Genomic DNA, 54668 nt, shown 5'->3' with positions numbered 1-54668 from the left:
CACTCCATCGCTACGCCCGGCCCCATCACTTCCGACAGGCCGTAAATATCCAGCGCCTTGATGCCCATGCGGGTTTCGATTTCGTGGCGCAGGGCTTCGGTCCAGGGTTCGGCGCCGAACACGCCGAGCCGCAGCGAGCAGCCGCGCGCATCGCCGCCCATTTTGCGCTCCAGTTCGTCGATCAGCGTCAGGCAATAGGACGGCGTCACCATGATGATGTCGGGCTTGAAGTCGAGGATCAGCTGCGCCTGGCGCTCCGTCTGGCCGCCGGACATCGGGATCACCGTCGCGCCGAGCCGCTCTGCGCCGTAGTGCGCGCCGAGGCCGCCGGTGAACAGGCCGTAGCCGTAGGCGACGTGCACCTTGTCTTTGGCGGTGGCGCCGCCGGCGCGCAGGCAGCGGGCGACGATATCGGCCCAATTATCGATGTCGCGCTGGGTGTAACCGACCACCGTCGGGCGGCCGGTGGTGCCCGAGGAGGCGTGGATGCGCACCACCTGTTCCATCGGCACCGCGAAGGTGTCGAACGGGTAGTTGTCGCGCAGATCCTGCTTGGTGGTGTAGGGGAAGCGCGCCAGATCGCTCAGCTGTTTGAGATCGTCGGGGTGTACGCCGGCCTGGTCGAATTTGCGTTTGTACATCGGCACATTGTCGTAGGCGTGGTGCAGCGTCCACTTCAGACGCGCCAACTGCAACGCTTCAATCTCATCGCGCGAGGCGAATTCGATCGTTTCGAGGGGCTGTGGATTTATTGTCATGGTTAGCCTCAGGGGTCAGACACGCTCAATGATCATGGCGATGCCTTGGCCTACGCCGATGCACATGGTGCACAGGGCGTAGCGGCCGGCTCGCCGTTCCAGTTCAAACAGGGCGGCTAGCGCCAGGCGCGCGCCGCTCATGCCCAACGGATGCCCCAGAGCGATCGCGCCGCCGTTGGGGTTAACCTGTGGGGCATCGTCCGGCAGGCCAAGCTGGCGCATCACCGCCAACGCCTGGGCGGCGAACGCTTCGTTCAATTCGATGACGTCCATCTGCGCCAGGCTCAGCCCGGCGATCTCCAGCACCTTGCGGGTGGCCGGCAGCGGGCCGATGCCCATCAGCCGCGGCTCTACGCCGCAGGTGGCGGTGGCGACGATGCGCGCCCGCGGCGTCAGCCCCTGGCGTGCTGCCATCGCTTCAGAGGCGACGATCAGCGCCGCCGCGCCGTCGTTCAGGCCCGAGGCGTTGCCGGCGGTGACGCTGCCGGGCTGACGGAACGGGGTTTTCAGCGCCTGCAACTGCTCGAAGGTGGTGTCGGCGCGCGGGTGTTCATCCTGGCTGAACAGGGTGACCGCGCCTTTTTTGCCGGTGAGGCTGACCGGCGCTATCTCCTGCGCCAGGTGGCCCAGCGCCTGCGCCCGGGCGGCACGCTGCTGGCTGCGCAGCGCAAAGGCGTCCTGATCGGCGCGGCTGATGTTGAACTGCGCCGCGACGTTTTCGGCGGTCTCCGGCATCGAATCGGTGCCGAACTCGGCCTGCATCCGCGGGTTGACGAAGCGCCAGCCGAGGGTGGTGTCGTACAGCTGCGCCTGGCGGCTGAAGGCGCTGTCGGCCTTGCCCATCACCAGCGGCGCACGGGTCATCGATTCCGCGCCGCCCGCCAGCAGCAACCCGGCGTCGCCGGCCTTGATGCTGCGCGCCGCCATCGCCAGCGCATCCAGGCCCGAACCGCACAGGCGGTTCACCGTGGTGCCGGAAACGCCGATCGGCACTCCGGCCAGCAGCAGCGCCATGCGTGCCAGGTTGCGGTTGTCTTCCCCGGCCTGGTTGGCGCAGCCGAGGATCACGTCGTCCAACTGCGCCCAATCCACCTGCGGATGGCGTTCCAGCAGCACGCGCAGCGGCAGGGCGGCGAGATCGTCAGCGCGCACCTGGGCCAGCGCGCCGCCATAGCGACCGATCGGGGTGCGCACGCCGTCGCAGATAAATGCCTGATTCATGCCTGATCTCCTAAAATACTGTGGCCGAGGCGGTGCGCGCGGCCGCGGAACCAGGCGACGGTTTTGCCCAGTTGGTTGACGATCTCGACGTCGTACAGCCCGGTGGCTTTGCCCTGGTGGCGCACCGCCGCGCTGGCGGTGAGGCGATCGCCGGCCAGTGCCGGGCGGACGAAATCGATGCTGCAGCCGGAGGCCACCGCCGCCAATCCCTGGCTGTTGCAGGCGTAGGCGAAGGCGGTATCCGCCAGGCTGAACAGCTGGCCGCCGTGGCAGGTCTGGTGGCCATTGAGCATCTGCGGGCCGACGGTCATGCTGACCTGTGCGTACCCTGCATCGACGGCGTCGATATGCATCCCCATCGCCTGAGCGCAGGTATCTTGCTGGAACATCTGTTCGGCGCAGCGCTGAGCCAGCGCGCGCGGCGTATTGGCGTTCATCGTTCGGCTCCTGAGAAAGAGGCGGGGGAAGCGTAGCGGCGCAGCAGTGGCATCGGGCGATAGCGCGCTTCGCCGTAATAGCGTTGCAGGTTTTCCAGCGTCGTCAGAATGTGGCGCCAGCCGAGCGCGGCGCCCCAGGCCAGCGGGCCGCGCGGATAGTTGACGCCGCGCAGCATCGCCAGATCGGTATCTTCGGCGCCGGCGACGCCTTTGTTCACCACGTCGAGCGCTTCGTTGGCCAGCATGGCCAGAGTGCGCATCGTCAGCAGGCCGGGATAATCCGGCAGTTGAATGACCTGCTTGCCGAGGGACTGCAGCAGGCGAATCGCGTTGGCATTGTGTTGCGCGCCGTTTTGCGCAGCGCAGCTGATGGCGATGGCGGAGGCATGCGCATAGTCGGCACAGAGATCGAACAGCACCACGGGCGTTCCACGTTCGTCGGCCAGTTGGCCGGCGGTTTTACCATTGGTTAACATCATTGTAACGTCGTCGATCGTGAGGTACGGGCTGGTCTGGCCAGGTTGTTTGATCGCCCCCGCATTTTCGATCAACAGTTCCGCCAAATCGGCCAGCGAAGACCAGTCGCCGTGCAGCGTGACGCGTTGCGGCGGCGCGGCCTGCGCCGGCGGCGCAAAGGCGATCATCTCTGCGGCGGGCCGTTGCGCGTCGTAGCGGTAGAAGCCGCGGCCGGATTTGCGGCCGAGATGTCCGGCGGCCACCAGCTCCTGCTGCACCAGTGAGGGGGTGAAGCGCGGATCCTGGTAGAAGGCCTGATACACCGAGTCGGTCACGGCGTAATTGACGTCCTGGCCGATCAGATCGGTCAACTGCAGCGGGCCCATGGCGAAGCCGCCGGCGTCGCGCATGACTGCATCCAGGGTGGCGGCGTCGGCCACCCGTTCCTCCAGCGCGCGCAGGGTTTCGGCGTAGAATGGCCGCGCCACGCGGTTGACGATGAATCCCGGCGTCGAGCGGCATACAACGCTCTGCTTACCCCAGCGCTGCGCCAGGGCCTGCAGCGCGGCGAGGGTCTCTACCCCGGTCTCCAGACCGCTGACGATCTCCACCAGCTTCATCAGCGGCGCCGGGTTGAAGAAGTGCAGCCCGGCCATGCGCGCCGGGCGCTGCAGTGCCCCGGCGATGGCGGTGATTGACAGCGAGGAGGTATTGCTGGCGAACAGCGCCGTGGGCGAGCAGACCGCTTCCAGATCGCGGAACAGGCTCTGCTTGATCGCCAGATTTTCCGCCACCGCTTCAATCACCAGTGCGCAGTCGGCCAGCTGCTCGAGCGAATCGGCGCATTCGAGGCGCGCCAGCAGCGCTTCGGTGGTCGCGGCGTCGGCCTTGCCGCCGTCGACCCGCTGGCGCAGGCGGCGAGCGAGATCGTCGATCGCGCGCTGGGCGGCGGCGGGCGCGATGTCGAACAGCCGCACCGGATGGCCGGCGGCAGCGGCCACCTGGGCGATGCCGATGCCCATGGTGCCGGCGCCGATCACCGCCACCTGGCCATTAAGAAGGGGCGCGTTCATGGCTATTTCCCGCTGAAATTTGGCGTGCGTTTGGCGAAGAACGCGCTGACGCCTTCGCGATAGTCGTCGCTGCGGCCCCCCAATCGCTGCAGATCGCGCTCCAGATCGAGCTGTTGATCGAGGCTGTTGGTGGCCGAGCTGTAGAGGGCTTTCTTGATTAGCCCCAAACCGTAGGTCGGCTGGGTGGCCAGATGGCGCGCCAGCGTTTGCGTGCGGTCGGCCAATTCATCCGCCGGCACCACCTGCCAGATCATGCCCCACTCCAGCGCCTGCTGGGCGCTGATTTTGTCACCCAGCAAGGCCATGCCCATCGCGCGGGCGTGGCCGGCCAGCCGTGGCAGGAACCAGCTGCCGCCGGAATCCGGCACCAGCCCCAAACGGCAGAACGACTGAATAAAGCTGGCGTTGTCGGCGGCGATGACGATATCGCACGCCAGGGCCAGCGCGGCGCCGGCGCCGGCCGCCACGCCGTTGACTGCGCATACCACCGGTTTCGGCAGGGCGGTCAGGCGGCGGATCAGGGGATTGTAGAAACGTTCGACCGACAGGCCGAGATCCGGCGCCTGTTGATCGGCGCTGACGTTGCGATCGTTGAGATCCTGCCCGGCGCAGAAACCGCGCCCGGCACCGGCGATCAGCAGGCAGCGCACGCTGTCGTCGCGCTCGGCTTGCGTCAGCGCTTCGCTCAGCTGGCGATGCATCTCGTCGTTAAAGCTGTTGAGCCGATCCGGCCGGTTGAGGGTCAGCGTCAACACGCCGGCGTCGAGATGGCTGAGAATCAATGCGTTATCCATAAATCAGCGCCCCTGATAGTTTGGCGTACGTTTTTCGAAAAAGGCGGCGATGCCTTCGCGGCGATCGTCGGTGGCGGCCAGGGTGACAAATTGCTGACGCTCCATCGCCAGCCCCTGGCTAAGGCCGATTTCCTCGGCCTGTTTCAGCGCCTGTTTGGCGGCGCGCAGCGCCAGCGGCGCCTGACGGCTGATGCGATCGGCAATCTGCTGCGTGCGTTCCAGCGTCAGGGCATCGACGCACACTTCGCTGAACAGGCCAGCCTGCAGCGCGGTGCGGGCGTCGATGGCTTCGCCGGTCAGCACCATCTGGCTGGCGCGCGCCTTGCCGACGCAGCGGATCAGGCGCTGGGTGCCTCCGGCCCCCGGCATCAGGCCGAGGGTGATCTCCGGCAGGCCGAAGCGGGCGCTTTCGCCGCCGATAACGATGTCGCAGGCCAGCGCCAACTCGCAGCCGGCGCCCAGGGCATAGCCGTTCACCGCCGCCAGCAGCGGCTTGCTGAACTGCGCCAGCCGCTGCCACAGCTGCGGACGGCGATCCGCCAGCGCGGCCGGCAGATCCTGCTGTTGCAGTTCGCGCAGATCGGCGCCGGCGGCGAAAAAGCGCGCCGCGCCGGCGATCACCACGGCGCCCACGCCGCTGTCGGCATCTGCCTGCTCCAGACGGGCAACCAGCTGTTCCAGGCACGGCGTGCTCAGGGCGTTGCGCGCCTCCGGGCGGTGCAGCGTCAGCGTGACCACGCGGTGTTGCTGCTGATGCAAAATAAAGGGGGTATCCATCGCGGCTCCTAGACGTCGAAGTCCAACACCACGCCGTCGCCTTTCGGCCACGACTGGCAGCTCAATACGTAGCCCGCCGCCAGCTGATCCGGCTCCAGGCTGTAGTTGACGCCCATCTCCACCTGGCCGGCCTTCAGACGGCATTTGCAGGTGGCGCACACGCCGCCTTTGCAGGCGTAGGGCAGATCGGCGCCCTGGCGCAGCGCGGCATCGAGAATGCTGTCGTCCTGTTCGCCGATCTCGATATCCAACCGGCGGCCGTCGAGCAGAATGGCCACCCGGGTAGCGTTGCGATCGCCGCTGTGGCGCGGGCGGGCGACCAGGCCGCCGGTGTTGAAGCGTTCACTGTGGATGTGATTGGCCGGTACGCCGGCCTGCTCCAGCACGGTTTGCGCGTCGTCCATCATCGATTCCGGCCCGCAGATAAAGGCGTGGTCATAGTCGCGGAAATCCAGCAGCGCGCCGCCGATCGCCGTCAGGCGTTCACGGTCGATGCGGCCGCTGAGCAGCGGGCTGTCGAGACTTTCCTGGCTGAACAGGTACAGCGGCTGAAAACGCTGCGGGTAGCGGTTTTTCAGATCCGACAGCGCCTCTTTGAACATCATTGAACGGCTGTTGCGGTTGCCGTAGATCAGGGTGAAGCTGCTGCCCGGTTCGAGCAGCAGCGTCGCCTTGATGATCGACAGCATTGGCGTGATGCCGGAGCCGGCGGCGATCGCCAGGTAGTTGCCGTGGCGCTCTGCCTGCGGCTGGTAGCCGAAGCGCCCCTGCGGCACCATCACCTCCAGTGCGTCGCCGACTTTCAGCATGCGGTTGACGAAGCCGGAGAAACGGCCCTGATCAATCGCTTTTACGCCGATCTGCAGCAGGCCTTCCTGCGGCGAACTGCAGATGGAGTAGCAACGCCGCAGTTCTTCGCCGTTGACTAGCGCCTTGAGCGTCAGGTGCTGGCCGGGGGTATAGCGGTATTGGTTTTGCAGCTCTTCAGGCACCCGCAGGGTGATGGCTACGGCGTCCGGCGTTTCGCGCTCGATGGCGGCGACGCTCAGGCGATGAAAGACCGTCATGGTGTCAGCGCTCCTATATGCATTTGAAATAGTCGAACGGTTCCCGGCAGTCGCAGCAGCGGTACAGCGCTTTACAGGCGGTGGATCCGAACTCGCTGATCTTCTCGCTGTGGGTGCTGCCGCAGCGCGGGCAGGCGACCGGGCCGTGGGCATGCGGCCGATCGCAGGTGTGGCCCTGCGGGGGCGCTACGCCGTATTGCCGCAGCCGCTCGCGGGCGTCGGCGTTCATCCAGTCGGTGGTCCAGGCCGGGCTGAGGCGAATGTCCACCTGCACCGGGCTGAAACCGGCGGCCGCCAGCCGCTGCTCGATAGCGTTGAGCAAAAATTCGGTGGCCGGGCAGCCGGAATAGGTTGGGGTGAAGGTCACGCGCCAGCCGCTGCCGTCGCGTACCACGTCGCGCACCATGCCCAAATCGGTGATCGACAGCACCGGCAGCTCGGGATCGCTGATCTGCTGCAGGCAGTGCCAAATCTGCGGGATTTCGGCGGGTTGCAAACGAGTGACGTTCATCGCGGCCTCCTACCACTGACTGTTTGGGTAGGCGCGCTGCAGGAACTGCATCTCCGCCAGCAACGGGCCGAGGTGTTCGCTGTGCTGACCTTGCTTGCCGCCGTGACGGAACGCCTGCTCAGCGGGCAGCGCCAGCGTCGCCTGCCGCAGCGTCTCTTCCACCTGCGCTAGCCAGGGGGCCTGCAGCGTGCGCGGATCGACGGCGATGCCTTGTTCCGCCAACGCCAGTTCCAACGCGTCGGCGTGGAACAGCTCGGCGGTAAAGCGCCACAGGTTATCCAGCGACTGTTGGATCTTGCGGTGGCTGATGTCGTTGCCGTCACCGAGGCGGATCATCCAGCCGTGGCTGAAGCGCAGGTGATAATCGGCCTCCTTCAACGATTTGGCGGCGATGGCGGCGATCTGCGCATCGCGGCTGCGGCTCAGCGCCTGGTGCAGCTGCACGTGGTAGGCGTCGAGCAGGAATTGGCGCACCAGCGTGTCGTTGAAACCGCCGTTCGGCTGTTCCGCCAGCAGCAGGTTATGGAACTGGCGCTCGTCGCGGCCGAAGGCCAGGCTGTCTTCGCTGCAGGGCGGCCCGGCCAGTTCGGCGGCGTAGCCCAGGAAGTGGCGCGCCTGGCCGAGCAGATCGAGACCGATGTTGGCCAACGCCAGATCGATTTCCAGTTCGGGCGCGTGGCCGCACCAGGCGCACAGACGCTGGGCGAGGATCAGAGGCGTGTCGCCCTGGCGGAGCAAATAGCTGATGCGCGGATCGTTAACCGTCATGGTCGCCTCTACATGTTCTTGATGCCGTCGGGGATGGTGTAAAACGTCGGATGACGGTAGATCTTGTCTTCGGACGGATCGAAGAACGCGCCGCGATCTTCCGGCTGCGAGGCGATCAGATGGCGCGATTGCACCACCCAGATCGAACAGCCTTCGTTGCGGCGCGTGTAGGCGTCGCGGGCGTTTTCCAGCGCCATTTGGTCGTCGGCGGCGTGCAGGCTGCCGACGTGGCGATGCGCCAACCCTTGTTTGCTGCGGATAAACACTTCATACAGCGGCCATTCAACGTGGCTCATGATCTCGGTTCCTTATGTTGGCTATGCGGCGGAAGCGGCGTTTTTCGCGGCGTGGGCCATGGCGCCGTCGCGCACCCAGGCGCCGTCTTCCCAGGCGCGGCGTTTGGCCTGCAGACGTTCGTGGTTGCATTGGCCGCGTCCTTTGATCACTTCATGCAGTTCGCTCCAGTCGATCTCGCCGAAGCGATAGTGGCCGGCGGCCTCGTCCCAGGTAAGACTCGGGTCTGGCGCCGTCATGCCCAGCGCCTCAAGCTGCGGCACGGTGTTGTCGACGAATTTCTGCCGCAGCTCATCGTTGCTGTGGCGTTTGATTTTCCACGCCATGCTCTGGGCGCTGTGAGGGGAGTCGGCGTCGCTCGGGCCGAACATCATCAGCACCGGCCACCAGAAGCGATCGATGGCGTCTTGCAACATCGTGCGCTGCGAATCGCTGCCGTGGGCCATCGCCATCACCGCCTCGTAGCCCTGGCGCTGGTGGAAGCTTTCTTCTTTGCAGATTTTCACCATCGCCCGCGCATAGGGGCCGTAGGAGGCGCGGCACAGCGCTACCTGGTTGACGATGGCGGCGCCGTCGACCAGCCAGCCGATCACGCCGATATCCGCCCAGTTGAGCGTGGGGTAATTGAAGATGGAGGAATACTTCATCTTGCCGTCGAGCATCTTTTGGTAGATGTCCTGGCGCGAACAGCCGAGGGTCTCGGCGGCGCTGTAGAGGTACAGACCGTGGCCGGCCTCATCTTGCACTTTGGCCAGCAGCACCGCCTTGCGGCGCAGCGTGGGGGCGCGCGTCAGCCAGTTGGCTTCCGGCAGCATGCCGATGACTTCCGAGTGGGCGTGTTGGCCGATCTGCCGAATCAGGTTCTGACGGTAGGCGTCCGGCATCCAGTCTTTGGCCTCAATGGCGATATCCGCCGCGATCTTGTCGTCGAAATGCTGCTGATATTGTGCGTCAGTTGTCATGCTCGCCTCTTGGTGATTCGTGTTTTTCACATTAGATATAAAAATGTGAATCACTTTAACTAACCATAAGGCTACAAACTGATAACAAAAAGATCAAACGAGATTCATGTGGTTTTGCGAGTTCACTCACAAGGTTTTTTGTTATTTTGTTGATTTAATTTGATAAATAAAACCATCAATTCCGTATTAATGACAGGGTAAGCGGCTTGAAAACGGGTTTTGTTCTGTTTTTGTTAAAATTTGATTTGGCGTTGACTGGCATTTATGTGATACGTAATTAAGCTGTAGGGTGAAAATTTATGAATTTTGGAGGGCACATGCAGCAGTTACACAGTTATCTATCTGGCGCCTGGGTGTATGGGCAGGGAGAGGGCCGCGAGATCCGTCACGCCGTGACCGGCGAAGCGCTGTACCAGGTCTGCTCCGACGGCCTGCCGTTAGCGGCGAGCCTGAGCTATGCCCGCAGCCACGGCGGCCCGGCGCTGGCGAACATGACATTCCAGCAGCGCGCCCAGATGCTGAAAGCGGTGGCGAAACACCTGCTGGCGCATAAAGAGGCGCTGTATCAGATTTCCTATCAAACCGGTGCGACGCGCAGCGACGGGTGGGTCGATATCGAAGGCGGCATCGCCACGCTGTTCGCCTATGCCGGCATGGCCGGCCGCGATCTGCCGGATGATACGCTGTGGCCGGAAGACGAGTTGATCCCGCTGTCGAAACAGGCGCAGTTCGCCGCCCGCCACGTGCTCACTTCGCGCCCTGGCGTGGCGCTGCACATCAACGCCTTCAACTTCCCGTGCTGGGGCATGCTGGAAAAACTGGCGCCGACCTGGCTGGCGGGCATGCCGGCCATCATCAAGCCGGCCACCGCCACCGCGCAGCTGACGCAGGCGATGGTCAGGCTGATCGTCGACAGCGGGCTGGTGCCGGAAGGGGCGTTGCAGTTGGTTTGCGGCGGCGTCGGCGACATGTTTGCGCACCTGGATTATCAGGATGCGGTGACTTTCACCGGCTCGGCGCAGACCGGGCAGCGGCTGCGTGCGCATCCGCGCCTGCTGGAAAAATCGATCGCCTTCACCATGGAGGCGGATTCGCTCAACTGCTGCGTGCTGGCGGAGGACGTGACGCCGGAGATGCCGGAGTTTGCGCTGTTCATCAAAGAAGTGTGCCGTGAAATGACCGCCAAGGCGGGGCAGAAATGTACTGCGATCCGCCGCATCATCGTGCCGGCGGCGCAGGTGACGGCGGTGCGTCAGGCCTTGTTGCAGCGCCTGGCGGGGGTGACGGTGGGCGACCCGCAGCTGGAGCCGGTGCGCATGGGGGCGTTGGTCAGCCACGAGCAGCGTGAGGATGTGCAAAGCAAGGTAGAGTTCCTGCTGCGCAATGGTTGCGAACCGCTCTGTGGCGCGGCGCTGGATAAGCTGGAGATCCTGGGCGACGGCGCGCGCGGTGGGGCGTTTTATCCACCGACCCTGCTGTATTGCGCCGATCCGTTCACCCATCAGGCGGTGCACGGCACCGAGGCCTTTGGGCCGGTGGCAACGCTGATGCCGTATGCTGATACCGAGCAGGCGATCGCGCTGGCGTTGCTGGGGCAGGGCAGCCTGGTGGGATCGCTGGTGACCGCCGATCCGGCGTTGGCCAAGCGCTTCATTCGCGCGGCGGCCTGCGCCCACGGCCGAATGCTGATTTTGGATGAACAGGCGGCGGCGGAGTCCACCGGCCACGGTTCGCCACTGCCGATGCTGGTACACGGCGGCCCGGGGCGCGCCGGCGGCGGGGAAGAGCTGGGCGGACTGCGTGCGGTGAAGCACTATATGCAGCGCACGGCGATCCAGGGCAGCCCGGCGATGCTGGCGGCCATCGGCGGCGAATGGGTGCGCGGCGCGCCGGTCGCCGAGCATCCGGTACATCCGTTCCGTAAATACTTCGAGCAGCTGCAGCTGGGCGACAGCCTGTTGACCGCGCGCCGCACCGTGACCGAAGCGGATATCGTCAACTTCGCCTGCCTGAGCGGCGATCATTTCTACGCGCACATGGACAAGATCGGCGCCGCCGATTCCCTGTTCGGCGAGCGAGTGGCGCACGGTTACTTTGTGGTGTCCGCCGCGGCCGGGCTGTTTGTCGATGCCGCCGTCGGGCCGGTGATCGCCAACTACGGCATGGAGAATCTGCGCTTTATCGAACCGGTGAAGATCGGCGACACCATTCAGGTGCGGCTGACCTGCAAGAAGAAAATCCGCAAGCCGCAAAAAACCGCCGAGGATCGGCCGCACGGCGTGGTGGTGTGGGATGTGCAGGTGTTGAATCAGGAACAGCAGCCGGTGGCGCTGTACAGCATCCTGACGCTGGTGGCGCGCCAGCAGGGGGACTTCGAGGCGTAATACGCGTTTGCCGCCGCCGGCAGGCCCGGCGGCGGCAATCTATTCAGATCAGCGGCTGACCGCGCAGCTGTTCCAGCACTTTCAGCGGCGAGCGCTGCGGATCCTGCATCTTGTTCACCGGCAACAGGAAGGTCTGTTCCAGCATAAACTGGCCGCCCATCGCGGCGTGCGGCGTTTGATCCGAGAAGCAAATCCAACTGCTGCCCGGCGGAAACGCCAGCGCCAGCTGCGGCCCCTGCTGCTGATAATCGCCGTCGGCCTTCATGGCGTCATGCAACTGCAGCATCAGGTGGTCATAATGGCTGCGGCGGGTTTTGGTGATGCGTACCCGGTGCTGCAGCCAGCTGCTGAAGGCGGAGTAGCGCGCCAGACGCGGCATGAAGCGTTGCGCCAGCTCAGGGAACGGTTCGCCGACGCGCCATTGGCGATGTTCACCGTGCGGATTGATGTTGGTGAAAATGCGCAGAATGCGTTCGCCGTAGTTCGGGCGCGACGGGAAAGCGTCAACGTGCAGGCGGCTGTCGTCTTTGCGCCAGGAACTGGTCGCCCGCCAGGCGGAAACCGGGTGCAAACGCAGGCTGCCGGTCGGATGGTGCAGCGCCTCCTGATACTCGGGCAACAGCCCGGCGATCAGCTGGCGGCACGACTGGTAATAGCGCTCCAGCAGTTGCTGAACCTGCTGCCGGCGTTCCGCGACGGCGACGCCGGTCAGCTTGCCGGACAGCGGCTGATAGCTGATGTTTTTGCGCTTCGGATCGACCAACGTCGGATCCAGCAGTGGCATTTCCTGTTCAGACAGGGTGAAGGCCAGCTCGGGCAGAAACAGTACCTTGCCCTGTTCCAGTTCGCTGACCGCGCTGGATGCTTCCGCTGCCGCCCATTGTCGCAACGGCAGCGTCAGGACGGCCTGTTCACGCATAATATCGCCAGTAGGCATGAGATCTCCTCGCAAATCTATATCGCTTTATTCCCGTCTTTCAGGTTGCCGCGTGATTGGCTGCACTGGCTTGCGCAGTGGCTGGCTGGAGCGGCGTCAGCAGGCCGCTCAATTGCAACGTGAAATTTGTGGGTTCTATTATGGATGTATCAGCAGGGCGCAGTGCGCCGAAGCGTGCGATGGCTTCCTGATAGAGAGAATATTCCCAATAAGGATATCACCGGCAATACCAATGAAAAGTAAACGAGGGCTAAACGGGGCTGCGCGTAGGCACGAATAATCAAAAATGGCACGAATTGTCTGCGGAATGGTGTATTTTTTATCTTATTGAATTGTAATGGAAATAAATATGCTGCTTATTTATTGGCGTTATTTCATTCAAATAGCAGGGCAAACCGGGGAAATAATGTTGCGGAGTGGAATTATTTCATCTTGTCGGGAATAAATCGGGCCGCCAAATTTGGAGACCCGATTATTGATTAAGCACCGTAAATGCAGTTTTTGCCTTTTTTCTTGGCCTGATACAGCGCGCTGTCCGCCTCATTGATAAAGCTGATCGGCGTATCGTTATACATATGTGGCACTTTGGCGCAGATGCCGATGCTGATGGTGACGATGCCGTGCGGGTTGCCCTGATGCGGGATCTTCAGATCGCGTACCGCCTGGATGACGCGTTCGGCGAAAATCAGTGCGCCCTGAATGTCGGTATCCGGCAGGATAATCCCCATCTCTTCGCCGCCGTAGCGCGCTAAAACGTCGTTGCTGCGGCACGCCAACCCTTTGAGCGTTTGGCCGATCTGCTGCAGGCACTGGTCCCCGGCGACGTGGCCATAGCTGTCGTTGTACTGTTTGAAATAGTCGATATCCAGCATCAGCAGCGCCACGCTGCGGTAGTTGCGCGAAGCCCGCGCCAGCTCGTTCTTCAGCGCGATATCAAACTGGCGGCGGTTGGCCAGCCCGGTCAGGCCGTCCAGCAGCGCCAGTTCTTCGAGCATCTGGTTGATGCTGGTCAGCTGATCGCGGGTGCGCATCAGCTCGGCTTCGGTTTGCATGCTGTGCTTGATTTGCCGCAGCAGCACCATGCCCATCGCCAACAGGATCATCAGCAGCGAGAGGCCACCGGCGGCGAACAGCCCGGCGTCGGTGCGCCAGTCCGCCAGCGCGTCGCGTTTCGACAGCCCGGCGGCGATCACCAGCGGAAAGCGGTTGACCCGCGAATAGCCGTAGATGCGCTCCACTTTGTCGTACAGCGAGGTGATGGTGGCGTTGCCGAATTCCGAATGCGGCAAAATTTCGCTGAACAGCACGCCCTTGGCGATGTTTTTACCGATCGACGCCGCCGAGTAGGGGCGGCGGTAAAGGATGGTGCCGTCCGCCAGCAGCAGGTTCAGCGAGGCGTCAGTGTTGAGGGCGAAGCTGTCGTAAAACTGGCGGAAATAATCGACGTACAGCGTCGCCAGCACCACGCCGCCAAAGCTGCCATCCGGGTGGTTGAAGCGCCGCGAAACGGGAATGATCAGATCGCCGGTGGTGCGGCTGCGGATCACCTTGCCGATGTACAGGCCGCCGCCGTCGCGGTTTTGATGGTATTTGAAGTAATCGCGATCGGCGTTGTTGGCGTTCTTGATGAATTTGCCCGAGGAGGTCGCCAGCCAGCGGCCGCGCGCATCGTAGAGAAACAGCCCATGCAGCTGCGGCAGGTTGCCGACCTGCGTCTGCATGACGCGCTGCAGCCGCGTCAGCTGCGATGGACCCAGCCCGTCGTTCTGGAGACGTTCGGTCAGATCGAGCAGATTGCCGTCCACCTGCATGAAAGTATCGTCGGCATGCTGCGCCAGCGAACGGGCGAGGTTGGCGGATTCATGCTCGGCGCTGCGCAGATCGCGCTGGTGCGCGTTCCAGATTTGCCAGCTGTTAAAGAGGATCAGCGTGGCGGCAACGATGATGACAAACACGCCGGCCTGAAATAATAATGGGGAGCTTTTAACGCTGCGCGGCGGCACGGCATCCTGTATGGGTTGCTGCTGAGTCATGTCACCCTTGTTGTTTGATTACTATTTAGTTCGAGTTAAGAGCAATCTTATATTTTATGCATAAACGCGCCAGACCTCTAGCCCTTAACGAGGCGATAAGGCGAAAGGGCGATCGCAACCCGCATTTGCGGCGGCGTGAACGCGAAGGAGTAAAAGGGCCATGTCGGATTACATCATTATCGCTTTACTGACGCTGGCGGTGTATTACCCCCTCACGCTGGGGGGGCTGGCGGTGATGATGTTCTTCGCCTGGCGGCGGCGCCGGTCGCCCTATTGGCGGTTGGGGTTGGTGCTGTTGACGGTGCTGTTCGTGCTGTTCGCCAAGGTGGCGTATGACTGGCACCGCTACAGCTAGCGGCGCCATGACGGGTTATTCGACGTTGATCATCCAGTTGACGCCGAATTTGTCGGTCAGCATACCAAAGCCTTTGGCCCAGAAGGTGGCTTGGTAAGGCATCGTCACCTGGCCGCCCTGCGCCAGATTGTCGAACAGTTTGCGTCCTTGCTCCGCATCGCTGGGGTTCAGCGACAGCGAGAAGCTTTTGTGAGAAGCGCCGCCGCTGTCATCTTGTGGGCAGCCATCGGAGGCCATCAGTACACCGTCGCCGATCAGCAGACGCGCATGCATGATCGCTTCAGGATTGGCGTCCTGCGGCCCGCCTTGGCGGGCTTCTTCGGGCATGTCTTTGAAGCGCATGACCATTTCAATTTTGGCATTCAACTGCTGTACATAGAAGTTAATCGCTTGCTCACAGTTACCGCTGAAAAACAAATAGGGTTGTACCAGCATGACATTGACCTCGGTTGTGGCCCGACAGGCAACGACCGGCCCTCGGGCAGGAAGAAATGGTTGCTGGCGGCAATAATTGCCGTCGGTGACTTATTAGTGTAGTTCCCCTGACGCAGAATGCTCGTGCGAGGTGAGCGCCTTCGCCGCCGGCAGGGCGGGCGAAGGCGCGAAGGCGGTTAATACAGCGAAGGTTCGCCGGGTGGGCGGGTTTTAAAGCGGCGGTGCAACCACATGTATTGATCGGGTGCCAGCAGCACCTGTTCTTCCACCACGCGGTTCATCATGGCCGCCGCGCGCGTTTCATCGTCCAGCGGGAAGTCCGTCAGCGGTGGCTGTACGATCAGCTCATAACCTTGCGCATGCGGCAGGCGGCGCGGCACGAATGGCACGATCGACGGCCGCCCCATGCGCGCCAGGATATAGGTGCCGGTCGTCGTGGCGGCGTTTTCCACGGCGAAGAACGGTACGAACACGCTGCTTTGCGGGCCATAATCGTGGTCCGGCGCATACCACAGGATTTCACCCTGTTTCAGGTTGCGGATCATGCCTTTGATATCTTTACGATCGATCATGAATTTATTCGAGCGTAGCCGGCCGCGGGTCTGCACCCATTCCATCAGTTTGTTATTGTGCGGGCGATGCACGCCGATGCCGGGGTTTTGCATGCCGAAGATGCGCGCACCCAGCTCCAGAGTGAGGAAATGCAGGCCGATCAGCAGCACGCCTTTCCCGTCCTGACGCGCCAACTGCATGTTTTCCATGCCGCTCACCTTAAACCAACGGGCGATGCGCCAGTCAGGCCAGAACCAGGCCATGCCGACTTCGAACAGGCCCATGCCGACGGACTCAAAATTTTTGACAATCAGCGCCTCGCGCTCGGCGGCGAGCATCTCAGGGAAGCAGAGTTCTACATTGCGGCGTGCTATTTGTACCCGGCGTTTCATCAGGCGCATGGCTATTCTGCCAAGGCCGTGTCCGAGTCGATAAATGAGCGGGTAGGGCAGTAACACCAAGAGATAGAGTATTCCCAGCCCTATCCACAGCAACCAATAACGAGGGCGCAAGAATTTGCGCTCAAAGCGTTGGTTAGAAAGCATTTTTTCTATGATTCCTTTTCTTTCCCAATGGGACCTTAACCCAAATTTTTATAAGGCGAATAGTAGAACATTTCGTGCTAAATAGGATTTTCCATTAATGCTTTTTTTTCACTTTATTTAAGCGCAGGCGAAAAATGGAGTGAGATAGGATTTTTACCGAGGGAAGGGAAGATATTTTCCGCTATTTCAACCGGCTGGTGCAATTGAAAAATAAAGACACAATTAAGCGCATCGCAAAAGTGACAACTGCTATGTAACCTTAATGAAACAGTAACGCGACGGAACCGTCCCAAACGGCGGCCAGTGCGTACAGTAGCGCGAGAATCAGGACAAAGGGGGCATTGAACATGGATGTTTCCTCCATGAGGATTTGTTTAAAGTTTAGCCTCTCGAGATGACGGTAGGATGAAGTTAGATCGTTTTTTGTACGGTGAAATTCAGACGGACGGAAATGGGTAAACCGCTGATTTTTTACTATAGTCATAGTGTGAAGTTGTGCGTTTGTCGGCGTACGCCTCTGCATTGAGCGGCAGCGGGCAGGTTGCCCAGAGCAAGATCGCGGAGCGGACGGCGCCTGGCGCGAAACATGTGACGAGATTCTCAGAGGGTTGGTCTGTAAGGATTTGACATGTCATATGAAAATGACGAACTAAACGGTGTTGAGCAACCGAGCGACTACGTGAAAGCCACCGCCTGCGAAGTGCGCAGCGGTGTAAAAGCGGCGCTCGAGCAATCATGTGCCTGCCTTAAGGATAACCCTTGGGCGGGGATAGGCGCCGGCGCCGTCGTGGGCCTGGTAATAGGATTTCTGTTAGGCAAAAGGTAATAGGGAGAGTAAAGATGGGCATCATTTCCTGGATCATTTTTGGTTTAATCGCCGGTATCCTGGCCAAGTGGATTATGCCGGGCAAAGACGGCGGCGGCTTTATTGTGACCGTTATATTGGGGATCGTGGGCGCCGTCGTCGGCGGCTATATCAGCACCTTCTTCGGTATGGGCCGCGTTGACGGTTTTAACCTGGGCAGCTTTGTGGTGGCGGTAATCGGTGCCCTGGTGGTGCTTTTTGTCTACAGGAAGATCAAAGGCTAAGCAGCCGTTGCTCAACAGGGTCGCCGCGGCGGCCCTTTTTCGTGAAATCAATCCGGCGGTGCGGCGCGGGCCGTACCGGCTGAAAGGGGAATATCATGGGTCTGTTCGATAGCGTATTGGGTAACATTCTGGGTGGCGGCGCCAACGGTAAAGGCATCGACTACATCGCCATTATGCAGTGGGTTGAGCAACAAGGCGGCCTACAGGCCATTTTGGACAAATTCCGTCAGGGGCAGTTCGGCGATATCGTCGGTTCCTGGCTCGGCAATGGCGAAAATCAGCAGATTACCGGCGATCATGTGCAGCAGGCGTTGGGTAGCGATGCGATCAACCAACTGGCTGAAAAGCTGGGCATCGATCCTGCACAAGCCTCCAGCACCATTGCACAGTTCTTGCCAACGGTCGCGGATGCCGCCTCGCCAAATGGTGAAGTGCAGCAAGACAGCAACGAACTGGGCGACATGGTCGGCAAACTGTTCAAATAATGATTAGGCTCCCGGCATCTGGCCGGGAGCATTCACTCCGCTAATTCCCTCGATCGCCGTCAACGCTTGCTGCAGATGCGCCACCCAGGCGCGCACTTTCTCCGGAATAAATCGTAAGGCGGGATAGACCGCGTGCAGCGCCATGGGCGGGTAGCGGTATTCCGGCAAAACGGGCACCAGCGCCCCCGTCGCCAGCTGCTCGGCGATTAAAGGCCGTTGGGCGCCGCCGATACCGGCTCCAGCCTCGATGGCGGCCAGCAGCGATAGCGTATTGTTGGCGCGGAACGTGGGCCGCAGAGCAACCATCTCGGGGCCATGCGGCCCGAACAGAGTGAGCGTATCGCCGTCGTTCAAGCCGCTGTAACGAATGTGCGCATGTTTCGCCAACTCCGCCGGCGAACGGGGCGTGCCATGCTTGTCCAGATAGGCCGGCGATGCCACCAGCAGGCGTTGCAGCTCGCCCAAACGTTTCGCCACCATACCGGGCGCATGGAGTTCACCGAAGCGCAGCGCCACGTCGATGCCTTCGCCGATCACGTCGGCGCGGCGATCGTCCAGCAGCAGTTCGATGGCGAGGTTCGGATGACGTTGCTGGAAAGCGATGGCCAGCGGTGTGACGTGCAACTGCCCGAATCCGGTAGGGGCGTGAATGCGCAGATTGCCCTGCAACTGGTGGTGCTGGTCGTGCAGTGCGTCTTCCGCTTCGTCGACCGCCGCCAGAATCGGTTTGAGGCGCTGATAATAACCGCTGCCGGCATCGGTCAGCGTGACCGCCCGGGTGCTGCGAAACAGCAGCTGGGCCCCCAGTTGCTGCTCCAGGCCGGCGATTTGCTGACTGACCGCCGGCTGCGTCAAACGCAGATCGCGAGCGGCGGCCGATAGACTGCCCAGTTCGGCCACTCGCATAAAGGTTTTCATTGCGTTCAGCTTATCCATGTCGATCTTGCCTATAGATTTTTCTTATAAGTGTTAGTGGAAATCCTCTTCTACCGCAAGTATTACTAATCAATAACACTCAGGGTATCGATAACCTGAGGAGTGGCAAGATGAATGCAAAGCGACAGGCATTGGTGATCGGCGCCAATGGCGTGATTGGGCGCCGATTGATTGAGGAGCTGATTGATCAAGGTTGGCAAGTGGTGGGCGTCTCGCGCCGGGGGGGCGAACCGGCGTCTGGGGTGCGCCACCTTCAGGTTGATCTGCTGGATGCGGCGGCGACGCGGGACGCGCTGCGGCCGCTGAGCGCGATTAGCCACGTTTTCTATGCCGCCTATCAGGATGCGCCGGACTGGGCGGGGCTGGTGGCGCCCAATCTGCAGATGTTGCAACACGTCGTCGAGGGGCTGGAGCCGGTCGCGCCGGCGTTGGAGCATATCAGCCTAATGCAAGGTTACAAAGTGTATGGCGCGCATTTGGGGCCGTTTAAAACGCCGGCGCGCGAAAGCGACGCCGGGCATATGCCGCCGGAGTTTAACGTGGCGCAGCAGCAGTATCTGGCGCTGTGCCAGGCAGGCAAGCGATGGCGTTGGAGCGCCATTCGTCCGAGCGTGGTGGGGGGCTTCTCTCTTGGCAATCCGATGAACCTGGCGTTGAGCATCGCGGTTTATGCCTCAATCAGTAAAGCGCTCGGGCTGCCGCTGCGCTTTCCCGGTAAGCCAGGCGCTTACCACAGTCTGCTGGAAATGACCGACGCCGGGCTGTTGGCGCGCGCCACGCTTTGGGCGGCGACCGAGCCGGCGGCGGCCAATCAGGCGTTTAATATCAACAACGGCGATCTCTTTCGCTGGAGCGAGATGTGGCCGAAAATCGCCGCTTACTTCGGGCTGGAATGCGCGCCGCCGCTGCCGATGCCGCTGGAGAGCACGATGGCGGACAAAGCGCCGCTGTGGCGAGAGCTGGTGCAACGGCACCAATTGACCGAACCAGACTATCGCGCGGTGGCCGGCTGGCGTTTCGCCGACTTCGTCTTTTCCTGGGACTATGACATGTTCGCGGATGGCAGCAAGGCGCGGCGTTTCGGTTTCCATCAGTTTGTCGAAACCGAAGCCATGTTTTTCTCGCTGTTCGAGGAGTTCCGCCGCCGCCGCATCATTCCCTGAGCGTGGCATCGGTTTCCCCGCAGCACAGGCTGCGGGGAATGGCCTCAGAACGTCAGCATGATCTTGCCGATGTGCTCGCTGGACTCCATCAGCGTATGCGCGGCGGCGGCCTGCTCAAGCGGGAAGGTTTTAAAAATTTGCGGTTTCAGCACGCCGCGCTCCAGCAGCGGCCAAACCTTCTCGCGCAGCTCGGCGGCAATCTGCGCTTTGTCCGCCACGCTGCGCGAGCGAAGCGTCGACCCGGTATGGGTCAGGCGTTTCAACAGCAGCGGCATCAGATTGAGCTCTTTTACCACGCCGTTTTGCGTGCCGATTTGCACGATGCGGCCTTCCATCGCCGCAGCCTGATAGTTTTTGGCGACATAATCGCCGGCGATCAGGTCGACGATGACGTCGGCGCCTTTGCCGTTGGTGGCGTCTTTGGTACGTGCGACAAAGTCTTCGCTGCGGTAATTAATCGCCACGTCGGCGCCCAGCGCCAGGCTGGCCTGACGTTTCTCTTCGGATCCGACGGTGGTGATCACCTGGGCGCAGAAGGCTTTCGCCAGCATGGTGGCGACCGTGCCGATACCGGAGGTGCCACCATGGATCAACACGGTTTCGCCGGCTTTGAGATGACCGCGCTGGAACACGTTGACCCAGACGGTAAAGAAGGTTTCCGGCAGTGCGGCGGCCTCGGTCAGGCTCAGACCCGCCGGTACCGGTAGCGCATTGCTTTCATGCACGGTGCAGTATTCCGCATAGCCCCCCCCGGCGATAAGGGCGCAAACCCGATCGCCGAGCGCGAAGTGGGTCACGCCTTCACCGATGGCCACCACTTCGCCGGCAATTTCCAGGCCGGGGATATCCGAGGCGCCGGGCGGTGGCGCATAGTTCCCCTGGCGCTGCAGCACGTCGGGACGGTTAACGCCAGCGGCGGCGATTTTCACCAGCAGTTCGCCCGCCTGTGGCTCGGGTACCGGGCGTTCGGTGACAACCAGAACCTCGGGGGCGCCCGGTTGGCTAATCTCAATCGCTTTCATCGTGCCGGGCTGCGCTGCATTTGTTGACATGGTCACTCTCCTCATCGTGGCGGACGTGGTTATCAGGCTGAACGCCCGCAATAAAGTCTGCTATTAGCTTAGCGAAATCGAAGGAGGTGCGCGTGGTCGAATAGAGCGGTTTTGCGAGGAGGAGAGGACGCCGCCGCGATGGGCGGCTGGATATCAATCGTTAGGGGGGATGCGGAAGCCTTTCAACGAGACGATAAAATGTTCTTTCCCTTTGGAGATCTTGGCGCCTTTATCGCACCACAGGCTGGCAAGCTGGAAGAAGTCATCGCTGCCGATATCGTAGGCCAGTTCGATTTTCTTGGCTGTGCCGGCGCGGATGAGCTTTTCTGCTTCCTGATGGTTTGCAGCTTTAATTATGGTCATGGGCGAAATCCTTGGTGTTAAGCCAGAGCGGATAATCGCGAATCATCATATGGCCATAGTGTGACAATTTTGTGATGAAAACATGACGGTCCACGAAGGTGCGGCGTGCGGCGTGCCGCGCCTTCGCGGTGAAAATGCGTTATCGATTACCGATCGTGCGGGCGAACGAATGTGCTTTTTTTCTGAGATTTGAAATGCTTATAGAGCGAATAGCCCGCAATGCCGGCTAAGACAGCCAAGAGGGCAAGGGATCCTGTGGCCATGAACATCACCTCCGAATAAGAATGGCAAGGAGGCGTATTTGTGACATTCATCACTTTACGGGGCAATGATAGCAATCTGTAATCGGGAAACTGGCATGAGGGAGGAGCAAAAAAAAGCGCCTATAGGGAGGCGCATAAAGATTTGCAACACAGCTTGTTGTGTTCAACACCAGGAGGAGTGGTGAACTGGCGCTATTCTATGCAGCGGCGAGGGCGGCTGATATAGGTATTACTCCGAAAGCGGCGCTACCACTCATAGCCCAACTGGATGTTGTAATCGGGATCCTGGTTGGTGGAGTAAGGATCGGATTGGCGGCGGCGATCGGTTTTCATCACCGGGCCTTCATACGCGGGATAAGGTTTGGTGCGCGGTTTGCTGCAGCCCGGATGATCGCATTCGATATCGACGCGAAAGCCGTTCTTGTCGCGTGCCTCTGCCCAAGTAATCGGCGGTTTCGCCGCCTTAGGGGCTGGCCCTGACGGTGCTGTCGGCTTGGGAGCGGGAGTCACACTGGGTTCTGGAGCTTGATAATTCAGCTCCAGTGCACTCTGCGGAGCGCTGTAAGCGGCAAAGGCCAGCAGGGCGGCGGCACTGGCAGTTGGTAAGGTAAGCCATCTCGGCATGATGAATCTCCCTGAATGATTTCTGTAGGCAACTATAAAACAGCAGAACGAGAATTACTATCATTTACCTTGGCTGTTACGGGGGGCCAGGCGGTGATTCTATCGACCGACAGGGTCAAATCCTGTGCGTTTAGCCGAGATTCACGCCCCATCACGGCGAAAAAGGTTGCTATTGCCGCTCGCTCATGAGTTAATGATGTCGGCCTGTGGTACAGACCTATTTATGCACGACATTTTGAGTAAAGTAGTTCAAATTTAAAGCGTTATCCCGGATAGCCCTTCTCTGACGAATTTCCTTTCCAGTGCCTCCATAAGTAACTGATGACCGGCTATCTCGCCCATGGCGGCTAACATTATTATTGAAGGAAATTAGACATGTCCAACATGATCAAAGGTCAAGTGAAGTGGTTCAACGAAGCTAAAGGTTTTGGTTTCATCACCCCAGCAGACGGCAGCAAAGACGTATTCGTACACTTCTCTGCTATCCAGGATCAAGGCTTCAAGACCCTGGCTGAAGGCCAGAACGTACAGTTCTCTATCGAGAACGGTGCGAAAGGTCCATCTGCGGCTAACGTTACCGCTATCTAATTGGCGTCTACCGCTGATTGAAAAGAACCCGCTGCGGCGGGTTTTTTTATGCCTGCAATTTGGCAGCGCGTAAAAAAAGCCCGCAAGTCTGCGGGCAAAAGTTCCTTGTTACTTCATTTGCGAGCGCTTCTCTGGGGGGAAACGCCTGAAGACAGGCTACGCGAGACCGGCTTAAGATTCTGCGGCCAAACCGTTAAGAAAGTGAAAATCCAGGCGGCTGCTACGCTGATAGCAGAGGCCGGCAGGGCTGGAGTGGTGTCCATCGCCCTCGCTTTTGTAATACACTGACGGCAATCGCAAATAATGGGGAAGGGTATGCAGGTTAACGATCGAGTGACGGTAAAAACAGACGGAGGCCCGCGGCGTGAAGGCGTGATTTTGGCCGTAGAGGTGTTCAACGAAGGCACCATGTATCTGGTTTCTCTTGACGACTACCCGGCGGGCGTATGGTTTTTTAATGAAATCGACAGCCGTGACGGCACGTTTGTGGAGCCCTGCCGCGAGCACGGGCAGTAACTTAGGTTAATCTCATTAATTTGCTAATGAAATTGTCCATTTTGAGATTATTTCATTGCGGTAAGATTTTTTTTATCGGCGGCAAAAAAATACCCGTTGCGCTAGCGGGGGATAACGCAGCAGGTATTTTTTTGTGGTTCCAGCGGCTGCTATCCAGATGACATTATCACCGGGTATTTAACGGCTGGTAAAACAGAGCGGGGGCGTTCTCTGTGGTTCAGCGGCTATTGACGAATATTCCACTGGTCAATGTATCGGTCAAACGAACAACGTGATAAATGATCTGCTTGTTGTGCGTTTTTATTTTCCGCTTGATGTTTCCCTTGTGGGAAGAGACCGTTTTGGCCTTTATTTGCATCTGGTCTGATATCTGGATGGTACCTTGACCGGACATCCACATGCGTAGCATGTTCGATTCAGTCTGGCTCAGCGTTACCGGCGTTTGATCCAGAGAGGATTTCTCCGTACGGAGGGACGTTCTCTCGAGATAGTGACTAAGTAGCTGATTCATAGTCTCTGGTTTGATGGATTTTGACGATATGATGACGTTCTTGCGAACATATAAATAATCGTCGAAATGTACGTTGGTAATGGCCATGAAGATGAAGAATAACGTATCCGGGTGCAGTGAAATCACCCGTTTTATTCGCTCGGTGGCGTTTGCTTCGTGGATGAAGCAGTCCTCGTTAATAAACACCAGGCTCGGATTTAACTTGCTGCATTTTTCATGCAGGCTGTCAATGTCCTCGATGGCATTAATATGGCGCCTCTTCACGCCATGCGAAGTCAGATAGTCGGTTAACCCCAATCTGGTATAGCTACATGAATCCATGATAATCGTTGGCATATCGCACCCCCACTTAAATCCGTTTTACTGCGGTAATATGAGAAAAAGCCTAAAAAGCCGAAAGGCAAAATGGAACAATAATTCAGTGTAGCGAGTGTTCTATCAATAAACACGACGGCACTCAATGATATTTTCATACTAAACTTATTAATTGCATGAATCTATAAGTTTGGCTTAAGTCAGGGCGATCTGCTGCTCGTCCAGCTTAGGCATGTTGAGCCTGATTTGCGCTTGGCGCCCGTGCCTGTCTGCATTGCTTGCCGCTAATCTGTTCATCATGTCACGAAACAAAATTTTAGTTTGCTAGGAAAAGTCTTAAAAAAAATTCATGTGTCGTTTTTTTGATGTCTTTCAGCGCGTTTTTTGAGTGGTCAAAAATCGCTCCCTCTGGTGTTTTTGACTTTTTACATATAAAAATCATTATCTTATAGATGTTTTTGCTCTCTATGCTAATGATAAGTACTTCTTTTTTTATCATAACAACAAACAAAAGTTAACATTATGACCGGAATGTGTAGCTTAATTGTTGCTATAAATCACCGTTTTACAATGAGTTATATAGATATTTATTTCGCATGAAATAGTTTTCGTGAATGTTTAACGGTGATTGAGTGATTTCTCTAAACTATCATCCTGCAGTCCGATCCACGGGGAGGAATGGCAGGTCGGAGTTGTCTCTGGCCCGCGTTGGTTTTAACTTGCCTCTCCACCTTTCAAAAACAGGATGTCGCGGTGAGACAGAATCAGTATGGGCAGCCGATAGGTGAGGCCCTTCCTCATTGGCAGCCGGCAGGCATACCCGGGCACACGCCGCTGCAAGGGCGGTTTTGCCGCCTCGAACCGCTTAACCTCGCGCGCTGGGGGGATGCGCTTTATCAGGCTTACCAAACCGCTGAGGACGATCGTGACTGGACCTATCTGTTTTGGGAACGGCCGCAGTCGCACGCAGATTTCCAGCGTTATCTTCAGGCGCAGGTGTCCAGCGCAGACAGAAACACGATGGTGGTGATCGATCAGACGAACGGGCACGCCGTGGGAACCTGCGCTTTTTTACGCATCGATCCTGGCAACGGCGTGGCCGAACTGGGCACCATCAACTGGTCGCCGCTGATGAAGCGCAGTGCGCTGGGTAGCGAGGCGATTTTCTTGATGCTGCGGCATCTTTTCGACGATCTTGGCTACCGGCGCTGCGAATGGAAATGCGATAGCCTCAATCTGCCTTCACGCCAGGCCGCCGAGCGCTTGGGTTTCCGCTATGAAGGCACGTTCCGCCAGGCCGTCGTTGTTAAAGGACGCTCGCGCGACACCGACTGGCTGTCGATCGTTGATGGAGAATGGCCGGCACGATACGCGGCGTTTGCCGCCTGGCTGTCGCCGGATAACATCAGCGAAGACGGGCGGCAAGAACGTCGTTTGCAGGCCTTCCAACTCGGGTAATCGCCGCGCGCGTTAGGCCGTTTCCGCCAGGCAATGGCGCAGCGAGTCCAACGTCAAGCGGATGTCCTGTTCCTCTGTCATCCAGTTGACCAGCGCGGCGCGGATCCCCGGCTGGCCGTTGTAACGCGTAGGGGTGCAACGCACCACGCCATGCCGGCTAAGGCGTTCGAGAAAGCGATCGCGCGCCGCTTCGCTCTCACCCTGTGGATGACTGAGGGCGAAGCACACCACGTTCAAATTCACCGGCGCCAGCAGATGGAAACCGTCATCGGCCGCTAACGCCGCCCCCAGCGCCTGCGCCAGTTCGACGTTGCGCTCGACGATATCTCGTATACCGCTGCGACCATAGGCTTTCAGCGTCAGCCAAAGCGGCAAGGCGCGGAAGCGGCGCGAATTTTCTGGCGTCAGATGCAGATAGTTGTCTGGCCGCAGCGTCGGTGCTTCCAGGTAAGCCGAATGGTTCTGAAATACCTGCATTTGCAGATCCAAATGGCGGGTAAATTGGATCGCGCTGTCATAAGGCACATTCAGCCATTTATGCGCATCGACGGTGATGGAATCGGCATGCTGCCAGCCCTCGAGCTTTGAGGCGTATAGCGGTGAGCAGGCCGCCACGCCGCCGAATGCCGCATCGACATGCAGCCAAAATGGATAACGCTCCCGCAGCGCCAGCAGCTGCGGCAGATCGTCGAAAGCGACAGTGTTGACCGTACCGGCGCTGGCCAGTACCAACGTTGGCTGGCCAGCGCCGGCGGCGAGCTGCCGCGCCAGCGCTTCCATATCCATGGCTTCAGACTCCGGCAGGCTGGCGACGATCGTCAACGCCTCGCGGCCGATGCCGAGCATGCTGAGCGCCTTCACGCTGCTGGAATGCGGATTGGCCGCCAATACCCGGATGGGGCCCAGCGCCGCCAGGCCTTGTTGGGCGATATCCACGCCTTGCTGTTGTCCCAGCCACTGCCGGCCAATGGCCAACCCGGTGAAATTGGCCATGGTCGCGCCGCTGACCAGGCTGCCGCTGAACGTTTCCGGCAGACCCAGCAGGGATTTCAACTGCGTCACGGCCGCCAGCTCGATCGTGGCTGCAATGGTATCATGGCTGAGCAGGCTATTTTGGTCTGTCACGCTAACCAGCCAGTCCGCTGCGACCGCCGCCGGGGTGCCGCCGCCGGTGACGAAGCCGAAATAACGCGGGCCGGCGCTGGCGGAAATGCCGGCCTGATAACGTTGCCAAAAGCGCTCCAGCGCTGCCAGGGCGCCTTCGCCGTTTTCCTCCAGCCGATCGTCGCCCGGTTGCAGCTGCTGATGCTCGAGCGGTGGGCAGACCGAGCGTTGCTGCAGCCCGGCCAGGAAATCCTCCGCCAACTGGCGGGTGTGGTCGAGGATCTGCGGAAACTGCGCGAGGTCCTGTTGTAAACGTGGGTGCATGGTGGCTCCGAAAGCGTCAGGGATGATGGGGTAAACATAGAGCATTTGCCTGCCGGTCAAAATCGATGAAAAATAACCTTTTTGGATAGCCTGGTTAACCAATGATGAATGAACGCATTCCCTTGCATGTCTTGCCGACCTTTGCGATCGCCGCCAGGTTGGAAAATTTGCGCGCTGCGGCGCAACAGGTGCATTTGACGCACGGCGCGGTCAGCCAGCAAATTCAGTTGCTGGAGCAGGCGGTCGGCTATCCGCTGTTTGAACGGCGCGGGCGCGGTGTACGCCTGAATGCCGCCGGGCGAGAGTTGTTGGCGGCGGTAGAGCCGGCGCTGCAGGCACTGCAGCAGGGCGTCGCCCGCGCCCGGCGTGCGGCGACAAGCCAGACGCTGCGTATCAGCGTGTTGCCGTCTTTTGCCCATTATTGGCTGTTGCCGCGTCTGCCTGCTTTTCATGAGGCCTGCGCCGATATTGCGCTGGATATTGATGCGTCGCTGGCGCTGCAGGATCTGTCGCAGCGAGGGTTCGATGCGGCGATCCGTATCGGCAGCGGTCAATGGACGGGGCTGCAGGCGCAGCGCATCGCGTCGGGTGACGTGCTGCCGGTCGCTTCGCCGGATATGGCGCGAGAATGGAGGGCGGCGTTCGAGAACGGTGGCGATATTCCGTTGCTCGAGCACGACGTCAGTCCTTGGCGCGACTGGTTCAACGCGCAGGGGCGGCCGTTATGCGGGCGACAACAGGCGTTATTCAACGATGCCGGATTGCTGATTCGCGCGGCGGAGCAAGGGTTTGGCATCGCGTTGGCGAAAAAGCTGCTGGTGCAGGATGCGCTTGACGCGGGGAGACTGGTGGCGTTGGCCGCGCCCCGTCGTCTGAGCGATGACGACGTTTACCTGGTGTGGCCGCAGACCGCCGGGTTGACGCCGGCGGTTACCCGCTTGCTGCAGTGGCTTCAGCGACAGTTGGCGGCGATTTAGCGGCGTAGCCATTCCGGTTGCGAGGTGCCGAGCGTAGTCGCCGGCAGCGCCCATTGCAGCGCCGTACCCTGCAGGCTTAACGGGGCGCGCAGGCGTTGCGCGGCCCCCCAGTAAGTCAGTTCTGTTTCCGGGTTCTCGTCGGCGGGGCCGGCCGGTGCCAGCGGTTCCGGTCGATAATCTGCCGAACAGGGGTGCGCCAGCAGCAGTTGCGCCGTGCGCGCCAGCGACAGCCGCGCGTGGTAGCCGGTACCGCGGCTCAGGCGCTGTGTCATACCGGTCAGCACCGCTGCCGCCATCAAATAGCCGGTGGCGTGATCCAGAGCCTGTACCGGCAGCGGCACCGGCAAACTGGCGCTGCGCCAAACCATACCCGCCTCCGCCAACCCGCAGCTCATCTGTACCAGGCTGTCGAAACCGCGCCGGGTCCGCCACGGCCCGCTCCAGCCGTAGGCATTCAGGCAGACGTCGATCAGGCCCGGCGCCAGCGCGCGTCTTTCCTCCGCGCCATAGCCCAATTTCTCCAACGCACCGGCACGGTAGCCGTGCACGAGCACGTCGGTGTTTTTCAGCAGATGTTCAAACGTATGGCGATCGCGCGCATTGGTCAGATTGAGGCGTGCGCTGCGCTTGCCCAGCATCACCTCGTGCTCGACGCCGGGTTCATCCCAGCCGTAGGGATCGATGCGCAGCACGTCGGCGCCCAAACCGGCAAGAAAACGGGTGGCGATCGGCCCGGCGAGAATGCGCGTCAGATCCAGCACCCGCACGCCGTGCAGCGGCCGGGCGACGGGTAGCGCCCAGCCCGGCGGTGGCGCTTCCGGCTGCAGCGAGGCGTGGATAAGCGGTTCGAGCGCTACGCTTTTGCCTTGAATATGTTGTCGCCACGCGGCCGCCGAGCGCATTTGGGCCGCGCAGCCGCCGGCCTCGATCACGGCTTCCTCCAGCTCGCTTTTTTTCCAGTCCAGCACACGTTTCGCCAGCGTACCTTTATCCGATGCCGAACCCAGCACCTGTTCCACCGCTCGCCGATGGTGCGGCGCATTGGTATGCAGACGTATCCAGCCATCCGCCGTCGCGTAGTCGCCGGCCAGTGCGTCCCAGGCCGCAGGCAGCGTCCATCCCAGCGGCCGCAGCGTCCAGCCGAACCAGAGCGAGGCCAGGCGTTGATCGATCCAGACCTGCGGCGCGTCGGCGGCCTCGTAGCGAAGCAACTCGGCGCAGGCCAAACCGGCGGCGCTCCAGGCGGCGGTCGCCAATTCTGTGACGGGAAAAGCCGAAGGCAATGCGCCGACGCCGCTAACGGTTAACCGGTCGGTAGGGGCGGGGCGCTGCCCCAGGCTTTGCCAAATCTCGTCGAGCAGAGTGTGGATCAGAGGCGTCATCGGCCACTCCTTGCGGATCGTCGGAAATATAGCCTAGCGTAGCCCACCGCCGGCGACCTTGCTAAGGCGTAACGTCGAATGTGCGGCCGTCGGCCAGTTTGGCGCGCAGGCTGTGGGCCGCGATGACAGCGAAAGGCTGCGCGTAAAGTTGGCGGCCAGCGTCGAACCGTCGCTAAAGGTCGTCTGCTGCACCCAGCCGTCCCGATCGAGCCAGCGGAAGTCCAACAACGCTTTGTCCCACAGAGCCTGATGCAGCGGCCGGAAGGCGGCGTCGGTGCCCAATGTTGGCACCTTCTATTTGTGACATCGAAATATAATCGCCGTATTCCAGTTTATTTTTCGTTTAATAAATTAGCCTTTACTTCATTATCCGACGTCACTATACTCAGCCAAAATTTCGGTGGAGAAACCCAATTGGACAGTTGTAGTTGTAATAAAACAAATAAGGCAAGCTGACCAATTCTCTTCTGATTTGTTGCTTGCCGTTATCGGCGGGCAGCACCCCTCTCCAGTTATTTCTGAGCTGTGCATACCCGAGTAATAAACGTTTCCTGATGCCTGACGGTTTCAGTTGAATCGAGTTGGACGTTATTATGGTATTTTGCAGCCACAGCCTTTTCCCTCCAGGCACGACACGCTGATTCGCTGATTTATTTTCAGCGCGCTTTCGCGTGTGCTAAACAGCACATGATTTTATCTCCTGCGGTTAATTAAGGGGACAGTCATGGCTATGACTCCTTTCGTTTTAAATTTATTGCTGGCGATGTGCCTGGGTGCGGTCATTGGCGCCGAGCGCCAGTGGCGCCAACGCATGGCCGGCCTGCGCACCAATGCGCTGGTGGCGACCGGTGCGGCGGTCTTTATTCTCAGCTCCATGTCCACCGATCCGGCCAGCGCCGGCCGGGTGGCTGCGCAGATCGTATCCGGTATCGGTTTCCTCGGCGCCGGCGTTATCATGCGTGAAGGGCTGAACATTCGCGGCCTTAACACCGCCGCTACGCTGTGGTGTTCGGCGGGGATCGGCGTCCTGTGCGGCCTGGGCCAGCATTGGGATGCGGTGGTTGCTACGCTGGTGATCCTGTGCGCCAATATCCTGCTGCGCGAAGCCGCGCAGCGTATCAATCTGCAGCCGCACCAGCAGGCAACCGATCTGGAACTGTGCTATCGCATTCAGGTGACCTGCGGCGAGCAGGACGAAATTCTGGTGCGCACCCTGATTCTGCAGGCGCTGAACGGCGTGGCCTTGCGGCTGCAATCCTTGCGCAGCGCCGATATCTCCAGCCCGGGGCAATTGGAAGTGTGCGCGGAAATTACCGCCACGCCGGCCGCGCAAAAAGAAATTGAGGGTATTGTCTGCCGCGTCAGCCTGGAGAAAAGCGTGAGTGCCGTTCGCTGGCGCGTCGCGTCCGCATTACCGGTCTGATTAATTATATAAATATTTATTAACTTGATTATATGCTCAGGTTATTCGGGCTCGCCTGAATAACGCGGAGCATTAAGGAGGCGTTATGGACGATGACCCCGGAAGGAAAATGATTCCAGCGTGGCTGACAGGGTAATTCCGCCATTTAGTCACGCTAATAAAAAATTCCAAGCTGCGCAGAGTCACCTGTTTATCGGGCGGGGCTTCGCTGTGCGCAGAACGAAAATAAGAGAATAGCGTTATGACTCAGATTAATGAAAGAACGCGTCGCCGTGATAAAGACGCGGTGACCTACGCCATTGCGCAAGAGGCGACCAACAGCATCGCTCAAACGCTGGCGAACCTGAAGTGCAACCGCAACGGCTTGACCCAGGACGACGCCGATGAGCGGCTGGAACAGTTCGGCGCCAATCAGGTCGCCCATGACAAGGCGCCGCATGCCCTGATCCAGCTGATCAAGGCCTTCAACAACCCGTTTATCTTCGTGCTGATGGTGCTGGCTGCGATCAGTTTCTTTACCGATTATTGGCTGCCGCGCCAGAGCGGTGAAGAAACTGAACTCACCGGCGTCATTATCATCCTGACCATGGTCACGCTGAGCGGGCTGCTGCGTTTTTGGCAGGAATACCGCACCAACAAAGCGGCGGAAGCGTTGAAGTCGATGGTGCGCACCACCGCCACGGTGCTGCGCCGCAGCAGCTACAGCGCGCATCCGCTGACGCTGGAAGTGCCGATCCGCGAACTGGTGCCGGGGGATATCATCCAGCTCTCCGCCGGTGATATGGTGCCGGCCGACGTACGCCTTATCGCCTCGCGCGATCTGTTCATCAGCCAGGCGATTTTGACCGGCGAAGCGATCCCGATCGAGAAATACGATGCCATGGGCAACGTGGCGCAGAAGTCGAGCGAAGGGGAAGTGTCCAGCGAGAACGCGCTGCTTGAGCTCTCCAACATCTGCCTGATGGGCACCAATGTCGCCAGCGGCACCGCTACGGCGGTGGTGGTGGCGACCGGCGGGCGCACCTACTTCGGCTCGTTGGCCAAGTCAATCGTTGGTTCGCGGGCGCAAACCGCGTTCGATCGCGGGGTGAACAGCGTCAGCTGGCTGTTGATTCGCTTCATGCTGGTGATGGTGCCGGTGGTGTTGCTGATCAACGGTTTCACCAAAGGTGACTGGAGCGAGGCGGCGCTGTTCGCGCTGGCGGTGGCGGTCGGCCTGACGCCGGAAATGCTGCCGATGATCGTCAGCTCCAATCTGGCGAAAGGGGCGATCGCCATGTCGCGTCGCAAGGTGGTGGTGAAGCGTCTGAACGCCATTCAGAACTTCGGTGCTATGGACGTGCTCTGCACCGACAAGACCGGCACGCTGACCCAGGACCGCATCATTCTCGAGCACCACATCGACGTCACTGGCGCCAGGGATAACGAAGTGTTGCACCTGGCCTGGCTGAACAGCTTCCATCAGAGCGGCATGAAGAACCTGATGGATCAGGCGGTGATCCGTTTCGGGCGCGGCAAACCGGGGATTGAAGCCCTGGGGCGTTTCAGCAAGGTGGATGAGCTGCCGTTCGATTTCGTGCGCCGCCGTCTGTCGATCGTGGTGGCGGATGAGAATGGCAAGCAGCAGCTGATCTGTAAGGGCGCGGTGGAGGAGATGCTGGAGATCGCCACCCACGTGCGTGAAGGCGACAAGATGCTGGAGCTGGACGACGCGCGCCGTGCGGCGTTGCAGGCGCTGGCCCGCGAGTACAACGAAGACGGTTTCCGCGTGCTGGTGCTGGCGACGCGTGAGTTGGATGCGCAGCGCCCGGCCGAACCGCTAAGCGTGGCCGACGAGCGCGATATGGTGGTGCAAGGGCTGCTGACCTTCCTCGACCCGCCGAAGGAGAGCGCGCAGCAGGCGATCGCCGCGCTGCAGGAAAACGGTGTGACGGTGAAGGTGCTGACCGGCGACAACCCGGTGATCACCTGCAAGATTTGCCGCGACGTCGGGCTGGAGCCGGGCGAGCCGCTCTCCGGGCTGCGGATTGAACAGATGGATGACGAAGAACTGGCGCGCGAAGTGGAACAGCGCACGGTCTTCACCAAGCTGACACCGCTGCAAAAATCGCGGGTGCTGAAAATGCTGCAGGCCAACGGCCATACCGTCGGTTTCCTCGGCGACGGCATCAACGATGCGCCGGCGCTGCGCGACGCTGACGTCGGCATTTCGGTCGACACCGGTACCGATATCGCCAAGGAATCGGCGGACATCATCCTGTTGGAAAAGAACCTGATGGTGCTGGAAGAGGGGGTGATCAAAGGGCGCGAGACCTTCGGCAATATCATCAAGTACCTGAACATGACCGCCAGTTCCAACTTCGGCAACGTGTTCTCGGTACTGGTGGCGAGCGCCTTCATCCCGTTCCTGCCGATGCTGGCGATCCACCTGTTGATTCAAAACCTGATGTACGACATTTCCCAGCTGTCGCTGCCGTGGGACAAGATGGACAAAGAGTTCCTGCGCAAGCCGCGCAAGTGGGACTCCAAAAACATCGGGCGCTTTATGCTGTGGATTGGGCCGACCTCGTCAATCTTCGATATCACGACGTATGCGCTGATGTGGTACGTGTTTGCCGCCAACAGCGTGGAACACCAGGCGCTGTTCCAGTCCGGCTGGTTCATTGAGGGGCTGCTGTCGCAAACGCTGGTGGTGCATATGCTGCGCACCCAGAAGATCCCGTTCATTCAGAGCACCGCGGCGCTGCCGGTGTTGCTGACCACCGGGTTGGTGATGGCGCTCGGCATCTACATTCCGTTCTCGCCGCTCGGCGCCCTGGTTGGCCTGCAGCCGCTGCCGTGGGAATACTTCCCGTGGTTGGCCGCTACGCTGGTCAGCTACTGCGTGGTCGCGCAGTTGATGAAGCGTTTCTACATCCGCCGCTTCGGCGAGTGGCTGTAAGCCGCCTCGGCGTTCACTTCGGGGGCGAAATTCTTCGCCCCTGCACTACTACAGCAGTTTGTTGACCAGCAGGCCGAGCATGATGGTCAGCGTGAAGGAAAACAGCGTGCCGAGCAGCACATACTCGGTGCGCATCTTATCGTCGCTCTGGCGCAGATCGCCGAAACGGAAGATAGATTTGGCCGCCAGCAAAAAACCGATCGCCGGAATTTGCCCCAGCAGCACGAAGGTCAGGATCAGCGTTCTCTCCAGATAGCCAATCTGTTTGCCCGCGCGCAGCAGCGAATCGTTGTCGGCCTTGGCCGAAGGCGGCATTTGCGGCGTCCAGTGCGCCAGTAGTTGCCCGATCAGCAGGCTCATCGGCAGATAAATCAGGCTGTAGGCCACCAGCACCAGGCCAATTTGCCAACGCCCCAACTGCTGCCCCAGCGCGGCGAGCAGTTCACCGGCATTCGGCGTCAGCCCCAGCCACAGCAAGGTGATCACCGCCAGATGCAACCCCTGATCGAGCAGGAAACTGCGGGCCGGGCTCAGGCGGGTCATGACGGTGACTTTCAGCAAATCGATCAGGTAATGGCTGACGGCGATGACCAGCAGGCTGACCAGCACCTGAAGTGAAGAAAGCCCGCCGTGCAGCAGGCCGAACCCGGCCACCACCCAGGCGGCCAGCACCCCGTGCAGCAACGCGTGCAATACCAGAAAACGCGAACGCGCGCGATGTTGGATTTTGTCTTCCACCCAACTCAGCGGCTGCAGCGGAAAATCCGCCAGCAGATGGACGAGCAACAGCCAGGCCAGCAAAGGCGCATAGGTCAGATCCATAGTCAGACGATCCTGTTAATGGCGTGAATAAACCGCATGATTTCCTCGTAGGCCGCGCGTTTCAGTGCGGCGGAGACCGTGGAGGCGGCTTTTTGCAGCTGGTCCGCCACGGCGGCGCCGCTGTCGGCGAACATTCTCATCTGGACGATGCGCGCTTCGGTCTGCGACAGGCGGCCAATCACATGATCTAACATTGGCAGCAGATCGCTGACAATGGCGTTTGTCCGATCGTTGTCGGTTTTCAGAGCCAGGCGGCAATTTTTCGCCATGGCGTCCAGCGCGCTGCCGGAGTTGATAAAGGCACTGCCGTAACCCGCGGCGTCGGGCCGTTGGCTGCCCAGCCCGACGGCGACGCGCGCATCCCAGTGCGCGGCGCCCATCGCTCGCAGCGCGAGGCGAATATATACCGCCAGCAGCAGCCCGTCCTCCGGGGCGGCCTGCGCCTGGAAGGCGTCACCGCGAAAGATTTCCACCTGATGAAGCTGCCCGTCGCGCTGCAGCCGATCGAGCAGGCTGTGCAGCTCGTTGAGGTAGTTGACGGTGTCTGATCGGCGAGAATCGACCAGATCGCCGCTGATTACGCTGATTGGCGTCGACATAGCGTGTTCCGTTGCTTACCGAGGGATGACTATAAATTCGCACCTGGATACGAATATGTCAATAATTCGTCTTTGGATACGAATTTGTAGGGAATTCGCCTGTGAGAACGAAATGCGGTGGCGTGAGGAAAGGGGACGAACGGCCGGGAATGCGCGGGCCTGTCAGGCTCGCCACCGGCGGTGTAGAGGGAAAATGGCCGGCAACCGGCCGTTCAGAAACTTTTAACCAGCACTTCACGCGGCATTTCGCTGCCGTGCTTCAGCAGGTGCTCAAACGATCGTTCGCTGCTTTTCAGCTGTTGCAAAAACTCCTGCGGCGACAGATCGTGTTTTTTGCCGCTCATGTAAGCCAGCGCCAGTTCTTTTGCCTGATAGCGGGAGAAGTTGTACATGGTGTCCTCGATACGGTGAATGTCAGTGCTCACGATTGTAGCGAAAGAGCACATAATGAACAGTGGCTTTGGCGTATGGAATCGATAGCCGAAACTTAACTTGCCGGTTGCAACAGCTCATCGCACAGGCGTTTGATCACTTGAGCCTGCGGCAGGCCGTTGTGCAACATCTGACGGATATGCTCCGAATCGCTGATGCCCTGGCGGACATGGCGCTCGACGGCCTGTAACACGGCCCGATCCTCCCGCCGCTCGGCGAAATCGCTCAGCGCCTCGAGGGTGTGCAGGATGTGGGCGGTCAGGCTGCTGCGGCGCAGCGTCGTGGGATCGACGTATTCGGCGGCGAAACCGCTGCGATAGGCGTTGATCTTGTTGTAGTGGGTGAAGGCATCGTATTCCGGCGCGATCGGCGTCCGGCGTTGCAACAGAAAATCGGCCAGCAGACGGCAGTAACCGACCAGCAGCACGGCGTGCGCGAGGCGCAGCGGCGTATCGCAGATGCGGATCTCCACCGTGCCCAGCTCCGGTTTCGGCCGTGCATCCCAGTAAATATCCTTGACGCTTTCAATCACGCCGGCGGCGTTCAACCGTTCGTAGTAAGCGTTGAATTCGCGCCAGCTGTAGATGTGTTCCAGGCACCCGTAGTTGGGGAAAGAATTCTGGGCGCTGAAGCGGGAACTGGCAAAGCGCGTGTCGACCCCCTGATACAGCGGCGACGAGGCGCTGAGCGCGATCAGCTGCGGAAAATAGGGCGTCAGCGCATGGCACAGGTACATCGCCTCGTCCCCGTCGTTGACGCCGAGGTGAATGTGTTGGCCGAATACGCAGGCCAGCTTGGAGAGATAGCCAAAACGGCTGGCCAGCTGCCTGTAGCGCGCGCTGTCGCTGATGACCTGCTTGCGCCAGTCGTTGCTCAGGTGCCGACCACCGCCGCAGACGTCACAGCCCAGGCGCTGCGCGCTGCGCCGGACGGTATGGGTCAGGGCGCGCAGCTCGGCGTGCAGCTCATCGAGATCGCGGTGCACCGAGCTGTTCAGCTCCACCATCGATTGGGTGAGCTCATGCTTGACGCGCCGGCGGTCGCCGACCGCGCTGACCACCCGGTCGGCCCGATCCGCCAGATCGTAGTGCTCGGCATCGACCAGCTGTAACTCTATTTCGGTGCCGATGGAGAGCCTTTCCGAACGTTTGAATGTGAGCGGCATGGTACCTCCTTCCTGCAAGAACGGCATAAAGATAAGTATATGTCTCGGTGAGGAGGGCAACGTTTTGCATTTTATATTTGTTTTTTCGAATATGAAGATGGTATCTTCACGAGCGATTTGTGGAGAAGATAAAGGTTAACGGGAGTGCGACATGACGTCATTGACGCCGCTGAAGCTGTTTAAAAACCTGTCTGACGAGACGCGTCTGACGCTGGTGCTGTTGCTGCGCCACGCCGGCGAGCTGTGCGTTTGCGAGTTGTCGGGCGCACTGGCGCTGCCGCAACCCAAAATCTCAAGGCATCTGGCGATGCTGCGCGAAAGCGGGCTGTTGCTCGATCGGCGCGATGGTAAATGGATACATTATCGCCTGTCGCCACATATGCCGGCTTGGGCCGCGGCGATTATTGAGCAGGCTTATCAGTGTCGGCCAGAACAGATGACGAAGTTAGCGCAACGTGTGGCGAAAGGTTGTCCGTAACGGTAAAAAAATTTACGTAAATACATATGAAAAATCGAATATGTAAACTTAAAAGGGCGAAAGAGCAGCGATGATAGTGGCAGGGGCGATCTTTATTCTGACGTTGATCTTGGTCATCTGGCAACCGAAAGGGCTGGGCATCGGTTGGAGTGCGTCGTTCGGGGCGGGATTGGCATTATTGAGCGGCGTGGTGCACGTCGGCGATATTCCCGTGGTGTGGCAGATAGTCTGGAATGCGACCGCGACCTTTATCGCCGTCATCATCATTAGCCTGTTGCTGGATGAAAGCGGCTTCTTCACCTGGACCGCCTTGCATGTCGCACGTTGGGGCAACGGCAAAGGTCGATGGCTGTTTACCTATATGCTTCTACTGGGGGCCGTAGTGGCGGCGCTGTTCGCGAACGATGGCGCTGCGTTGATTCTGACGCCGATCGTGATCGCCATGCTGTCGGCGCTCGGTTTTCGTCCTGCTGCCGTGCTGGCTTTCGTCATGGCGGCGGGCTTTATCGCCGATACTGCCAGCCTGCCGCTGGTGGTGTCCAACCTGGTAAATATCGTTTCAGCGGATTTCTTCCGGCTGGGCTTTACGGAGTATGCGGCGGTGATGGTGCCGGTCAACCTTGCCGCCGTCGCGGCGACGCTGGTGATGTTGCATCTGTTCTTCCGCAAGGATATTCCGCAGCGCTACGCATTGACGCGTTTACCGGTGCCACGGGAAGCGATTCGCGATCGTGCGACTTTCCGAACCGGCTGGGCGGTATTGGCACTGTTGCTGATTGGCTTCTTCGCCCTGGAACCGCTCGGTGTGCCGGTAAGTTTGGTCGCTGCCTGCGGCGCGCTGGTTCTGTTGGCGGTGGCGAAACGCGGGCTAGCGATCGATACCGGTAAGGTGTTGCGCGGAGCGCCCTGGCAGATCGTCATTTTCTCACTGGGCATGTATCTGGTGATCTACGGGCTACGCAACGCAGGCTTGACCGATTGGCTTTCCGGTGTGCTGGACGCATTGGCGCGGCAGGGGCTGTGGGCAGCGACGTTTGGCACCGGCTTCCTGAGCGCATTTCTCTCTTCCATCATGAATAACATGCCGACGGTATTGGTGGGGGCGTTGTCTATCGACGGCAGCAGTGCGGAAGGCGTCATCAAACAGGCGATGATTTACGCTAACGTTATCGGTAGCGATCTCGGCCCCAAAATTACCCCGATTGGCAGCCTGGCGACGTTACTGTGGCTGCATGTGTTGGCAAAAAAGAACATCGTCATTACCTGGGGCTATTATTTCCGCGTGGGACTGGTGATGACGCTGCCGATCCTGTTCGTCACCCTGGCCGCGCTGGCGCTGCGGCTGTCCGTTTTGTCCTAACCGGAGAAACCGTCATGAGCAGTATCAAGATTTACCATAACCCGGCCTGCGGCACGTCGCGCAACACGTTGGCGCTGATCCGCAACAGCGGCGCTGAGCCTGAGGTGATTTTGTATCTGGAAACGCCGCCCAGCCGCGAACGGTTGATTGCGTTGCTGGCCGAGATGGGCATGACGCCGCGCGCGTTGCTGCGTAAAAACGTCGCGCCTTACGCCGAGTTGAAACTGGACGAGACTCGTTGGAACGATGATCAACTGATCGACTTCATGCTGCAACAGCCGATCCTGATCAATCGCCCCATTGTGGTGACTCCGCTTGGTACGCGTTTGTGCCGTCCGTCGGAGGCGGTGTTGGAGATTCTGCCGGATCCGCAGCGTGGCGCTTTCAGCAAAGAGGACGGAGAGCCGGTGATTGATGCGCAGGGCCACAGGATAACCAATGGCTAATCGCTGTGGCCCCGCATTTCATTCAATCAGTGCAGTTCGGCGCCGCTGCGGTCGGCCAGCGCTTCCAGCAGCGGGGCAGAAGGCACGAAGAACAGGGTGCCGGTCACCGCGTGGCTGAAATCGAGCAGCCGATCGTAGTTGCCGGCCGGGCGGCCGATGAACATGTTTTCCAGCATCTGCTCGATCGGCTGCGGGGAGCGTGCATAGCCGATAAAGTAGGTGCCGAATTCGCGCAGGCCGGGGCGGCCGAACGGCATGTTGTCACGCAGAATTTTCACCTCGTTGCCTTGCTCGTCGGTGATGGTGGTCAGCGAACTGTGCGACGACGACGGTTTGACCGCTTCATCCAGCTCGATGTTGGACTGCTTATGGCGGCCGATGATCTTCTCCTGCGTTTCCACGCTGAGCGAGTTCCAGCCCTGCATGTCGTGCAGGTATTTTTGCACCAGCACATAGCTGCCGCCGCTGAACGCCGCGTCTTCGTCGCCGATCACCGTGTAGTCGAAGGCTTCGTGCCCCTCCGGGTTCTCCGTGCCGTCGACGAAGCCGATCATGGCGCGCTGATCGAAATAACGGAAGCCGTGCACCTCTTCTATCACCGTCACGGCGTCGCCGAGCTTGGCGGTCAACTGAGAGGCCAGCTCAAAACACAGATCCATTTCATCGGCGCGGATGTGCAGCAGGATGTCGCCGGGCGTGGCGACGGCGACGCGCTCCCCGCTGCCGATCGGGCTGAACGGATGCAGCTGGCGAGGGCGCGGTGCGCCGAACAGCGTATCCCAGGCTTCGGAGCCGAAGCCGCAGACGCAGGTGAGATTGCCTGCCGGCGCGCGTTTGCCGACCGAACGCACCACGGCGGCAATGTCGCCGCACCAGGCGCGCACCGCCGCTAGATGGGCGGGAACGGGCGACAGGGTAGCGACGATGAAGATGGCATGGCGCGTCACCGGTGTGAATACGGCTTGCGGCAGAGGGTTATTTGCATTCATTGCATTCGGCTCCAGTGTGTTCGGGTGAAATCGGTCAGATCAAATTAAAGTGCTCGTCGGGTTTCATCGGCGGTGGCAGCGGGCTTTGGTCGTTCATTTCCAGCAGGTTGCGCTCGATGGTGTTGCAGATGGCGTTTAACGGCAGATGGTTAGCCGACACGCCAAACGGATCCTCCAGCTCTTCGGCCAGTGAGTCCCAGGATAAGAAGGTATAGGAAATGAACACTGAAACAAACGGTGTCATGTAATGCAGATCGGTCACCAGGGCAAAAGGCAACAGGCTGCAGAACAGGTAAACGGTGCGCTGCAGGATCAGGGTATAGGCGAACGGCACCGGCGTGCTGGCGAGCCGTTCGCAGCCGCCGAGGGCGTGGGACAGTTCGCTCAGCTTGTTGTCGAGCAGCTCGAAAGTGATGTCGCTCAGCAGCCCCTGTCGGCGCAGCTTGCCGATCTCCTGGCCCAGCATCAGCAGGATGCGGTTGGTCGGCATCGGGCTGGCGATCACCTCGGCCAGCTCTTGGCTGCTGAGATTGTGGTACAGATCGGCGGTCGGGTCGGTGCCGCGCAGCTGATGCTTCAGGCTCCAGCTGAAGGCGATCAGCAGCTTGGCAACCTTTTGCTGCACCGCCGATTCGTCCGGCAGCAGGCTTTTGATCTGGCGCAGCAGGGAGCGCTCGGTAATCAGCAGCGAGCCCCACAGGTTGCGCGCTTCGACAAAGCGGCTGTAGCCGGCGTTATTGCGAAAGCCGAGAAAAATGGCGATGGCGATGCCCAGCAGGCTGAACGGTGCGATGGTTAAATGCACGCCGAGCTGTTCGTACCATTGGTAGCTGATCACCGCCACTATCGACATCAGCACGTTCAGCGACAGGCGAAAGGTGATCTTTGATAGCACGGAACCGTGCCAGGCGAACAGGCGAAAAAACCAGTTCTGATTCGGGCGAATTATCATGACGTGGGTGCTTCCTGGTGTCCTGCTATTGAGAATAGTCGATTCTTATCCGGCGGCGTTAGGCCGCCGTTGTCGATTGCCAGAGCCGCTGCGGATGCGTATAAACGGTGGCGCGCCCCGGTTTGCTGAAGCCCACCAGCGTCAGGTTGCTGCGTTCGGCCACTTCCACCGCCAGGCGGGTGGCGGCGGAAACGGCGAACAGGATCTCGACGCCGCACATGGCGGATTTTTGCACCATTTCATAGCTGGCGCGGCTCGACACCAGCGCCGCACCCTGCAGCCACGCCTGTTGGCTGCGGTAGCCCAGCAGCTTGTCGAGCGCCACGTGGCGGCCGACGTCTTCACATCCGCCGCTGAGCGCGCCGTCCGGCTGGATCCAGGCCGCCGCATGGGTGCAGCCGGTCAGTTTTCCTACCGTTTGCACCTCCTGCAGCTGCGCTAACGCCCGGTCGAGCAGCGCCAAATCGAAACGTTGCGTGAAAGGCAGTGGTGCGATGGGCTGAGCAACCTCCTGCAGCTGTTCCACCCCGCAGACGCCGCAGCCGGTGCGGCCGGCCAGGCTGCGGCGCTTCTCTTTCAGCTGCATAAAGCGGCGGCTCGAGAGTTCTACATGCACTTCAATGCCGTTGCAGGCCGGTTGCTGGCGGATGTCGTAGATGTCGTCGGGGGAGGCGATAATGCCTTCGGACAGCGAAAAACCGATGGCGAAGGCCGCCAGATCTTTCGGCGTCGCCATCATCACCACGTGGGAAATGCCGTTGTACACCAGGGCGACCGGTACTTCTTCCGCCAGCCAATCCTGTTGCGCCTGAGCCAGATCGTTGCGCTGCCAGACCGCGTGGCGCGACAGGCATTCCTGTTTGATATCGTCGGTTTCTGCGAGGAGTAGGTGCTTGTTCATAACGTTCTCGTGACTGTCGGTGACGAGGCGCCGACGGGGATGAATTCTTATTAGCAGGTGTGGGGATTATACAGGATTCTGATCCCGCTCGCGTAGGGAATCACGCCCTGCAGGTTATCCACAGTTTTGGTGGATAACGTGTGTGCAAGGCAGAGTGAAACCGTTAGCAGGCGTAAAAAAATCGCTAAGAAAATTATTATATTACGCAGAGGACTGCAGCGTATGGCGACTTTTGGCGATGGATGCCGCTTTGCGCCACGAACACAATGACGGTATTAAAATACAGTGCTTTAGAAAGTCAGGGGGCATGGAGGAGAGGCGCATTTTTTAATCAGCAGGTTTATCCTGTCGTCGTTTGCTCTGGCAATGAGCCTTACGTGATTAAGCGCCGGTGCAAAAATGTCAAAATTGGTACTCGACGATGCGGCATTGCGGCGAGTCTGCGCTTGAACAGCCGCGGCACTTTTTCTTCTGACAAGCCACCAGAGTGAACATAACCCTATCGATATAGTCACCGTGATTTCAAATGAGCCGCTGACTTATCAAATTGAAACGTTGTCGGCATTTTATGTGGGTTTTTACGTCATGGAATTTTTTGGCGTTATTAATAATGACTTGTGACTTGTGACTTGTTATTGGTGTAAGTGATTTTTTTTATTATCGCTGAGGTCAGCCTCTGTTTGATTGCTGCTTCTGTCTTTTTCTCATCGCCCCCTATTGTTGTTGTTTAGTGAAACAATACGTTTATATTTTTGCTATTTATCGCAAACAATATCCTTACTAGTATCCATCTCAGCTAAGCAATACAGCGCATCTGCGAACTATTGATTAACTAATATGCACTTTAACCAATATATTATAAATGGAGCACAATATCATGACACAGACAACGTCTACGCCAAGCCGTGAAGAAGCCGATGCCATCGTTGAAAGCATGGTTGCTATTTTCAGTAAACCTATCCGTTCTCCGGTCATCGGCAAACCCACTGACTTCGGCTTGCAGTATGAAGACGTCTTTTTCCCAGCGTTGGACGGCGTGCCGCTGGAAGCGTGGTTCATCCCTTGCGTAGGTTCCGACAAGGTCATCATCTGTAACCACCCTGTGTGGTGCAGCCGGACTGGCCTGCCTGCCGACCGCGAGCCGTGGCGTTCCATCGGCGCTGCAGGCGGTAACGATTTTGCTTTCAGCTTCCTGCCGGACTATAAAATTCTGCACGATGCAGGCTACAACGTACTGGCTTACGACCTGCGCAATCTGGGTCTGAGCGGCGAAGCTAACGGCGGTATCGGCAGCATCGGCGTGCTGGAAGCGCGCGACGTCGTGGGGTCATTGAACTATGTCCGCAGCCGTCCTGACCTGAAAGGAAAGAAAATCGGTTTGTTCAGTCGCTGCATGGGCGGTAACGCGACGTTCTTTGCGATGGCGAAATATCCGGAGCAGTTCAATGATGTCCGTTGTGTGGTTATGCCACAGCCGATTTCCATGCGTGCCGCCGTCGGCGTCGCGACGGAATTGGCCGGTATCCCGGACCGTCTTGATGAAATTGACGAACGTCTGGCGATGGTCACCAGTTTCCATCTGGATGACATGGATCCTTCCGTGCCTGCGCGGACCAACACCAGCGTTCCCACCTTCATCTATCAGGTACATGACGACGTGATGACCCGGCCATCCGATGTGCAGAACATTTTCGACAGCATGCCGGTTAAAGAGAAACAGCTGCACTGGATCCGTAATACCACCCACCGCTGGGATGGTTATCTGTACTTCCAACGCGAGCCAAAGCTGATGTTGGACTGGTTCAATAATTACATGAACTGAGGGTGAATGGATCTTTTAAGCAGTATTTATTTTTAATGTGATGAATAAGTGAGTGTGTCCACATGGAGTTATAAAAACTGCATTTCGCCATCACCTTTTTATTTCACGGAATTCTCCTAGGGCATCGCTCGTTTTGGCGGTGCTTTTCTTTCTTTTTTTTGTTATTCAATTAATATATTTATTTCTGGTTGTGACGGAATAGTCGTTCTGGATAATATTTTGCGGTGGCATAACGTCTGGACCTCCCCATGAATATGCAAAACGTTAGGAGATATCGCATGAATACCCTGGAAAATCTGAGGATTTTTTTGCGTGTGGCCCAGACCTGCAGCTTCACAAAAACGGCAGACGATCTGGGGGTGAATAAGAGTCGAATTTCCATTGTTATCCGCCAGCTGGAAGACGTGCTTGGCGTACGCCTGTTACATCGAACCACCAGGGCAGTGCATCTGACGGAAGACGGCTTGGCGTTTTACGAACGCGCAGTAGAAATACTCTCTTCGGTAGATGACCTGCAGACGATGTTTGTCGAAAGGACGGAACTGAAAGGCAAGCTGAGGGTGGATATGCCTACGGATATAGCCAACAGCATTATTATCCCTAAACTCCCCGATTTTTTTTCCCGCTATCCCGGCATTACGCTGGAATTATCTTGCACCGACCGGCGGGTGGATCTGGTACAGGAAGGCTTCGACTGCGTTGTCCGGGCTGGTGCCGTTTACGATAAGAACCTGGTGGCGAAACTGATTGGAGAAATGCCCGTATTCAACCTCGCCAGCCCGGATTATCTGGCGAGAAAAGGCACGCCATACAGTATCGATGACCTTCTCAAGTATCAGCATGTGGCCGTGCACTATACGCCGAATATTGGTAGTAAGCCGATGGGCTGGGACTACCTGAAAAACGGTAAATATGAATATTTAAATCTGCCAGGATCGCTGAAGCTGAACAATGCGCAGTCGTTTATTGCTGCTGGGTTGGCGGGGATTGGCTTAATCCAGTCACCGATGCTTGGCGTGCATAACCACGTCGAGCGTGGCGAGCTGCTGCAGATTCTGCCTGATTGTGAGCCTGAGCCGATGAAGTTCTGGTTCGTCGTCGCGCATCGTCATAATTTGTCCCGTAAAGTTAACGTATTCATGGATTGGATAACCGAGCAGCTCGCACCGTGGCTTACGAAGAAGGGCGCGGTACGGGATAACACGCCGATTAATCGCTGAATATCACGGTCTTCGGCACCGTTCGCCATGACAGTGCATGACTCACCATGGCTATCGATATGCCGTGGGGGCGAGTGCCAGGTTATCCACAGTTTTGGTGGATAACGTGTGTGCAAGGGGCAGTAAAACACTTAGCAGGCGTAAAAAAAAATCGCTCAGAAAATTATTATATTACGCGGCAAAGCGCGATCCGCAGGGGGATAGGGGGGTTGCACGCGTTCGCGTTTTATTTATGCCTTACTGTATAAATATACAGCTTGGTTATGATTATGCTGAGTACTTTAAGGTTGTATGCTTTTTCACCAGTTGAGCCCCTGACGTTACCGCTGTTTGCCGATCGCGTGGCCTGCGGTTTTCCCTCCCCGGCGCAGGACTATGTCGAGAGCCGGCTGGATATCGGCAAACTGCTGGTGCGGCATCCTAATGCCACTTATTTCGTGCGCGCCAGCGGAGAGATGGAGCGAGCAGGATGGATCAGGCACTGAATTTTTCACTCAGCTATGCGCAGCTGACCCGGGAAGCAGAAGATGCGATTAAAAAATGCAATCTGAACCAGGGCGGGATGGGTTACACCCTAGAGTTGGGTAAGGCTTCTGTCATTCTGAGTTTCTGGTACGGTCTGGCGCTGCAGGGCTATCCGGGCACAATAATGGATGAACGTGTTGATGCCGACCGGCTGCGCCTGCATGTCCTCATCTATAAGAGAGAGGAGTGACATCGTGGCAACGGTTAACGTCCGCCGGCCGTCGCCGCTGCAGCGACGGATGCTGATTGTGCTGGCCGCCCCCAAACGGTAACTGATATTTTGCTGGTTGAGCAGATAGACCGCCTGACCCGTCTCAGCAACAGTGACTGGATGACGTTGAAAAAGCAGATTGAGCAGCATGAGTTACGGATTGTCAGCCTGGATGTCCCTACCTCATGGCAGGCGCTGTCAGAGAAAGATCCTGCACAGGCGGGCCCGATCACCCGTGCAGTAATAACCGCCATCAATAACATGCTAATCGACCTGATGGCCGCGATGTCACATAAGGACTGGTTGAGTCGCCGCCAACGGCAAAAGCAGGGAATTGAACGGGCGCATACGTTGGGTAGATACCGGGGAAAGCAGGCAGATCAGGAACGACATCAGAAAGTCCTGTACTACCGACAGATTAAGAAACTGAGCATCCGAGAAACAGCAGACGCGACAGGCTACAGTACTTCCCAAGTTTGTCGCATTCAGGCCTTCTATAAAGAAGTTGAGACTGATTAAAAAGCAGCCTTAATGTACAATAATTTTCGATATCCCAACTGACCCCATGAACAATCAATGAGTTAGAGGTGAAAGATGATTTCATACAAAAAAATCATACCTGCTCTTGTCATATTCGCTTTATCTAATGCTGTGGCATATGCGAATGATTTCGACAAATCAAATGAAGCGATGGCAATTTCAGCAATAGGTTTTTCTGGCTCAAATGCTCGTGTTGCACATGATGTTTGTGGGGCAACCAATGAGAAAATTGATAAATATAAAAAACAAATAAAAGACTCATTAACTAGAACATTAAAGTATGAACAGTCAGGATTCGATACGCATTGGGATAATGGTTGGAAAAATGCTGATTTTTTGGTTAAGTCATTAAGTAATGATGAAGCCTATAAAAAAGAATATTGCCGAGAGGTTTTAGATGGAATTAATAATCCTGAAATGAATTAAGGATTATTCCTTATTCGGGGTTCTACGCCGGAACCCCAGATTTTTCCGTCCGCTAAAATTATCCCCGGTTGAGCAGCTTTATACCGTCAGCTCGCAGTGGATCATCAGGGGAAATGTGGCGGTACAGCGTTTGTCGGGTTATCCCAAGCTCCTGGCATAACGTACTGACTTTCGTCTCTGGCCGTCCCATTGATGCCATTGCCAGTCGCAATTTTATTGGCGTCATTTTGTAAGGCCGTCCGCCGTTCCTCCTGTGGGCTCTTGCTGAGGCAAGGCCTGCCGCTGTTCTTTGCGGCGCTGTACGCAGCAGAGACCGACGGCCGCGCGCGACTGGCTCGACACCCGCTTAGTCCCGCCCTCTGGTCAAATGCAGGCTGACGTGTACAGCCTGCAGGCAGAGGATTTCGTCTGGCAACCGGTATCGCCCGCCGTCGGCGCCGTTCGCAATGACAATCCCTCACTCATCCTGCCCATCGATACGCCAACGGTCTGAGTGCCGCATTATCCACAGTTTTGGTGGATAACGTGTGTGCAAGGGGCAGTAAAACACTTAGCAGGCGTAAAAAAAAATCGCTCAGAAAATTATTATATTACGCGGGAAAGCGCGATCCGCAGGGGGATAGGGGGTTGCACGCGTTCGCGTTTTGTTTATGCTTTACTGTATAAATATACAGTTTGGTTGTGATTATGCTGAGTAATTCAAGGTTGTATGCTTTTTCACCAGGTGAACCCCTAACGTTACCGCTGTTTGCCGATCGCGTGGCCTGCGGTTTTCCTTCCCCGGCGCAAGACTATGTCGAAGGTCGGCTGGACATCGGCAAGCTGCTGGTGCGGCACCCCAACGCCACCTATTTCGTGCGCGCCAGCGGCGAATCGATGATCGACGGCAATATCCGGGATGGCGATCTGCTGATTGTCGACAGCGCCCTGACGCCGGAGCACGGCAATATCGTGATCGCCGCGGTGGACGGCGAATTCACCGTCAAAAAACTGCAGCGTCACCCCGATGTGCGGCTGTTGCCGATGAACCCCGCCTACGCGCCGATCGTGTTCGACGACGAAGCGCAACTGGAGATCTTCGGCGTGGTGACCTTTATCGTCTACGCGGCCCGGTGACTTCGGCCCTTTTTTTCATTTTTTTTCTGCCCGATCTTTTCGTTGGCGTGACCTCTCTACTGAGTTTCCAGTTCATTACACTCAGGGGAATCCTTCATGGCCATAAAAAACAAGAACGGCGCAGGGCGTACGTTCACATCAGCCAAACGTACCGCCGGGAAGCGGGTCGCTATCGGGGTAGGGTGCGCATTATCGGGCATGCTCACCTCCGCGATGGCGGCGCCCGGTGCGTCGGTGCCACCGGCGGCGGTCGAGCAGTCCGCTATCCTGCCTTTCGCCATTCCCGCCGGTGACCTGGCGCCCGCCTTGCAGACGGCGGCCGCTAAGGCCGGCGTGATAGTGATTTTCACGCCCGAACAGACGCGTGGAAAAAACACCGCGGGCCTGCAGGGGCATTATCGCCTCACCGACGCGTTCGATACGCTGTTGGCGGGCAGCGGATTGCGCGCTCAGCAAACCGCACAGGGATATCGGTTGGTCGACGCCGGGCCGGTTCAGCCGTTGACGATACCGGAACTGTCGGTGGTCGGCGGTTTGTCCGACAGCGTCGCCGCCGGCCGTTCGGTGTTGGATAAAGAAGACATCGAACGCGTGCAGGCTGACAATATCGCCAGTTTGCTTGATCGCTTGCCTGGCGTAGGGATGGCGGGCTCGCCGCGCCCGGGTGGCCAAAGCCTGAATATCTGGGGCATGGGGGACATGGAAGATGTGAAGGTCGTGCTGGACGGGGCGCCGAAGGGATTTGAGAAATATCGGCAGGGCTCGGTATTCATCGAACCCGAACTGCTGAAAAAGGTTGAGGTCGATAAGGGGCCGCACAATCTGTTGAACGGCAATGGCGGCTTTGGCGGGACCATTACGCTGGAGACCAAAGATGCTGGGGACATGCTGCTGCCGGGCGAAGATTTTGGCGGCTTGCTGAAGTACAGCTACCACACCAACGATCGTCAGGGCATTTACAGCGGTGCCTTGTACGGTCGTACGCCGGAAGGATCCGCCGACGGTTTGCTCTACATGAGCAAGCGTGACGGCGGCAACCTGAAGCGGCCGGACGGCACGCGTTTTGCCTATTCTGCCAACGATCAGGCTTCCTACCTGTTAAAAACCAATATTTATCTGAGCGAGGCGCAAACGCTGACGCTGTCGGCGATGCGATCCGATTCCGATGGCTGGCAGCCTTTTGCCGCCAAGCGGGACGATATCGCCGCGCCCAGCCAGGCGGATATCGATAAATATGGCCGGGAAGAAGCGTGGCGCCGCATTCTGGTGTATCGCGACCAGACAGACACCAATTACTCGGTGAAATGGAATCTGGCGCCGGAAGCGCAGCCGTTGCTGAATCTGACGCTGTCTTACGCCTATTCGAAGACCGAGCAGCATGACAAGCGGCCGGATTCCGCTTCAAAGTTCAGCTATCTCGGTACGCTGGGCAATGAAAGTTGGGTGAACTATACCGATCGGCAGTTTGACGTCAGCAATGAAAGCCGTTTCGCCAGCGGTCCGCTGGAGCACAAGCTGTTGCTCGGTGCGCGTTGGCATAAACATCAGCGCGATACCCTGATGTATTACCCTTCGCAGGTGAAAAACGCCAGTTACAACTACGGCTATTTCCAGCCGTACTACATGCCGGCGGGCGAACAGGAAACCCGCAGCGTTTATCTGCAGGATGCGGTCAGCTTCGGCAGCCTGACCGTGACGCCGGGCGTGCGTTACGATCATGTGACCAATACCGGGCAACCGAACCGGGCGCCGCGCTATAACGACAGCGATCCGCTCGTGGGCCATGATTACAGCAGCGTGACCTATACCGGCTGGTCGCCGCATTTGGGCGTGATGTGGAAAGCGACGTCGAATCTGTCCCTGTTTGCCGACGTTAGCCGCACCTGGCGCGCCCCGGTGATCGACGAACAGTACGAAGTGCAATACGCTGCTTCCAGCGTGCCCGGTACCAGCCGCGGCCTGCAGGTGGAACGCATGACGGGCGTTCGTCTCGGCGCGGTGCTGGACTTCAACGATGTGTTGATGGCGCGGGACAGCCTGCAGATCCGCACTACGCTGTTCCGCAATCGCGGCAAGGACGAGATTTTCTATCGTCGCGGCGTAGTGTGTGACGCCGCACGGCACGGGGGCCAATGTGGGCAACCGTTGTCGAACTATCGCAACTTGCCGGGCTATACCATTGAGGGCGTGGAGCTCGAATCGTTTTATGACAGCGAAAGCCTGTTCGGCAGCCTGTCGTTCTCCTCGATCCGCGGCAAACGCGACGCTTCACCGCGCGATCCGTGGGGCAACGAAACCTGGATTGCCGAAATTCCACCCGTTACGGCACACGCGATGCTGGGCATGAAAGTGCCGCAGTGGGACATGGCCTTCGGCTGGACCGGCGATTTCGTACGTAAACAGGATCGTTCACCGGCCGACGGCGATCCGATGGCCGTTGTCTGGGCCCTGCCGAAAACCTCGGGTTATGCATTGCACGGCCTGTTCGCCTCGTGGCAGCCCAGCGGTTTGCACGGCTTCGAAGCCCGCGTGGCGGTGGACAACCTGTTCAACCGCGATTATTACCCTTACCTGGGCGAATCGGTGTCTGGCGTAGGGCGCAACATCAAGTTCAGCGTCAGTCAGCGTTTTTGACGATCCTGTCTGCAGGGGGCCATTTAGGCCCCTTTTCACGTTTCCTCCCCCGTATTTCCCTACTTTTTCGCCGTTTATAAATCATCAGCAATCGCTTGACACAGAAGTTACAATTTTAAAATAATAATAATTATCATTTTCAATCTCATTATCAATTGGTGTCACCGAATGGCAAGGAAAGAGGCCGCGGCAGCCAACGGGTTTGCTCAACAGCTTTACCTTGAGCATCACAGTTGGCTATGCCATTGGCTGCGACAGAAGGTTGGGTGTGCGCATCACGCCGAAGACCTGGCGCAGGATACTTTCATCAGTATTTTACTGAGCCCGCAGTTGCTCGCCATTCGGCAACCACGCCCCTTCCTGGCGACCGTAGCACGCCGGCTGGTGGCGAATTATTACCGGCGTAAAACAATCGAAGAGAGCTATCTGCAGGCCTTGAGCGAGTTGCCTGCGATCGAGGCGCCCTCGCCGGAAGTTCGTCAACAAACCCTCGAAATGCTCGAACAGTTGGATCAGGCGTTGGACGGATTGCCGGCGCACGTCCGCGAGGCTTTCCTGTTGGCGCACCTGCAGGGCATGCGTTATTGCGACATCGCTGAACGTTTACGGGTGTCGACCAGCTCGGTGAAACAATATCTGCAGCGCGCTAATTTGCACTGTTTCTTTGCATTGGCGGCGTAACGGCAGGTGCGGAACCCATGATGGAATCGGATATCGATCGGCAGAGCGCGCGAGAGGCCGCCGCGTGGTTAACGCAGCTGATGTCGGAAGAGGCAAGCGACGCGGATAGGGAAAACTGGCGACGTTGGTATCAGGCGAAACCGGAAAATGAACGCGCCTGGCGGCATATCGCCGCGTTTTCATCCCGTTTTTCTCTGCTTAACGGGGCGGCGGCGCAGCGTAGTCTGTCGCAGTTGCCGAACCCGCAACGTCGCCGGTTATTGAGAAGCCTGGCGGCCATCGGCGTGGTGGGGACGGTTGGTGTCGGTTCGGGCGCGCTGCCATGGCGCCCCTGGCTGGCGGATTACCGTACGGCGGTGGGGGAACAGCAAACCGTCGCGTTGGCGGATGGCGCGCAGTTGATGCTGAACACGCAAACGGCGGTCAACGTCAGCCGTCAGCAGGCCACATTGCTGGAAGGCGAAATGATGGTGAATCTGCCGCCGGAAAGCGGTGCGTTGACGGTGAGATTGCCGCAGGGCGAGCTCATGGTGCAGGCTGCTCGCTTCAGCATTCGCCTGTGGGAAACTTACAGTGATATCGCCGTTTATCTTGGCCGGGTCACGATCCTTTCACCGGCGCATCGGAACGCGGTGCTCAACGCCGGTCAGGGCGGCAGGTTAAGCCGGCAAGGCATTGGCGAACCGTATCGCGTGACGCAAGAGCCCGGTTGGCGGCAAGGCATGCTGCTGGCCGACAACATGCGGCTGGACGACTTCCTGATGGAACTGGGGCGTTATCGTCAGGGCGTTATTCGCTGCCGGCCGGAGGTCGCCGGCCTGAGGCTCTCCGGTGCGTTCCCGCTGGCTGACCCCGAGCGCGTCATCGCGGCGCTGCCCGGCGCGTTGCCGGTTAGGGTAAATATGCTGTCAAAATACTTCATCACCGTATCCTAAAGTTTTTTACTCTGCCATTAGGGCATTTCCTTTTCTATTGACCTGTTCTTTTTCGTTACCTGCCCGGTGCCGCGTGCCTAAACGACCTTTCTGACATACCCCGACTGCCGTTGACCGCTGCGTACGTTGGTCTGTTTTACGCTTAACCTGAGTACCGTTCCCTATGTTCAATCACAACGTATTATCTGGCGATTTCTCTTTACCCCCTACAGGCGGGCGATGGCGCTGGGCTACCGCCAATGTGTTGGCGTTGGGTCTGCATGGTGCGTTGTGGTTTGGGCTCGGTTATCACCTGATGCCACCGTTGCTGCCTGCGGCACAACCGATGGTGTTGATGATGGTTGCCGAGCCGGCTGAATCGACACCCAACACGGAACCGATGCCAACCGGCGTGCGCCAGGTGCAGGCGGTGGCGCAACGGCAGGCCAATCGGGAACCGGAGGCGGCGATGCCTCCGCTGATTCATGCACCGCGTGCAACGGAGCGGCAGAGCAAGGCCAAAGGGCAACGGAACGACCCCATCAAACCGAAGACGGAACCGCCGCGCCCAAGGCAAGAAGAACAGGAAAAAATGGCGTCTGCAAACTCAAGAGCATCAAGCACCAGCGCGCCGCCGTCTCTGGATGGAAAGCGTGTTGCCGCGCCGCAAACCAGCGTGGCGTCGCAGCCGAGTCAGGATGCCTCGGTCTGGAGCGGCCTGCTGTTGGCGCATTTGAGCCGTTTCAAACGCTATCCCGCCCTGGCGGTACGCCAGCAGCGCCAGGGTATTGTTCAGGTTGCCGTGACGTTGGATCGACAGGGAAACGTGCTGGGCGTGAAGCTATTGCGATCGAGCGGCGTTGCTTCGCTCGATCGGGAGGCGCTTCAGTTACCGCAGCGCGCTTCTCCACTGCCCGCACCCGGCAACGAGATCGCAGCGGGGCAGGCGGAATTCAGCGTGACCATTCCGATTCGTTTCGATCTGCGTGAAGTTCGCCGTTAATGAAAAACTCGGCTCCAGGTAAACGGAGGGCTGAGTTAAAAGCCAAAGTGCATCAAACGGATAGCAGCGATGAGGTGGTTTCTACTTGATCGTCGCCAGAAAAATACAAATACTGTATGCATGAACAGTAACCTGGTGCCGTTATGAATAACAACCCACTGACGATAACGCCAGTCTGGCCTCTGGCGATGAAGGGGCAGTAGCCATGTTCGCCCTGGTAGACGTCAACAGTTTCTATGCTTCCTGCGAGACCATCTTTCGGCCCGATCTGCGCGGGCGGCCGGTGATCGTGCTGTCCAACAACGACGGTTGCGTGATCGCCCGTAGCGCCGAGGCGAAGGCATTGGGCGTGCCGATGGGGGCGCCTTATTTCAAAATCAAAGAGGAAATGCGCCGCCGCAACGTTGCGGTGTTCTCCTCCAACTACGCGCTGTACGCCGACATGTCCCGCCGGGTGATGGACACGCTGGAAGAGATGGCGCCGGCGGTGGAGATTTATTCGCTGGACGAAGCCTTTCTGCGGCTGGACGGCGTGGCGCACTGCGAGGCGCTGGAGCCATTCGGCCAGCGGGTGCGCGATCGCATCCGGCGCGAGCTGCATTTGACGGTCGGGGTCGGCATTGCGCCGAGCAAAACGCTGGCCAAGCTGGCCAACTTCGCCGCCAAGAAATGGCGCGGCACCGGCGGCGTGGTGGATTTATCCGATCCGGCGCGCCAGCGCAAACTGCTGGCGTTGCTTCCGGTGGAAGAGGTGTGGGGCGTGGGGCGCCGCCTGACTCGCCAACTGCAGGCGATGGGTATTCACACCGCGCTACAGCTGGCGGACTGCGATACCCGGCTGGCGCGTAAAACCTTCAGCGTGGTGCTGGAGCGCACGATACGCGAGCTGCGCGGCGAATCGTGCCTGCAGTGGGAAGATGAGGTGGCCGCCAAAGAGCAGATCATCTGTTCCCGCTCGTTCGGCCAGCGGCTGACGCACTACCCACACATGCGCGAGGCGATCTGCAGCTACGCCGAACGCGCCGCCGAAAAGCTGCGGCAGGAAAAGCGCTATTGCCGCAACGTGTCGGTATTTATCAAAACCAGCCCGCATTCGGCGGGCGAAGGGTATTACAGCAATATGGGCACCGCCCGGCTGCAAACCCCGAGCAATGACAGCCGCGACATCATCGCCATGGCGGTACGTGCGCTGGAAAGCATCTGGCAGGAGGGGCGACGTTACCTGAAGGGCGGCGTGGTGCTGGGAGATTTCAGCGCCGCCGCCATGGCACAGATCGATCTGTTCGACGAGTGCCCGCCGCGCCGCAACAGCGAGCGGCTGATGGCGACCCTCGATCGCCTGAATCAGGAAGGGCGCGGGCGCGTGTGGTTCGCCGGGCAGGGGATCGTCAAGCCGTGGCAAATGAAGCGCGACATGCTGTCGCCGGCCTACACCACCCGGCTGGCGGACATTCCGGTGGTGCGGCTGGGGGAGCGGGCGCCGTGCTCCGCCGAATCGAAGGAAGAAAAACGCCGCGGGTGACAACCGGCGGCGTGGGTAGGCTGAGTGTTACTTCACC

The 54668-nt window shown here is 59.0% G+C and carries 56 protein-coding genes and 4 pseudogenes (2 of these 60 only partly in view); 28 read left to right on the top strand and 32 right to left on the bottom strand.

Translation table 11 applies throughout. From position 1 onward, the window contains the following. The 11 genes in view from paaK to paaA are tightly spaced (at most 21 nt apart) and all read right to left on the bottom strand, a layout consistent with a single transcriptional unit that may run on beyond the window. A protein-coding gene (gene paaK / locus ACMGGW_RS14130) for a phenylacetate--CoA ligase PaaK (RefSeq protein WP_016927188.1) crosses the window boundary here: on the bottom strand, positions 1-758 show its 5' portion. Its footprint begins 550 nt before the window's first position; the window shows 758 of its 1308 coding nt (coding positions 1-758); the start codon lies at positions 756-758; its stop codon lies off the left edge, out of view. 15 nt (positions 759-773) lie between these two features. After that, entirely contained in the window at positions 774-1979 is a 1206-nt protein-coding gene (gene pcaF, locus ACMGGW_RS14125; protein WP_025303370.1) for a 3-oxoadipyl-CoA thiolase, read from the bottom strand. Next, positions 1976-2416, bottom strand: a complete 441-nt coding sequence (gene paaI / locus ACMGGW_RS14120; protein ID WP_016927190.1) for a hydroxyphenylacetyl-CoA thioesterase PaaI — start codon at positions 2414-2416, stop codon at positions 1976-1978. Before paaI ends, pcaF begins: the two co-directional genes overlap by 4 nt. Then, positions 2413-3945: a 3-hydroxyacyl-CoA dehydrogenase gene (locus ACMGGW_RS14115; RefSeq protein WP_089181059.1), complete on the bottom strand. Its 1533-nt coding sequence runs from the start codon at positions 3943-3945 to the stop codon at positions 2413-2415. The genes paaI and ACMGGW_RS14115 overlap by 4 nt, the downstream gene beginning before the upstream one ends. Positions 3946-3947: 2 nt before the next feature. Then, positions 3948-4739 (bottom strand): 2-(1,2-epoxy-1,2-dihydrophenyl)acetyl-CoA isomerase PaaG, encoded by a 792-nt coding sequence (paaG, locus tag ACMGGW_RS14110; RefSeq protein ID WP_043140507.1) that lies wholly within the window; start codon positions 4737-4739, stop codon positions 3948-3950. Between the two features lie 3 nt (positions 4740-4742). Next, positions 4743-5516: a 2,3-dehydroadipyl-CoA hydratase PaaF gene (gene paaF, locus ACMGGW_RS14105; RefSeq protein ID WP_420279517.1), complete on the bottom strand. Its 774-nt coding sequence runs from the start codon at positions 5514-5516 to the stop codon at positions 4743-4745. A gap of 8 nt (positions 5517-5524) precedes the next feature. Continuing rightward, on the bottom strand, positions 5525-6583 hold the full coding sequence (gene paaE / locus ACMGGW_RS14100) for a 1,2-phenylacetyl-CoA epoxidase subunit PaaE (protein WP_164067378.1): 1059 nt from the start codon (positions 6581-6583) through the stop codon (positions 5525-5527). Between the two features lie 13 nt (positions 6584-6596). Continuing rightward, positions 6597-7094 carry a 1,2-phenylacetyl-CoA epoxidase subunit PaaD gene (gene paaD, locus ACMGGW_RS14095; protein ID WP_025303365.1) on the bottom strand — a complete coding sequence of 166 codons (498 nt, stop codon included), beginning with the start codon at positions 7092-7094 and terminating at the stop codon, positions 6597-6599. A 9-nt stretch (positions 7095-7103) separates the two neighbouring features. Then, positions 7104-7862 carry a 1,2-phenylacetyl-CoA epoxidase subunit PaaC gene (gene paaC / locus ACMGGW_RS14090; RefSeq protein ID WP_025303364.1) on the bottom strand — a complete coding sequence of 253 codons (759 nt, stop codon included), beginning with the start codon at positions 7860-7862 and terminating at the stop codon, positions 7104-7106. Between the two features lie 8 nt (positions 7863-7870). After that, a complete protein-coding gene (gene paaB / locus ACMGGW_RS14085) occupies positions 7871-8158 on the bottom strand; it encodes a 1,2-phenylacetyl-CoA epoxidase subunit PaaB (protein ID WP_004935173.1) in 288 nt (95 codons plus the stop codon). A gap of 21 nt (positions 8159-8179) precedes the next feature. Beyond that, positions 8180-9118 (bottom strand): 1,2-phenylacetyl-CoA epoxidase subunit PaaA, encoded by a 939-nt coding sequence (gene paaA, locus ACMGGW_RS14080; RefSeq protein ID WP_197832301.1) that lies wholly within the window; start codon positions 9116-9118, stop codon positions 8180-8182. Between the two features lie 317 nt (positions 9119-9435). Between paaA and paaZ the strand changes: the two genes are divergently transcribed. After that, on the top strand, positions 9436-11502 hold the full coding sequence (paaZ, locus tag ACMGGW_RS14075) for a phenylacetic acid degradation bifunctional protein PaaZ (RefSeq protein WP_197832300.1): 2067 nt from the start codon (positions 9436-9438) through the stop codon (positions 11500-11502). A gap of 43 nt (positions 11503-11545) precedes the next feature. Here the strand turns inward: paaZ and ACMGGW_RS14070 are convergent, their stop codons facing one another. Both ACMGGW_RS14070 and ACMGGW_RS14065 read right to left on the bottom strand, forming a co-directional pair. Then, positions 11546-12439 (bottom strand): Kdo hydroxylase family protein, encoded by an 894-nt coding sequence (locus ACMGGW_RS14070; RefSeq protein ID WP_043140530.1) that lies wholly within the window; start codon positions 12437-12439, stop codon positions 11546-11548. Between the two features lie 479 nt (positions 12440-12918). Beyond that, positions 12919-14472 carry a sensor domain-containing diguanylate cyclase gene (locus tag ACMGGW_RS14065; protein ID WP_025303360.1) on the bottom strand — a complete coding sequence of 518 codons (1554 nt, stop codon included), beginning with the start codon at positions 14470-14472 and terminating at the stop codon, positions 12919-12921. A 160-nt stretch (positions 14473-14632) separates the two neighbouring features. Between ACMGGW_RS14065 and ACMGGW_RS14060 the strand changes: the two genes are divergently transcribed. Next, positions 14633-14827, top strand: a complete 195-nt coding sequence (locus ACMGGW_RS14060) for a hypothetical protein (protein WP_060447861.1) — start codon at positions 14633-14635, stop codon at positions 14825-14827. A gap of 15 nt (positions 14828-14842) precedes the next feature. Here ACMGGW_RS14060 and ACMGGW_RS14055 read toward each other — a convergent pair whose 3' ends face one another. Continuing rightward, entirely contained in the window at positions 14843-15262 is a 420-nt protein-coding gene (locus tag ACMGGW_RS14055; RefSeq protein WP_197832299.1) for a VOC family protein, read from the bottom strand. Between the two features lie 176 nt (positions 15263-15438). After that, positions 15439-16359, bottom strand: a complete 921-nt coding sequence (locus ACMGGW_RS14050; RefSeq protein WP_043140536.1) for a Kdo(2)-lipid IV(A) acyltransferase — start codon at positions 16357-16359, stop codon at positions 15439-15441. A gap of 628 nt (positions 16360-16987) precedes the next feature. Here ACMGGW_RS14050 and ACMGGW_RS14045 point away from each other — a divergent pair. The 3 genes from ACMGGW_RS14045 (at position 16988) to ACMGGW_RS14035 (ending at position 17933) form a co-directional block, all read left to right on the top strand. Further along, on the top strand, positions 16988-17185 hold the full coding sequence (locus ACMGGW_RS14045) for a glycine zipper domain-containing protein (RefSeq protein WP_025303357.1): 198 nt from the start codon (positions 16988-16990) through the stop codon (positions 17183-17185). Positions 17186-17199: 14 nt separating this feature from the next. Continuing rightward, positions 17200-17448 carry a GlsB/YeaQ/YmgE family stress response membrane protein gene (locus tag ACMGGW_RS14040; RefSeq protein WP_004935146.1) on the top strand — a complete coding sequence of 83 codons (249 nt, stop codon included), beginning with the start codon at positions 17200-17202 and terminating at the stop codon, positions 17446-17448. Between the two features lie 95 nt (positions 17449-17543). Next, positions 17544-17933 carry a YidB family protein gene (locus tag ACMGGW_RS14035; RefSeq protein WP_025303356.1) on the top strand — a complete coding sequence of 130 codons (390 nt, stop codon included), beginning with the start codon at positions 17544-17546 and terminating at the stop codon, positions 17931-17933. Between the two features lie 3 nt (positions 17934-17936). Here the strand turns inward: ACMGGW_RS14035 and ACMGGW_RS14030 are convergent, their stop codons facing one another. Next, the gene (locus ACMGGW_RS14030) at positions 17937-18869 is read right to left on the bottom strand and encodes a LysR family transcriptional regulator (protein ID WP_060447859.1); all 933 of its coding nucleotides are present in this window, start codon (positions 18867-18869) and stop codon (positions 17937-17939) included. A 110-nt stretch (positions 18870-18979) separates the two neighbouring features. Here ACMGGW_RS14030 and ACMGGW_RS14025 point away from each other — a divergent pair, with 110 nt between their 5' ends. Further along, on the top strand, positions 18980-20032 hold the full coding sequence (locus tag ACMGGW_RS14025) for an SDR family oxidoreductase (protein WP_060433450.1): 1053 nt from the start codon (positions 18980-18982) through the stop codon (positions 20030-20032). A 44-nt stretch (positions 20033-20076) separates the two neighbouring features. Here the strand turns inward: ACMGGW_RS14025 and ACMGGW_RS14020 are convergent, their stop codons facing one another. The 3 genes from ACMGGW_RS14020 to ACMGGW_RS14010 all read right to left on the bottom strand — a co-directional run bounded on the left by ACMGGW_RS14020 (position 20077) and on the right by ACMGGW_RS14010 (position 22334). After that, positions 20077-21084, bottom strand: coding sequence for an NAD(P)H-quinone oxidoreductase (locus ACMGGW_RS14020; RefSeq protein WP_049203962.1), 1008 nt, complete (start codon positions 21082-21084; stop codon positions 20077-20079). A 153-nt stretch (positions 21085-21237) separates the two neighbouring features. Continuing rightward, positions 21238-21447 carry a hypothetical protein gene (locus tag ACMGGW_RS14015; protein ID WP_004935132.1) on the bottom strand — a complete coding sequence of 70 codons (210 nt, stop codon included), beginning with the start codon at positions 21445-21447 and terminating at the stop codon, positions 21238-21240. Between the two features lie 509 nt (positions 21448-21956). After that, positions 21957-22334, bottom strand: a complete 378-nt coding sequence (locus tag ACMGGW_RS14010; protein WP_148123554.1) for a hypothetical protein — start codon at positions 22332-22334, stop codon at positions 21957-21959. A gap of 375 nt (positions 22335-22709) precedes the next feature. Between ACMGGW_RS14010 and cspE the strand changes: the two genes are divergently transcribed. Together cspE and dsrB are read left to right on the top strand one after the other, a co-directional pair. Then, positions 22710-22922, top strand: a complete 213-nt coding sequence (gene cspE, locus ACMGGW_RS14005) for a transcription antiterminator/RNA stability regulator CspE (protein WP_004935122.1) — start codon at positions 22710-22712, stop codon at positions 22920-22922. A gap of 315 nt (positions 22923-23237) precedes the next feature. Beyond that, positions 23238-23438 (top strand): protein DsrB, encoded by a 201-nt coding sequence (dsrB, locus tag ACMGGW_RS14000; protein WP_004935117.1) that lies wholly within the window; start codon positions 23238-23240, stop codon positions 23436-23438. 217 nt (positions 23439-23655) lie between these two features. Here the strand turns inward: dsrB and rcsA are convergent, their stop codons facing one another. After that, positions 23656-24285 carry a transcriptional regulator RcsA gene (rcsA, locus tag ACMGGW_RS13995; RefSeq protein ID WP_025303351.1) on the bottom strand — a complete coding sequence of 210 codons (630 nt, stop codon included), beginning with the start codon at positions 24283-24285 and terminating at the stop codon, positions 23656-23658. Between the two features lie 795 nt (positions 24286-25080). Here rcsA and ACMGGW_RS13990 point away from each other — a divergent pair. Beyond that, complete coding sequence (locus ACMGGW_RS13990; RefSeq protein WP_080271281.1) at positions 25081-25722, top strand: GNAT family N-acetyltransferase; 642 nt, start codon at positions 25081-25083, stop codon at positions 25720-25722. A gap of 12 nt (positions 25723-25734) precedes the next feature. Here the strand turns inward: ACMGGW_RS13990 and ACMGGW_RS13985 are convergent, their stop codons facing one another. Continuing rightward, entirely contained in the window at positions 25735-27150 is a 1416-nt protein-coding gene (locus tag ACMGGW_RS13985) for a pyridoxal phosphate-dependent decarboxylase family protein (RefSeq protein ID WP_049296076.1), read from the bottom strand. Between the two features lie 101 nt (positions 27151-27251). Between ACMGGW_RS13985 and ACMGGW_RS13980 the strand changes: the two genes are divergently transcribed. Continuing rightward, positions 27252-28127: a LysR substrate-binding domain-containing protein gene (locus tag ACMGGW_RS13980; protein ID WP_043140557.1), complete on the top strand. Its 876-nt coding sequence runs from the start codon at positions 27252-27254 to the stop codon at positions 28125-28127. On the opposite strand, the gene ACMGGW_RS13975 is transcribed toward ACMGGW_RS13980, so the two are convergent. Both ACMGGW_RS13975 and ACMGGW_RS13970 read right to left on the bottom strand, forming a co-directional pair. Next, a complete protein-coding gene (locus tag ACMGGW_RS13975) occupies positions 28124-29509 on the bottom strand; it encodes a CoA transferase (protein WP_197832298.1) in 1386 nt (461 codons plus the stop codon). The genes ACMGGW_RS13980 and ACMGGW_RS13975 overlap by 4 nt on opposite strands. A gap of 33 nt (positions 29510-29542) precedes the next feature. Further along, entirely contained in the window at positions 29543-29800 is a 258-nt protein-coding gene (locus ACMGGW_RS13970) for a glycoside hydrolase (protein ID WP_254599100.1), read from the bottom strand. A gap of 433 nt (positions 29801-30233) precedes the next feature. Between ACMGGW_RS13970 and ACMGGW_RS13965 the strand changes: the two genes are divergently transcribed. Both ACMGGW_RS13965 and mgtA read left to right on the top strand, forming a co-directional pair. Then, the gene (locus ACMGGW_RS13965) at positions 30234-30932 is read left to right on the top strand and encodes an MgtC family protein (RefSeq protein WP_089181056.1); all 699 of its coding nucleotides are present in this window, start codon (positions 30234-30236) and stop codon (positions 30930-30932) included. Between the two features lie 241 nt (positions 30933-31173). Beyond that, on the top strand, positions 31174-33873 hold the full coding sequence (mgtA, locus tag ACMGGW_RS13960; protein WP_043140563.1) for a magnesium-translocating P-type ATPase: 2700 nt from the start codon (positions 31174-31176) through the stop codon (positions 33871-33873). Between the two features lie 48 nt (positions 33874-33921). On the opposite strand, the gene ACMGGW_RS13955 is transcribed toward mgtA, so the two are convergent. From ACMGGW_RS13955 to ACMGGW_RS13940, 4 genes are all read right to left on the bottom strand, one after another. Beyond that, positions 33922-34695: a DUF3307 domain-containing protein gene (locus ACMGGW_RS13955; RefSeq protein WP_025303344.1), complete on the bottom strand. Its 774-nt coding sequence runs from the start codon at positions 34693-34695 to the stop codon at positions 33922-33924. 2 nt (positions 34696-34697) lie between these two features. Next, complete coding sequence (locus tag ACMGGW_RS13950) at positions 34698-35294, bottom strand: hypothetical protein (RefSeq protein ID WP_025303343.1); 597 nt, start codon at positions 35292-35294, stop codon at positions 34698-34700. Between the two features lie 212 nt (positions 35295-35506). Then, the gene (locus ACMGGW_RS13945; protein ID WP_019453520.1) at positions 35507-35686 is read right to left on the bottom strand and encodes a hypothetical protein; all 180 of its coding nucleotides are present in this window, start codon (positions 35684-35686) and stop codon (positions 35507-35509) included. Positions 35687-35781: 95 nt separating this feature from the next. Further along, positions 35782-36891, bottom strand: coding sequence for a YbdK family carboxylate-amine ligase (locus ACMGGW_RS13940; RefSeq protein ID WP_025303342.1), 1110 nt, complete (start codon positions 36889-36891; stop codon positions 35782-35784). A 151-nt stretch (positions 36892-37042) separates the two neighbouring features. On the opposite strand from ACMGGW_RS13940, the gene ACMGGW_RS13935 reads away from it, so the two are divergent. The 3 genes from ACMGGW_RS13935 (at position 37043) to arsC (ending at position 39175) form a co-directional block, all read left to right on the top strand. Beyond that, on the top strand, positions 37043-37369 hold the full coding sequence (locus ACMGGW_RS13935; RefSeq protein WP_025303341.1) for a metalloregulator ArsR/SmtB family transcription factor: 327 nt from the start codon (positions 37043-37045) through the stop codon (positions 37367-37369). 70 nt (positions 37370-37439) lie between these two features. Continuing rightward, the gene (locus ACMGGW_RS13930; RefSeq protein ID WP_025303340.1) at positions 37440-38729 is read left to right on the top strand and encodes an arsenic transporter; all 1290 of its coding nucleotides are present in this window, start codon (positions 37440-37442) and stop codon (positions 38727-38729) included. Positions 38730-38743: 14 nt separating this feature from the next. Continuing rightward, complete coding sequence (arsC, locus tag ACMGGW_RS13925) at positions 38744-39175, top strand: glutaredoxin-dependent arsenate reductase (protein ID WP_025303339.1); 432 nt, start codon at positions 38744-38746, stop codon at positions 39173-39175. Between the two features lie 26 nt (positions 39176-39201). On the opposite strand, the gene ACMGGW_RS13920 is transcribed toward arsC, so the two are convergent. From ACMGGW_RS13920 to fdhD, 3 genes are read right to left on the bottom strand one after another with little or no spacing between them, the layout of a single operon-like run. After that, the gene (locus ACMGGW_RS13920) at positions 39202-40164 is read right to left on the bottom strand and encodes a Dyp-type peroxidase (protein ID WP_025303338.1); all 963 of its coding nucleotides are present in this window, start codon (positions 40162-40164) and stop codon (positions 39202-39204) included. Between the two features lie 34 nt (positions 40165-40198). After that, complete coding sequence (locus ACMGGW_RS13915; RefSeq protein ID WP_025303337.1) at positions 40199-41116, bottom strand: bestrophin family protein; 918 nt, start codon at positions 41114-41116, stop codon at positions 40199-40201. Between the two features lie 58 nt (positions 41117-41174). Next, entirely contained in the window at positions 41175-42017 is an 843-nt protein-coding gene (fdhD, locus tag ACMGGW_RS13910) for a formate dehydrogenase accessory sulfurtransferase FdhD (RefSeq protein WP_025303336.1), read from the bottom strand. An 877-nt stretch (positions 42018-42894) separates the two neighbouring features. Here fdhD and ACMGGW_RS13905 point away from each other — a divergent pair. The 6 genes and pseudogenes from ACMGGW_RS13905 (at position 42895) to ACMGGW_RS13880 (ending at position 46761) form a co-directional block, all read left to right on the top strand. Continuing rightward, complete coding sequence (locus ACMGGW_RS13905) at positions 42895-43839, top strand: alpha/beta hydrolase family protein (protein WP_025303335.1); 945 nt, start codon at positions 42895-42897, stop codon at positions 43837-43839. A 278-nt stretch (positions 43840-44117) separates the two neighbouring features. Then, entirely contained in the window at positions 44118-45059 is a 942-nt protein-coding gene (locus tag ACMGGW_RS13900; RefSeq protein ID WP_025303334.1) for a LysR family transcriptional regulator, read from the top strand. Positions 45060-45322: 263 nt separating this feature from the next. Continuing rightward, positions 45323-45514, top strand: a pseudogene (locus ACMGGW_RS13895) (DNA polymerase V); the annotation flags it as partial. A 14-nt stretch (positions 45515-45528) separates the two neighbouring features. Continuing rightward, a complete protein-coding gene (locus ACMGGW_RS13890; RefSeq protein ID WP_049295892.1) occupies positions 45529-45774 on the top strand; it encodes a hypothetical protein in 246 nt (81 codons plus the stop codon). Positions 45775-45858: 84 nt separating this feature from the next. Further along, positions 45859-46314, top strand: a pseudogene (locus ACMGGW_RS13885) (recombinase family protein); the annotation flags it as partial. Between the two features lie 75 nt (positions 46315-46389). Further along, entirely contained in the window at positions 46390-46761 is a 372-nt protein-coding gene (locus ACMGGW_RS13880) for a hypothetical protein (protein ID WP_126502249.1), read from the top strand. Positions 46762-46819: 58 nt separating this feature from the next. Here the strand turns inward: ACMGGW_RS13880 and ACMGGW_RS13875 are convergent. Beyond that, positions 46820-47053, bottom strand: a pseudogene (locus ACMGGW_RS13875) (resolvase); the annotation flags it as partial. 21 nt (positions 47054-47074) lie between these two features. Between ACMGGW_RS13875 and ACMGGW_RS13870 the strand changes: the two are divergent. From ACMGGW_RS13870 to umuC, 7 genes and pseudogenes are all read left to right on the top strand, one after another. Beyond that, positions 47075-47254: pseudogene (locus tag ACMGGW_RS13870) on the top strand (hypothetical protein); the annotation flags it as partial. Positions 47255-47448: 194 nt separating this feature from the next. Then, positions 47449-47877 (top strand): translesion error-prone DNA polymerase V autoproteolytic subunit, encoded by a 429-nt coding sequence (gene umuD, locus ACMGGW_RS13865; protein WP_049209475.1) that lies wholly within the window; start codon positions 47449-47451, stop codon positions 47875-47877. 96 nt (positions 47878-47973) lie between these two features. After that, positions 47974-50511 carry a TonB-dependent receptor gene (locus ACMGGW_RS13860; protein ID WP_025303330.1) on the top strand — a complete coding sequence of 846 codons (2538 nt, stop codon included), beginning with the start codon at positions 47974-47976 and terminating at the stop codon, positions 50509-50511. Positions 50512-50679: 168 nt separating this feature from the next. After that, complete coding sequence (locus ACMGGW_RS13855) at positions 50680-51192, top strand: sigma-70 family RNA polymerase sigma factor (protein ID WP_025303329.1); 513 nt, start codon at positions 50680-50682, stop codon at positions 51190-51192. Between the two features lie 17 nt (positions 51193-51209). Continuing rightward, entirely contained in the window at positions 51210-52127 is a 918-nt protein-coding gene (locus tag ACMGGW_RS13850) for a FecR domain-containing protein (RefSeq protein WP_038629539.1), read from the top strand. A 295-nt stretch (positions 52128-52422) separates the two neighbouring features. Then, positions 52423-53109, top strand: a complete 687-nt coding sequence (locus ACMGGW_RS13845; protein ID WP_160310833.1) for an energy transducer TonB — start codon at positions 52423-52425, stop codon at positions 53107-53109. Between the two features lie 205 nt (positions 53110-53314). Continuing rightward, on the top strand, positions 53315-54631 hold the full coding sequence (gene umuC / locus ACMGGW_RS13840) for a translesion error-prone DNA polymerase V subunit UmuC (protein WP_197759093.1): 1317 nt from the start codon (positions 53315-53317) through the stop codon (positions 54629-54631). Between the two features lie 27 nt (positions 54632-54658). Here umuC and aceE read toward each other — a convergent pair whose 3' ends face one another. Further along, on the bottom strand, positions 54659-54668 hold the 3' end of the coding sequence (aceE, locus tag ACMGGW_RS13835; RefSeq protein ID WP_197765263.1) for a pyruvate dehydrogenase (acetyl-transferring), homodimeric type. Its footprint extends 2666 nt past the window's final position; only the last 10 of its 2676 coding nucleotides appear in the window; its start codon lies beyond the right edge, outside the window; it ends in the stop codon at positions 54659-54661.

It is taken from the genome of Serratia sp. BNK-4 (assembly GCF_048685115.1).
Lineage (GTDB): Bacteria > Pseudomonadota > Gammaproteobacteria > Enterobacterales > Enterobacteriaceae > Serratia > Serratia bockelmannii.
This window is presented reverse-complemented; position numbering and strand designations above follow the sequence as displayed.

Bases quoted from the DNA above. Each gene is read 5' to 3' on its own strand.
- pcaF (WP_025303370.1), bottom strand. From the start codon at position 1,979: ATGAATCAGGCATTTATCTGCGACGGCGTGCGCACCCCGATCGGTCGC.
- paaI (WP_016927190.1), bottom strand. From the start codon at position 2,416: ATGAACGCCAATACGCCGCGCGCGCTGGCTCAGCGCTGCGCCGAACAG.
- ACMGGW_RS14115 (WP_089181059.1), bottom strand. From the start codon at position 3,945: ATGAACGCGCCCCTTCTTAATGGCCAGGTGGCGGTGATCGGCGCCGGC.
- paaG (WP_043140507.1), bottom strand. From the start codon at position 4,739: ATGGATAACGCATTGATTCTCAGCCATCTCGACGCCGGCGTGTTGACG.
- paaF (WP_420279517.1), bottom strand. From the start codon at position 5,516: ATGGATACCCCCTTTATTTTGCATCAGCAGCAACACCGCGTGGTCACG.
- paaE (WP_164067378.1), bottom strand. From the start codon at position 6,583: ATGACGGTCTTTCATCGCCTGAGCGTCGCCGCCATCGAGCGCGAAACG.
- paaD (WP_025303365.1), bottom strand. From the start codon at position 7,094: ATGAACGTCACTCGTTTGCAACCCGCCGAAATCCCGCAGATTTGGCAC.
- paaC (WP_025303364.1), bottom strand. From the start codon at position 7,862: ATGACGGTTAACGATCCGCGCATCAGCTATTTGCTCCGCCAGGGCGAC.
- paaB (WP_004935173.1), bottom strand. From the start codon at position 8,158: ATGAGCCACGTTGAATGGCCGCTGTATGAAGTGTTTATCCGCAGCAAA.
- paaA (WP_197832301.1), bottom strand. From the start codon at position 9,118: ATGACAACTGACGCACAATATCAGCAGCATTTCGACGACAAGATCGCG.
- paaZ (WP_197832300.1), top strand. From the start codon at position 9,436: ATGCAGCAGTTACACAGTTATCTATCTGGCGCCTGGGTGTATGGGCAG.
- ACMGGW_RS14070 (WP_043140530.1), bottom strand. From the start codon at position 12,439: ATGCCTACTGGCGATATTATGCGTGAACAGGCCGTCCTGACGCTGCCG.
- ACMGGW_RS14065 (WP_025303360.1), bottom strand. From the start codon at position 14,472: ATGACTCAGCAGCAACCCATACAGGATGCCGTGCCGCCGCGCAGCGTT.
- ACMGGW_RS14060 (WP_060447861.1), top strand. From the start codon at position 14,633: ATGTCGGATTACATCATTATCGCTTTACTGACGCTGGCGGTGTATTAC.
- ACMGGW_RS14055 (WP_197832299.1), bottom strand. From the start codon at position 15,262: ATGCTGGTACAACCCTATTTGTTTTTCAGCGGTAACTGTGAGCAAGCG.
- ACMGGW_RS14050 (WP_043140536.1), bottom strand. From the start codon at position 16,359: ATGCTTTCTAACCAACGCTTTGAGCGCAAATTCTTGCGCCCTCGTTAT.
- ACMGGW_RS14045 (WP_025303357.1), top strand. From the start codon at position 16,988: ATGTCATATGAAAATGACGAACTAAACGGTGTTGAGCAACCGAGCGAC.
- ACMGGW_RS14040 (WP_004935146.1), top strand. From the start codon at position 17,200: ATGGGCATCATTTCCTGGATCATTTTTGGTTTAATCGCCGGTATCCTG.
- ACMGGW_RS14035 (WP_025303356.1), top strand. From the start codon at position 17,544: ATGGGTCTGTTCGATAGCGTATTGGGTAACATTCTGGGTGGCGGCGCC.
- ACMGGW_RS14030 (WP_060447859.1), bottom strand. From the start codon at position 18,869: ATGGATAAGCTGAACGCAATGAAAACCTTTATGCGAGTGGCCGAACTG.
- ACMGGW_RS14025 (WP_060433450.1), top strand. From the start codon at position 18,980: ATGAATGCAAAGCGACAGGCATTGGTGATCGGCGCCAATGGCGTGATT.
- ACMGGW_RS14020 (WP_049203962.1), bottom strand. From the start codon at position 21,084: ATGTCAACAAATGCAGCGCAGCCCGGCACGATGAAAGCGATTGAGATT.
- ACMGGW_RS14015 (WP_004935132.1), bottom strand. From the start codon at position 21,447: ATGACCATAATTAAAGCTGCAAACCATCAGGAAGCAGAAAAGCTCATC.
- ACMGGW_RS14010 (WP_148123554.1), bottom strand. From the start codon at position 22,334: ATGCCGAGATGGCTTACCTTACCAACTGCCAGTGCCGCCGCCCTGCTG.
- cspE (WP_004935122.1), top strand. From the start codon at position 22,710: ATGTCCAACATGATCAAAGGTCAAGTGAAGTGGTTCAACGAAGCTAAA.
- dsrB (WP_004935117.1), top strand. From the start codon at position 23,238: ATGCAGGTTAACGATCGAGTGACGGTAAAAACAGACGGAGGCCCGCGG.
- rcsA (WP_025303351.1), bottom strand. From the start codon at position 24,285: ATGCCAACGATTATCATGGATTCATGTAGCTATACCAGATTGGGGTTA.
- ACMGGW_RS13985 (WP_049296076.1), bottom strand. From the start codon at position 27,150: ATGCACCCACGTTTACAACAGGACCTCGCGCAGTTTCCGCAGATCCTC.
- ACMGGW_RS13980 (WP_043140557.1), top strand. From the start codon at position 27,252: ATGATGAATGAACGCATTCCCTTGCATGTCTTGCCGACCTTTGCGATC.
- ACMGGW_RS13975 (WP_197832298.1), bottom strand. From the start codon at position 29,509: ATGACGCCTCTGATCCACACTCTGCTCGACGAGATTTGGCAAAGCCTG.
- ACMGGW_RS13965 (WP_089181056.1), top strand. From the start codon at position 30,234: ATGGCTATGACTCCTTTCGTTTTAAATTTATTGCTGGCGATGTGCCTG.
- mgtA (WP_043140563.1), top strand. From the start codon at position 31,174: ATGACTCAGATTAATGAAAGAACGCGTCGCCGTGATAAAGACGCGGTG.
- ACMGGW_RS13955 (WP_025303344.1), bottom strand. From the start codon at position 34,695: ATGGATCTGACCTATGCGCCTTTGCTGGCCTGGCTGTTGCTCGTCCAT.
- ACMGGW_RS13950 (WP_025303343.1), bottom strand. From the start codon at position 35,294: ATGTCGACGCCAATCAGCGTAATCAGCGGCGATCTGGTCGATTCTCGC.
- ACMGGW_RS13945 (WP_019453520.1), bottom strand. From the start codon at position 35,686: ATGTACAACTTCTCCCGCTATCAGGCAAAAGAACTGGCGCTGGCTTAC.
- ACMGGW_RS13940 (WP_025303342.1), bottom strand. From the start codon at position 36,891: ATGCCGCTCACATTCAAACGTTCGGAAAGGCTCTCCATCGGCACCGAA.
- ACMGGW_RS13935 (WP_025303341.1), top strand. From the start codon at position 37,043: ATGACGTCATTGACGCCGCTGAAGCTGTTTAAAAACCTGTCTGACGAG.
- ACMGGW_RS13930 (WP_025303340.1), top strand. From the start codon at position 37,440: ATGATAGTGGCAGGGGCGATCTTTATTCTGACGTTGATCTTGGTCATC.
- arsC (WP_025303339.1), top strand. From the start codon at position 38,744: ATGAGCAGTATCAAGATTTACCATAACCCGGCCTGCGGCACGTCGCGC.
- ACMGGW_RS13920 (WP_025303338.1), bottom strand. From the start codon at position 40,164: ATGAATGCAAATAACCCTCTGCCGCAAGCCGTATTCACACCGGTGACG.
- ACMGGW_RS13915 (WP_025303337.1), bottom strand. From the start codon at position 41,116: ATGATAATTCGCCCGAATCAGAACTGGTTTTTTCGCCTGTTCGCCTGG.
- fdhD (WP_025303336.1), bottom strand. From the start codon at position 42,017: ATGAACAAGCACCTACTCCTCGCAGAAACCGACGATATCAAACAGGAA.
- ACMGGW_RS13905 (WP_025303335.1), top strand. From the start codon at position 42,895: ATGACACAGACAACGTCTACGCCAAGCCGTGAAGAAGCCGATGCCATC.
- ACMGGW_RS13900 (WP_025303334.1), top strand. From the start codon at position 44,118: ATGAATACCCTGGAAAATCTGAGGATTTTTTTGCGTGTGGCCCAGACC.
- ACMGGW_RS13890 (WP_049295892.1), top strand. From the start codon at position 45,529: ATGGATCAGGCACTGAATTTTTCACTCAGCTATGCGCAGCTGACCCGG.
- ACMGGW_RS13880 (WP_126502249.1), top strand. From the start codon at position 46,390: ATGATTTCATACAAAAAAATCATACCTGCTCTTGTCATATTCGCTTTA.
- umuD (WP_049209475.1), top strand. From the start codon at position 47,449: ATGCTGAGTAATTCAAGGTTGTATGCTTTTTCACCAGGTGAACCCCTA.
- ACMGGW_RS13860 (WP_025303330.1), top strand. From the start codon at position 47,974: ATGGCCATAAAAAACAAGAACGGCGCAGGGCGTACGTTCACATCAGCC.
- ACMGGW_RS13855 (WP_025303329.1), top strand. From the start codon at position 50,680: ATGGCAAGGAAAGAGGCCGCGGCAGCCAACGGGTTTGCTCAACAGCTT.
- ACMGGW_RS13850 (WP_038629539.1), top strand. From the start codon at position 51,210: ATGATGGAATCGGATATCGATCGGCAGAGCGCGCGAGAGGCCGCCGCG.
- ACMGGW_RS13845 (WP_160310833.1), top strand. From the start codon at position 52,423: ATGCCACCGTTGCTGCCTGCGGCACAACCGATGGTGTTGATGATGGTT.
- umuC (WP_197759093.1), top strand. From the start codon at position 53,315: ATGTTCGCCCTGGTAGACGTCAACAGTTTCTATGCTTCCTGCGAGACC.